This is a genomic window from Ruminococcus sp. (assembly GCF_019417665.1).
GTDB lineage: Bacteria > Bacillota > Clostridia > Oscillospirales > Ruminococcaceae > Ruminococcus_C.
In genome coordinates this window covers 1-57,671 of the sequence record NZ_DXUU01000012.1, presented here as the reverse complement: position 1 = coordinate 57,671, position 57,671 = coordinate 1, and the positions used below count along the sequence as shown (strand labels likewise).

General features: G+C 47.5%; 54 protein-coding genes (1 of these 54 running past the window's edge). 37 read left to right on the top strand and 17 right to left on the bottom strand.

What is annotated here, in order from left to right; all coding sequences use genetic code 11:
• The 5 genes from secA to QZ375_RS05005 all read left to right on the top strand — a co-directional run.
• Nucleotides 1-310: the end of a preprotein translocase subunit SecA gene (gene secA / locus QZ375_RS05025; protein ID WP_295216184.1), read on the top strand. 2,375 nt of this gene lie to the left of the window's left edge; the window shows 310 of its 2,685 coding nt (coding positions 2,376-2,685); its start codon lies beyond the left edge, outside the window; it ends in the stop codon at nt 308-310.
• A gap of 129 nt (nt 311-439) precedes the next feature.
• On the top strand, nt 440-1,198 hold the full coding sequence (locus QZ375_RS05020) for a class I SAM-dependent methyltransferase (RefSeq protein WP_295216181.1): 759 nt from the start codon (nt 440-442) through the stop codon (nt 1,196-1,198).
• A gap of 273 nt (nt 1,199-1,471) precedes the next feature.
• The gene (gene hslO / locus QZ375_RS05015) at nt 1,472-2,344 is read left to right on the top strand and encodes an Hsp33 family molecular chaperone HslO (RefSeq protein WP_295216178.1); all 873 of its coding nucleotides are present in this window, start codon (nt 1,472-1,474) and stop codon (nt 2,342-2,344) included.
• 53 nt (nt 2,345-2,397) lie between these two features.
• The gene (locus QZ375_RS05010; RefSeq protein WP_295216173.1) at nt 2,398-2,877 is read left to right on the top strand and encodes a VanZ family protein; all 480 of its coding nucleotides are present in this window, start codon (nt 2,398-2,400) and stop codon (nt 2,875-2,877) included.
• 173 nt (nt 2,878-3,050) lie between these two features.
• Nucleotides 3,051-3,926, top strand: a complete 876-nt coding sequence (locus tag QZ375_RS05005) for an AraC family transcriptional regulator (protein WP_295216171.1) — start codon at nt 3,051-3,053, stop codon at nt 3,924-3,926.
• A gap of 140 nt (nt 3,927-4,066) precedes the next feature.
• On the opposite strand, the gene QZ375_RS05000 is transcribed toward QZ375_RS05005, so the two are convergent.
• On the bottom strand, nt 4,067-6,889 hold the full coding sequence (locus QZ375_RS05000) for a glycosyl hydrolase (RefSeq protein WP_295216168.1): 2,823 nt from the start codon (nt 6,887-6,889) through the stop codon (nt 4,067-4,069).
• A gap of 282 nt (nt 6,890-7,171) precedes the next feature.
• Between QZ375_RS05000 and QZ375_RS04995 the strand changes: the two genes are divergently transcribed.
• Entirely contained in the window at nt 7,172-7,777 is a 606-nt protein-coding gene (locus tag QZ375_RS04995) for a phosphatase PAP2 family protein (protein ID WP_295216165.1), read from the top strand.
• 72 nt (nt 7,778-7,849) lie between these two features.
• Here QZ375_RS04995 and QZ375_RS04990 read toward each other — a convergent pair whose 3' ends face one another.
• From QZ375_RS04990 to QZ375_RS04980, 3 genes are all read right to left on the bottom strand, one after another.
• The gene (locus QZ375_RS04990; protein WP_295216194.1) at nt 7,850-9,793 is read right to left on the bottom strand and encodes an NAD(+) synthase; all 1,944 of its coding nucleotides are present in this window, start codon (nt 9,791-9,793) and stop codon (nt 7,850-7,852) included.
• A 543-nt stretch (nt 9,794-10,336) separates the two neighbouring features.
• The gene (locus QZ375_RS04985; protein WP_295216162.1) at nt 10,337-11,074 is read right to left on the bottom strand and encodes an N-acetylmuramoyl-L-alanine amidase; all 738 of its coding nucleotides are present in this window, start codon (nt 11,072-11,074) and stop codon (nt 10,337-10,339) included.
• A gap of 194 nt (nt 11,075-11,268) precedes the next feature.
• Nucleotides 11,269-12,198, bottom strand: a complete 930-nt coding sequence (locus QZ375_RS04980; protein ID WP_295216158.1) for a S1 RNA-binding domain-containing protein — start codon at nt 12,196-12,198, stop codon at nt 11,269-11,271.
• A 354-nt stretch (nt 12,199-12,552) separates the two neighbouring features.
• Here QZ375_RS04980 and QZ375_RS04975 point away from each other — a divergent pair, with 354 nt between their 5' ends.
• From QZ375_RS04975 to QZ375_RS04935, 9 genes are all read left to right on the top strand, one after another.
• Nucleotides 12,553-12,747, top strand: a complete 195-nt coding sequence (locus QZ375_RS04975) for a DUF951 domain-containing protein (RefSeq protein ID WP_295216155.1) — start codon at nt 12,553-12,555, stop codon at nt 12,745-12,747.
• Nucleotides 12,748-12,797: 50 nt separating this feature from the next.
• Entirely contained in the window at nt 12,798-13,874 is a 1,077-nt protein-coding gene (prfA, locus tag QZ375_RS04970; RefSeq protein ID WP_295216152.1) for a peptide chain release factor 1, read from the top strand.
• 4 nt (nt 13,875-13,878) lie between these two features.
• Nucleotides 13,879-14,892 (top strand): L-threonylcarbamoyladenylate synthase, encoded by a 1,014-nt coding sequence (locus QZ375_RS04965; RefSeq protein ID WP_295216149.1) that lies wholly within the window; start codon nt 13,879-13,881, stop codon nt 14,890-14,892.
• Nucleotides 14,889-15,530, top strand: a complete 642-nt coding sequence (gene coaE, locus QZ375_RS04960; RefSeq protein ID WP_295216144.1) for a dephospho-CoA kinase — start codon at nt 14,889-14,891, stop codon at nt 15,528-15,530. Before QZ375_RS04965 ends, coaE begins: the two co-directional genes overlap by 4 nt.
• Before the next feature lie 46 nt (nt 15,531-15,576).
• Complete coding sequence (locus tag QZ375_RS04955) at nt 15,577-16,980, top strand: aminopeptidase (protein WP_295216141.1); 1,404 nt, start codon at nt 15,577-15,579, stop codon at nt 16,978-16,980.
• Nucleotides 16,981-17,067: 87 nt separating this feature from the next.
• On the top strand, nt 17,068-17,280 hold the full coding sequence (locus QZ375_RS04950) for a hypothetical protein (protein WP_295216137.1): 213 nt from the start codon (nt 17,068-17,070) through the stop codon (nt 17,278-17,280).
• Nucleotides 17,281-17,294: 14 nt separating this feature from the next.
• A complete protein-coding gene (locus QZ375_RS04945) occupies nt 17,295-17,672 on the top strand; it encodes an EF-Tu/IF-2/RF-3 family GTPase (RefSeq protein WP_295216134.1) in 378 nt (125 codons plus the stop codon).
• 14 nt (nt 17,673-17,686) lie between these two features.
• Nucleotides 17,687-18,856 (top strand): DUF3810 domain-containing protein, encoded by a 1,170-nt coding sequence (locus QZ375_RS04940; RefSeq protein ID WP_295216131.1) that lies wholly within the window; start codon nt 17,687-17,689, stop codon nt 18,854-18,856.
• A gap of 66 nt (nt 18,857-18,922) precedes the next feature.
• Nucleotides 18,923-19,105 (top strand): DUF4250 domain-containing protein, encoded by a 183-nt coding sequence (locus tag QZ375_RS04935; protein WP_295216128.1) that lies wholly within the window; start codon nt 18,923-18,925, stop codon nt 19,103-19,105.
• Between the two features lie 46 nt (nt 19,106-19,151).
• Here QZ375_RS04935 and QZ375_RS04930 read toward each other — a convergent pair whose 3' ends face one another.
• Complete coding sequence (locus QZ375_RS04930) at nt 19,152-19,664, bottom strand: shikimate kinase (RefSeq protein WP_295216125.1); 513 nt, start codon at nt 19,662-19,664, stop codon at nt 19,152-19,154.
• A 323-nt stretch (nt 19,665-19,987) separates the two neighbouring features.
• Here QZ375_RS04930 and QZ375_RS04925 point away from each other — a divergent pair, with 323 nt between their 5' ends.
• The 8 genes from QZ375_RS04925 to QZ375_RS04895 all read left to right on the top strand — a co-directional run bounded on the left by QZ375_RS04925 (nt 19,988) and on the right by QZ375_RS04895 (nt 24,808).
• On the top strand, nt 19,988-20,650 hold the full coding sequence (locus tag QZ375_RS04925) for an FCD domain-containing protein (protein WP_295216120.1): 663 nt from the start codon (nt 19,988-19,990) through the stop codon (nt 20,648-20,650).
• An 89-nt stretch (nt 20,651-20,739) separates the two neighbouring features.
• Entirely contained in the window at nt 20,740-21,501 is a 762-nt protein-coding gene (locus QZ375_RS04920) for a putative ABC transporter permease (RefSeq protein WP_295216116.1), read from the top strand.
• 468 nt (nt 21,502-21,969) lie between these two features.
• Nucleotides 21,970-22,122 (top strand): cyclic lactone autoinducer peptide, encoded by a 153-nt coding sequence (locus QZ375_RS04915; protein WP_295216113.1) that lies wholly within the window; start codon nt 21,970-21,972, stop codon nt 22,120-22,122.
• 51 nt (nt 22,123-22,173) lie between these two features.
• Nucleotides 22,174-22,329: a cyclic lactone autoinducer peptide gene (locus tag QZ375_RS04910; protein WP_295216108.1), complete on the top strand. Its 156-nt coding sequence runs from the start codon at nt 22,174-22,176 to the stop codon at nt 22,327-22,329.
• Nucleotides 22,329-22,907, top strand: coding sequence for an accessory gene regulator B family protein (locus tag QZ375_RS04905; protein ID WP_295216105.1), 579 nt, complete (start codon nt 22,329-22,331; stop codon nt 22,905-22,907). The genes QZ375_RS04910 and QZ375_RS04905 overlap by 1 nt, the downstream gene beginning before the upstream one ends.
• A 374-nt stretch (nt 22,908-23,281) precedes the next feature.
• Complete coding sequence (gene spoVM, locus QZ375_RS14240; protein ID WP_365728352.1) at nt 23,282-23,452, top strand: stage V sporulation protein SpoVM; 171 nt, start codon at nt 23,282-23,284, stop codon at nt 23,450-23,452.
• Nucleotides 23,453-23,927: 475 nt separating this feature from the next.
• A complete protein-coding gene (locus tag QZ375_RS04900) occupies nt 23,928-24,233 on the top strand; it encodes a hypothetical protein (RefSeq protein ID WP_295216102.1) in 306 nt (101 codons plus the stop codon).
• Complete coding sequence (locus QZ375_RS04895) at nt 24,230-24,808, top strand: site-2 protease family protein (protein ID WP_295216099.1); 579 nt, start codon at nt 24,230-24,232, stop codon at nt 24,806-24,808. Before QZ375_RS04900 ends, QZ375_RS04895 begins: the two co-directional genes overlap by 4 nt.
• 78 nt (nt 24,809-24,886) lie before the next feature.
• Here QZ375_RS04895 and spoIVA read toward each other — a convergent pair whose 3' ends face one another.
• The 3 genes from spoIVA to QZ375_RS04880 all read right to left on the bottom strand — a co-directional run bounded on the left by spoIVA (nt 24,887) and on the right by QZ375_RS04880 (nt 28,949).
• A complete protein-coding gene (spoIVA, locus tag QZ375_RS04890; RefSeq protein WP_295216095.1) occupies nt 24,887-26,362 on the bottom strand; it encodes a stage IV sporulation protein A in 1,476 nt (491 codons plus the stop codon).
• A gap of 60 nt (nt 26,363-26,422) precedes the next feature.
• Entirely contained in the window at nt 26,423-27,979 is a 1,557-nt protein-coding gene (locus QZ375_RS04885) for a DUF3794 domain-containing protein (protein WP_295216092.1), read from the bottom strand.
• Nucleotides 27,980-28,178: 199 nt separating this feature from the next.
• Nucleotides 28,179-28,949 (bottom strand): type III pantothenate kinase, encoded by a 771-nt coding sequence (locus QZ375_RS04880; protein ID WP_295216089.1) that lies wholly within the window; start codon nt 28,947-28,949, stop codon nt 28,179-28,181.
• A gap of 144 nt (nt 28,950-29,093) precedes the next feature.
• Between QZ375_RS04880 and QZ375_RS14235 the strand changes: the two genes are divergently transcribed.
• A complete protein-coding gene (locus QZ375_RS14235) occupies nt 29,094-29,249 on the top strand; it encodes a dockerin type I repeat-containing protein (RefSeq protein ID WP_365728363.1) in 156 nt (51 codons plus the stop codon).
• Between the two features lie 191 nt (nt 29,250-29,440).
• On the opposite strand, the gene QZ375_RS04875 is transcribed toward QZ375_RS14235, so the two are convergent.
• From QZ375_RS04875 to dusB, 4 genes are all read right to left on the bottom strand, one after another.
• Nucleotides 29,441-31,957 carry a heavy metal translocating P-type ATPase gene (locus QZ375_RS04875; RefSeq protein WP_295216087.1) on the bottom strand — a complete coding sequence of 839 codons (2,517 nt, stop codon included), beginning with the start codon at nt 31,955-31,957 and terminating at the stop codon, nt 29,441-29,443.
• A 54-nt stretch (nt 31,958-32,011) separates the two neighbouring features.
• On the bottom strand, nt 32,012-32,320 hold the full coding sequence (locus QZ375_RS04870; RefSeq protein WP_295216084.1) for a metal-sensing transcriptional repressor: 309 nt from the start codon (nt 32,318-32,320) through the stop codon (nt 32,012-32,014).
• Nucleotides 32,321-32,728: 408 nt separating this feature from the next.
• On the bottom strand, nt 32,729-34,237 hold the full coding sequence (locus QZ375_RS04865; protein WP_295216082.1) for a leucine-rich repeat protein: 1,509 nt from the start codon (nt 34,235-34,237) through the stop codon (nt 32,729-32,731).
• 241 nt (nt 34,238-34,478) lie between these two features.
• Nucleotides 34,479-35,465 (bottom strand): tRNA dihydrouridine synthase DusB, encoded by a 987-nt coding sequence (gene dusB / locus QZ375_RS04860; RefSeq protein ID WP_295216078.1) that lies wholly within the window; start codon nt 35,463-35,465, stop codon nt 34,479-34,481.
• 288 nt (nt 35,466-35,753) lie between these two features.
• On the opposite strand from dusB, the gene polA reads away from it, so the two are divergent.
• The 5 genes from polA to QZ375_RS04835 all read left to right on the top strand — a co-directional run bounded on the left by polA (nt 35,754) and on the right by QZ375_RS04835 (nt 43,000).
• The gene (gene polA, locus QZ375_RS04855; protein ID WP_295216075.1) at nt 35,754-38,342 is read left to right on the top strand and encodes a DNA polymerase I; all 2,589 of its coding nucleotides are present in this window, start codon (nt 35,754-35,756) and stop codon (nt 38,340-38,342) included.
• Nucleotides 38,326-38,772, top strand: coding sequence for a ribosomal protein S18-alanine N-acetyltransferase (rimI, locus tag QZ375_RS04850; protein ID WP_295216072.1), 447 nt, complete (start codon nt 38,326-38,328; stop codon nt 38,770-38,772). Before polA ends, rimI begins: the two co-directional genes overlap by 17 nt.
• Nucleotides 38,773-39,906, top strand: a complete 1,134-nt coding sequence (locus tag QZ375_RS04845; protein ID WP_295216068.1) for a DUF6688 family protein — start codon at nt 38,773-38,775, stop codon at nt 39,904-39,906.
• 15 nt (nt 39,907-39,921) lie between these two features.
• Nucleotides 39,922-40,935 carry a tRNA (adenosine(37)-N6)-threonylcarbamoyltransferase complex transferase subunit TsaD gene (gene tsaD, locus QZ375_RS04840; protein WP_295216066.1) on the top strand — a complete coding sequence of 338 codons (1,014 nt, stop codon included), beginning with the start codon at nt 39,922-39,924 and terminating at the stop codon, nt 40,933-40,935.
• A gap of 232 nt (nt 40,936-41,167) precedes the next feature.
• Nucleotides 41,168-43,000 (top strand): phosphoenolpyruvate carboxykinase (GTP), encoded by a 1,833-nt coding sequence (locus QZ375_RS04835; RefSeq protein ID WP_295216064.1) that lies wholly within the window; start codon nt 41,168-41,170, stop codon nt 42,998-43,000.
• Nucleotides 43,001-43,090: 90 nt separating this feature from the next.
• Here QZ375_RS04835 and QZ375_RS04830 read toward each other — a convergent pair whose 3' ends face one another.
• Genes QZ375_RS04830 through QZ375_RS04820 form a run of 3 tightly spaced genes read right to left on the bottom strand, consistent with a single transcriptional unit; the run spans nt 43,091 to nt 46,471 of the window.
• Nucleotides 43,091-44,011, bottom strand: a complete 921-nt coding sequence (locus QZ375_RS04830) for a Ger(x)C family spore germination C-terminal domain-containing protein (protein WP_295216061.1) — start codon at nt 44,009-44,011, stop codon at nt 43,091-43,093.
• Nucleotides 44,008-45,009: a GerAB/ArcD/ProY family transporter gene (locus QZ375_RS04825; RefSeq protein WP_295216058.1), complete on the bottom strand. Its 1,002-nt coding sequence runs from the start codon at nt 45,007-45,009 to the stop codon at nt 44,008-44,010. The genes QZ375_RS04830 and QZ375_RS04825 overlap by 4 nt, the downstream gene beginning before the upstream one ends.
• Nucleotides 45,002-46,471 carry a spore germination protein gene (locus QZ375_RS04820; RefSeq protein ID WP_295216055.1) on the bottom strand — a complete coding sequence of 490 codons (1,470 nt, stop codon included), beginning with the start codon at nt 46,469-46,471 and terminating at the stop codon, nt 45,002-45,004. The genes QZ375_RS04825 and QZ375_RS04820 overlap by 8 nt, the downstream gene beginning before the upstream one ends.
• Nucleotides 46,472-46,674: 203 nt before the next feature.
• Between QZ375_RS04820 and QZ375_RS04815 the strand changes: the two genes are divergently transcribed.
• Nucleotides 46,675-48,009, top strand: coding sequence for a CapA family protein (locus tag QZ375_RS04815; RefSeq protein ID WP_295216051.1), 1,335 nt, complete (start codon nt 46,675-46,677; stop codon nt 48,007-48,009).
• 14 nt (nt 48,010-48,023) lie between these two features.
• Nucleotides 48,024-48,602 (top strand): DUF3267 domain-containing protein, encoded by a 579-nt coding sequence (locus QZ375_RS04810; protein WP_295216050.1) that lies wholly within the window; start codon nt 48,024-48,026, stop codon nt 48,600-48,602.
• A 46-nt stretch (nt 48,603-48,648) separates the two neighbouring features.
• On the opposite strand, the gene QZ375_RS04805 is transcribed toward QZ375_RS04810, so the two are convergent.
• Entirely contained in the window at nt 48,649-49,389 is a 741-nt protein-coding gene (locus QZ375_RS04805) for a M23 family metallopeptidase (protein WP_295216047.1), read from the bottom strand.
• A 140-nt stretch (nt 49,390-49,529) separates the two neighbouring features.
• On the opposite strand from QZ375_RS04805, the gene QZ375_RS04800 reads away from it, so the two are divergent.
• From QZ375_RS04800 to QZ375_RS04775, 6 genes are all read left to right on the top strand, one after another.
• On the top strand, nt 49,530-51,242 hold the full coding sequence (locus tag QZ375_RS04800) for an ABC transporter ATP-binding protein (RefSeq protein WP_295216044.1): 1,713 nt from the start codon (nt 49,530-49,532) through the stop codon (nt 51,240-51,242).
• 15 nt (nt 51,243-51,257) lie between these two features.
• Complete coding sequence (locus QZ375_RS04795) at nt 51,258-53,000, top strand: ABC transporter ATP-binding protein (protein ID WP_295216042.1); 1,743 nt, start codon at nt 51,258-51,260, stop codon at nt 52,998-53,000.
• 817 nt (nt 53,001-53,817) lie between these two features.
• Nucleotides 53,818-54,216 carry a NifB/NifX family molybdenum-iron cluster-binding protein gene (locus QZ375_RS04790; protein ID WP_295216039.1) on the top strand — a complete coding sequence of 133 codons (399 nt, stop codon included), beginning with the start codon at nt 53,818-53,820 and terminating at the stop codon, nt 54,214-54,216.
• Nucleotides 54,217-54,247: 31 nt separating this feature from the next.
• On the top strand, nt 54,248-54,685 hold the full coding sequence (locus tag QZ375_RS04785; protein WP_295216036.1) for a C-GCAxxG-C-C family protein: 438 nt from the start codon (nt 54,248-54,250) through the stop codon (nt 54,683-54,685).
• A gap of 471 nt (nt 54,686-55,156) precedes the next feature.
• Nucleotides 55,157-55,414, top strand: a complete 258-nt coding sequence (locus tag QZ375_RS04780) for a helix-turn-helix domain-containing protein (RefSeq protein WP_295216033.1) — start codon at nt 55,157-55,159, stop codon at nt 55,412-55,414.
• Between the two features lie 13 nt (nt 55,415-55,427).
• Complete coding sequence (locus QZ375_RS04775; RefSeq protein WP_295216031.1) at nt 55,428-56,372, top strand: DUF6017 domain-containing protein; 945 nt, start codon at nt 55,428-55,430, stop codon at nt 56,370-56,372.
• 148 nt (nt 56,373-56,520) lie between these two features.
• Here the strand turns inward: QZ375_RS04775 and QZ375_RS04770 are convergent.
• Nucleotides 56,521-57,671, bottom strand: a 1,151-nt coding sequence (locus QZ375_RS04770) for a transposase (RefSeq protein ID WP_365728341.1), incomplete at its 5' end; no start/stop codon positions are given.

The window sequence follows — 57,671 nt, the reverse complement described above, 5'->3', positions numbered from 1 at the left end:
TCTGCTGAAGGTTGTAGATACCAAGTGGATGGCGCACATCGACGATATGAACGAACTGAAGAAGGGTATTGGTCTGCGTGCATACGGTCAGCAGAATCCGGTTGTCGAATATCGTTATGAGGGCTTCGAAATGTTTGATGCAATGGTAGACTCTATCCGTGAAGATACCATCCGTATGCTTTTGACAGTGAAACTGCAAAAGAATCAGGCACCGGAGCGGGAACAGGTTTCCAAGCCAGATGCACCCAATGCAGGTGCAGATGACGGCAGCTTCGGCGGTCAGCGACGCAATCCGAATAAAAAACGCTGAGGAACTTAGAAGCTGTCTTCACAAGAAAAGACGTTTTCAAATTCTTGTGAAGACAGCTTCTTAAACTGTATGAAAAAAGAACAGGGGACACGGCTTTCGCTGTGCTCCCCTGTTTTGGATGGAGGACTTATGGAAGGAACAGGGTATGAGACGTTTTCCTTTTATTACGACACTCTGACGGGAAATGTAGACTATCCGGCACGTGCAGTATATCTGAACGCTCTGATTCGGGAAAACCTCCGATCAAAGGGAAATGTTATGCTGGATCTGGCATGCGGCACGGGCACAATGACAGAAGAAATGGCAAAGTGCGGTTATGACATGATTGGCGTGGATTATTCCGCCGGAATGCTGAGCCAAGCCATGGAAAAGAAAATTGCTCAGGGACTGCCTATTCAATACGTGCAGCAGGATATGCGTGAGCTGGAACTATATGGCACAGTGGATGTGACCATCTGCACTCTGGACAGCTTGAACCATTTGCCGGATCTTTCTGATGTACAGAAGGTATTCCGGCGTGTGGCGGATGTCACAGAACCAGGCGGTTTGTTCGTGTTTGATATGAATACGTTGTATAAGCATCAGAAATTGCTGGGGAATCAGGTTTATATTTATGAAACAGACGAGGTATACTGCGTTTGGGAAAATACCCTGCGAGAGGACGGCTGCACTGTGGATATTATACTGGAATTGTTCCAGCTGTGCGAGGACGGACGCTATTGCCGTCAGGAGGAAACGCTGACAGAACGTGCCTATGCGCCGGAACAGGTGACAGCGGCTTTGCGGGAGGCTGGATTTTCTGTTATTGGTGTATATCATGCGGATACTATGGAACCCCTGCGGGATGACAGCGAGCGCATGGTAATTGCGGCTAGAAAGGAAGCATAGCGTGAAAAATACTATTTTGATGTTCAAGCAACACAAAAAGACCCACAATGTGAGCCAAATTTAAAATATTTCCACCTTTGGAATGCTTTTATAGGTCGGAACGAGCACCTGCACTTCAATTTCCGGTGGGTGGATGCACTTTTAATTGAAGCCGGGAGTTCCTTATTAATAATCAATTATATTATACAACATCATAAAAGAAAAAGCAAGTTTTTGTGGCAGCTTTTTCATTCCTATTTGTGCTGACGCCACAGCGGCAGAATGGAGATTAATATGGGAATTTTGAAACGTGTTATTGCAAAGGATGCCTCCGTTGTGGCATGTGCAGCGGATGCAACAGATATGATTTCGAAAATGGAACAAATCCATGAGACATCTGCGGTGGTGACAGCGGCACTGGGTCGATTGTCCATTGCGGCGAGCATGATGGGATATGGTCTGAAAAGCGAAAATGACAGCGTGACACTTCGTGTCAAAGGCGGTGGTCCGGTGGGAATGCTGGTTGCTGTGGCAGATAGTTATGGCAATGTCAAAGCGGATGTGGATCAGCCTATCGTAGAACTGCCTCTGAATGCTCAGGGCAAACTGGATGTGGGTGGCGCAGTTGGTATAGACGGTACTCTTTCTGTGGTGAAAGATCTGGGACTGAAGGAACCGTATGTGGGTATGGTGCCATTGGTCTCCGGGGAAATTGCTGAGGATGTGGCACAGTATTTCGCCACCAGTGAGCAGACGCCTACTGTCTGTGGATTGGGCGTGCTGGTGAATCCAGATCTGACGGTGAAAGTTGCAGGAGGATTTTTGATTCAGGTGCTGCCCTTTGCCAGTGATGCATGTATTGATACCATTGAACGGAATCTGAAAACCCTGCCGCCGGTGACAGCCATGATGGAACAGGGTATGACGACAGAACAGATCGCACTTCGGCTGCTGGATGGGTTGGAGCCTAATTTGCTGGACGAGGCAGAGGTGCACTATCAGTGTGATTGCAGTCGGGAACGGACAGAGCGTGTGCTGACTGCTCTGGGCAAGGAGGAACTAACAAAGCTTGCTGCGGAGGGCAAATCGGTAGATGTTAACTGCCATTTTTGTAAAAAGCAGTATACCTTTACGCCGGAAGAATTGCTTGCACTGTGCAATGAATAGTGTAAACAGATCTCTACAGAATAAAAAAATGTGGATTCAAAGGATGTGAAAAAATGCGCAATCAGAAAAAAGCCATTGTATTGCTGATTGTTATGGCTGCTTGGCTGATTCTTATGTGGAAGCTTTCCACAGCAAACGGTGCAGAAACTCTGCGTGATAGTATGCGTTTTGCCCGAAAAATCGGCTGCTGGATCTATGATGCTCCTACGGAGGCACAGCTAAACCACCTGAATCTGTTTTTGCGGAAAATGGCGCATGTCTTTCTCTATGCTGTTCTTGGCTGCATTTTTGCAATGTTTTGGCAATTGCTTCTGGAACGATATGCTATATGGAAACGGATACTTCCTCCGGCGCTATGCTGTACGGCGGTGGCATTTCTTGACGAACTGCAAAAAATTCCGATTGCAGGGAGACATTTTTCCTGTTCGGAATCTTTCCTGAATGCAGGAAGTGCTTTGGCAGTGATCCTGATTTTTTACTTCTGTGTTTGGGTTTGTACCAGAAATGAGCCAAAACAGAAAACTTCATTGTAATCCATCTGAGCATCGCAGGGAACAGGGTTCTGCGATGCTTTTTTTGTACATACATGACAAATTCTTGAAAGGAAATTCAAATTGAATTGTGAAAGTTTTTATAAAGTACTTGATTTACTGCCGGATTTTTGGTAATATAAAGGTATATTGTTTTTTGGAGATGTGATTGCAATATGGATACGCACGAATACATAGAGACTGTGGAAAATGCGTGGATGAAATCAGAACGAGTTATTTGCACGCCTTCTGGACTTGCTCGGGAAGCATTGTTTTACGTGCAGGAAATTGGAACTATGGCGTGCAGCCAGCCTCATCAGAACACCAGAGACTCGCTGGATACGTATTTGCTGGTATTGGTTCAAAAAGGGCAGGGGACGTTTACCGTTGCGAATGAAACGTATATTGTGCGGCAGGGAGATGCAGTATTTCTGGATTGTAATCAGCCTTATTCCCATTGCAGCAGCGCAGCAGACCCATGGCAATTTTTATGGATTCATTGGAATGGTTATGCCATGCCGGCATTGTATGAAGTGTTCCAGCAACGTAACTCATCTATGGTGCTTCCGAAGACGGCTGAAAATTTTCTGCCGCTGTTTCAACAGATCCGGGAAGCATCTGTGGAACAGTCTCCAAACTTTGAATTATATATTTCCCAGTATTTATCTCAGATGATGACGCAACTGCTAACAGCAAATGCAGCGGAATCCCATCGTGCTGTCAGTAATATGACGCAGAAGTGGGAGATGATTCATAGTTATTTGGAAGAGCATTTTGCGGATAAAATCACATTAGGAGAACTGAGTGAGATGTTTGGTATCAGCAAATATTATATGCTCCGGGGATTCAAGAAGAAATATGGCATTACTATTATACAATTTATCAACCAATGCCGTTTGAATTATGCGAAGAAACTGCTGCGCTTCACAGATTTACAGGTGGATGAAATTTCAGAAAAGTGCGGCCTCCAGGATTCCAGCTATTTCAATCGAATTTTTCGTACAATTGAGGGAAGCTCCGCCGGTTCCTATCGGAAAAAATGGCGCAATTAGACGGAATCAAATGGAATTAGTCATAATACACAAAAGGGAACTGTTCAGTGCAATAGTTCCTTTTTTATTTTAATGGAAAGAAGGCTGCTCCACATTGGAACAGCCTTCTTGAAAAAGGATCAACGATCTGTTTGCTTTGATTATTCCGTTACAGGAATCGTGTCCACCAGATGAACCAGGAACTTCAGAAGAGTAACGCTGTCATCGCCATTTACCTCGTTGTTTACATAGCAGTCTGCATTTGCAGCAGCCTGATCGGACAGTTTCACCTGGCCAGCCACAGCCTTGTTCAGCAGAACAGCGTCTGTAATATCTACTCTGCCATCTACATTGATGTCACCATACAGTGTCGGTGTTACATCGCCGCTGGTTTTGGTTGTTGTTGTAGTCTCATCGGAAGAAACTGTAGTGGTTTCAGTAGTGGTAGACTCTGTTGTGGTATCTGAATTATCGCTGTTGGGAAGCGGCAGATAAGCACCAGTCAAAACAACTTCAGAAGTAGCAACAGAATCGCCGCCGGGGTTATTCGCCCACCATACCTGAACCTGTGCGGTATTCTGTTCCAGTGCAGCGGCGCTGATGGCAGCGATCATGTCTGCATCTTCTACTTTGTCTGCGCCGTCATTGTAGGAAACTTCAAACGGTTTATCCAGTGTTACAGTGATTTTGCCGACCTGATCCATTTCCCACTTATAGGATACCCAGTAATCAGTGCCGTCTACTGTTGCAGAAATACCAATGCAGCCGTTTGCATAAGAGACGGAGGTGCCGGGTGAAGCGATAAAGTCTAGGATCACCGTATCGCCGATAGCTCTGTCAAATGTGATGTCGTAGTTGCTGCCATTCTCTGTGATTTCACCCGGAACAGTAGCAATCGGATCGGCAGTAGTTGCTGTTGTTGTTGTCGTTGAGGTTTCGATGTCAGAGGATGCTGTTGTATCCGATGTGTCGGACTTCGGCAGATAAGCACCGATCAGAACAACCTCGGAAGTTTTTAGAGAATTTTCATCGCTGTCGTTTGCCCACCATACCTGGATCTGTGCGGCGGTCTGCTCCTGTGCAGCTGCGCTGATCTTTGCGATCTGGTCTGCGTCCTCAACCTTGGCAGCTCCTGCGTTGTAAGAGATCTCAAACGGCTTATCTAATTTGAATGTGATATCGCCAGCGCCGTCAATTTCCCACTTGTAGGATACCCAATAGTCTGTGCCGTCTACATTGACAGAAATGCCAACACAGCCATTTGCATAAGCAACATTATCCGGGCAAGTGAAATCCAGAATCATTGTATCACCGATGGCTCTGTCAAAAGTTACATTATAGTTGCCGCCCTTGACTGCAATGCTGCCCGGATCGCCCTTGCTGGGATCTGGTGCAGGTGTGCTTGCAGTGGTAGTTGTTGTTCTGGATGTGCTTGAAGTTGTCACACGGCTTTGCGTTGTGCCAGACGGCTTAAATGCAGCATATGCTTCCTTGAATTCGTCCAGAGTGATTACCAGATCACTCTGATAAATTTCAGTTAGCGTATCCGGATTGTTGTAATTGGAGTCCATCAGGTGTTCGCCATACCAGGGCATGAAGTACAGCCAGTACGCACTTTCTTCTGTCATGTTTTGTACAGAAGGAATGGTGTCGTTCTCCATCATGGCGATCATTTTGGTATTGTCATACATTTTGATCAGACCATAGAATGTGGAAGAGATTGCACTCTCATTTGGCGATGTCGTGTGGGTAGACCAGTTAGTGGCATTATATTTGTCATATCCGATGATGTCAACATAATCAGCACCCGGATAGAACAGTGCAGAATCGTCACTGTAGGTGTAGCTGTTGAATTCCCAGATGAGGTTGTGCAGAGCATATTTATTTGTCAGCAGGTTGTACAGATACTGATATAGCTGTACGTAAACATCTGCGCCTTCTTTTGACCACCAGAACCATGCGCCGCTGCCGTCAGCACCGCCGTTACCCTCTGCTTCGTGGAACGGGCGGAACAGAAGCGGAACATCTGCATCTGCAACTTTTTTCAGTTCTGCTGCAAGATTATCTACAGCACGGAGGAAATATTCGTGTTCTTTTGTACCTTCAACCATGCAGTTTGCAGTAACAAAATCAGTCTTTTCAGAATAGGTTGTCTTGTCCCAAGCCAGTGTACCGCCTTCTGTGTAATCGCTCATGCTGGTAGGAACATTGATGTGCCAGCTTGCCGTTGCGATACCGCCGGAATCCTTTACCCAGCTGATGATACGGCTTGTAACACCGTCATCCCATGCATAAAGGGGACAGCTGTCGCTGAAGTCAAAGCCGCGGATTACGGGCTGTTCGCCAGTTTTTTCCTGGATGTAATTGAACTCATCCTCTCTGGAAGAACCATAATATTCCTGCTGACCGGAGATGACGTTTTTACCGTATACAGTGGAGAGATATTCCATGAGCTTTTGCGTTTCAGCGGTTGCTTCAGTATCACAGCAGGCTGTATCAGTTGCAATTACCTCCGGCAGCGTTGCTGCTTCCACACGGATATAATCGATGTTGACCCAGCCCCAATTGCATTCCACGCCGATTTCATTGTCGCCGGCAGTCAACTTTACGCTGCCGGTGTTTACCTCGGTCCATTCCCCCTCATCTGTTGTTGTACAACTGAAAGAACCGGAACTTGCACCGTTTACAGTAAGATATTCGATCTTGTCACCGTAGGGAGAGGAGTATCCTACGAAGATATCATACATGCCGGTGGTTTCGATGGGAATGGTTACGGTTGCCTTTTCACCGCCGTTTTCAAAGAAAACATAACTTCCGCTGGAAGCCGTTGCGTCTTCTTTGACGGTACCGGTGACAGTGCCGCTTTCAACTTCATATTTTGTGCCTTCTGCTGCGAAAGATGCCAATGAATTCATCATGACGCCATTCACAGTCATTGCGCCGGCAGTCAGAACTGTCAGCAGCTTTTGGGAGATTTTTCTCATAACATAATATCCTCCTCTAAGGAATAAATTTTGTACTTATTGTACCATATTTTTTTAGTTGTGTCAACACTTTTTTACGTTTGCCAGGAGAAATATACAATTTTTTGAGCGGAATTTACAATTTTAATACGACATGGAATTTTTTTGTATCGTTAAGTAGAAGAAAAATATGAATGAATCCTTGCATTTTCATTTTAGCTGTGGTATACTACTAATAAAGAAAACGAAAACAGGCATATTCGCCTGATCTGTATGGATCGGAACAGAAAGGGGACGGCAAGTATGCTGCACAATTTGCGAAACTGGGATCGTCAAGCGCTTTTGTGGCTCCAGGAACATTTCCGACGTGCCGGGTTGACGTTGGCCATGAAAATTGCTACATTTCTGGGAAACGGCGGTATCATCTGGCTGACAGCATGTGCCTGTCTGCTGTTTCGTCCGGAGACACGAAGAGCGTCTGTGACTGCACTGCTGTCACTGTTGTTTTCTATTTTTATCAATAATATCATGTTAAAGCACCTGGTGGCACGGGTACGTCCATTTGACCGTATTCAGGGTTTGACAGTGCTGATCCGGCGGCCGCAGGATTTTTCCTTTCCGTCCGGGCATACTTCCAGTTCCTTTGCGGTAGCAACTGTGTTTTTGAGTATGCTGCCCCTCTGGGTTGGTTTGGCAGCAATGACACTGGCGGTGTTGATCGCCTTTTCCAGACTCTATCTGGGAGCACACTATCCCTCCGATGTGGTATGCGGTGCTGTTCTGGGCGTGCTTTTCGGGCTTGCTGCATTGTATCTCATGCCGCTGCTGCTGAAAAGCTCGTGGCTGCCGGACTCGGTGCGTACCTGGTTTGATCTGGATGTCTTGAAGATGGCACGATTTTACAGTTAAAATTGAATTTTAAGTTATTCGATGATAAAAAAGCGCATAGACGGTGATGTTGATCCGTTCTATGCGCTTTTTTTATGCTTCCAGAGATTCCAGATCCTTCTGCCACAATGTTACGCAAGCATCGCTGGGCATACGCCAGTCGCCTCTGGGAGACAGGGTCACGCTGCCCACTTTGGGACCGTCTGGGAGACAGCTCCGCTTGAACTGCTGGGAGAAGAACCGCCAGTAGAATTTTTTCAGCCATTTCAGGATGGTGGTATCATCGTAGGTGCCTTTGAATGCAATCTGCGCCAGCCGGTAGATTTTGTGGGGCGCAAAGCCCAGACGCAGTACATAATACAGGAAAAAGTCATGGAGTGCATATGGTCCCACAATATCTTCGGTCTTCTGGGCAATGGTGCCATCCTGTTCCGGCGGCAGAAGCTCCGGGCTGACCGGGGTGTCCAGTACATCCCGCAGCACGGCAGAAAGGGTATCCTCTGTCTGGGACGCCTCATATGCTACCAGATACCGCACCAGGGTTTTGGGGATAGAGGCATTCACCGCATACATGCTCATATGATCGCCGTTGTACGTTGCCCAGCCCAGTGCCAGTTCGGACAGATCGCCTGTACCGATAACGATACCGCCAGTCTGGTTTGCCAGATCCATGAGCACCTGGGTGCGTTCCCGTGCCTGGGAATTTTCATAGGTCACATCGTGGACAGTTTCGTCATGTCCGATATCCGCAAAGTGCTGCCGGACACTGTCCTGGATGGTGATTTCCCGCAGCGTTGCGCCATATGCCTTTGCCAGACGGCAGGCGTTCTGATAGGTGCGGTCAGTCGTACCAAAGCAGGGCATGGTCACGGCGATCATGCCGGAGGAATCCAGTCCGCAGATACGGAAGGCGTGTACCATAACGATCAATGCCAGGGTGGAATCTAGTCCGCCGGACAGACCCACAACAGCGGTTTTACAGCCGATGTGCTTCAGGCGTGTGGCAAGTCCCGTTGCCTGTAGCATCAGAATTATTTCACAGCGCTGAGACAATTCTTGGTCGACCTTGGGGACAAAGGGGGATGGATCGATCCAGCGTGTCAGCTTGGTCTCTGTCAGGGGCATGGAAAAAGCGGTGGCAACAATATTTTCTTCCATTTGCGTCTGGAATGTGTTGGAACGGCGGCGTTCTCCGGCAAGCCGCTGGACATCCACATCGGCATAAAGAATCCCCTGAGTAAACAGCTGAGATTCTGCCAGAAGCGAGCCGTTTTCCAGGATCAGATTGTGTCCGGCAAAGACCATGTCTTGCGTGGATTCGCCGAAGCCGGCATCTGCATAGGCATAGGCGCACAGCAGACTGCCGGATTTCGCTTTGAGTATAGTACGGCGATAGTCCTCCTTGCCGATGATCTCGTCGCTGCATGATAGGTTTACGATTATGGTTGCTCCTGCCTTTGCCATATAGACGGAGGGCGTATCGCTGACCCAGACATCTTCACAGATTTCCACACCGAATACAAAATCCGGCAGTTCTGTGCAGGTGAAAAGCTGTTTTGCACCGAATTTCACCGTGCCGAATCCACGTGTGTCACGGATGCGAAGATAGGACTGGGGACAGTCCCAGGATGCATCCGGTCCGGCGGCAAAATGCCGCACTTCATAGAATTCGCTGTAATTGGGGATATTCTGCTTGGGTACCATGCCCAGAATGCCGCCTTCATAGCAGACGGCAGCACAGTTATACAGTCCGTTGCCGTGGACATAGGGAAGTCCCACAATGACAATGGCAGGCAGATCTTTTGTCTCCTGTAAAATTGTCAGCAGCGCATCCTGTGCCCCCTGGATCAGGGTACTTTGCTGAAACAGGTCACCGCAGGTGTATCCGGTAATGCAAAGTTCCGGGAATACAATGAGTTTTGCACCGGCTGAAGCAGCTTCCTTGGCGTGGACAATGATCTGCTGTGCATTATAGGTACAATCTGCCACCCGAAGCGGCGGCGTGACACAAGCAATTTTAATAAATCCGTCTTTCATGGACATACACACTCCCGTTCAATGGTTTTCTCTTATTATACCCGAAACAGGAGAAAAATGCAAGGCTGAGATCGTCTTGTTTACGCAAAGCAATTTTTCTTGACAGATTTTACAGCTTCTGGTATAATGAAAACAAGGGTACGCCAGAAACGGTATGGCGGTCTATTTCCAGCTCCCACTTATCTATTTCAGATAGATGGGAGGTGATGCGTTATGATGTGGAGTGTTGTTTCCGCGATTGTAAGCATTGTTTGTAATGTTGTTCGTGCGGTTCTCACATACTTAGCATACAAAAAGAAATAACCGCCCCTAGCTGACAACTAAAGCGGTTATTTCTTTAATCACTTAGTGGGAGCAGACCGTCTTACCGGCGTGCCCTTTCTTTATTTTTATTATACCCCATTTCAGCCCATTTGTCAAGAGACAGACCGGGCTTTTTATGCAATTTTGCAATTTATTCTTGCAAGACCACTTTGATGAGGGGTGAACATAGTTCTCCTGCAAATTGCCAGATAGGAACACACATTTGATAGGATCTGGATCTTAGATGACAATAAATTCACTGCTGGCATAGCCGATGATGCCCTGGTAGGAGACGACATCCCATCCGTTGGTGCGGCTGTAAACTGTTACGATGCCACCGTTGGGGATAGAGCCGATGATCTGTCCCTGTACGGACGGAAAGCTGCGGATATTCAGGCCGCTGCCGTCTGTGACGACCGTGCCCCGGAAGACAGGCCCGGCTTCGATGAGAGGGATGCCGAAATAGTCGCACAGAGACTGCACCAGATTGATGGCGATGGTGGTCAGATTGCTGCGGATCCAATTGGCATCTTCTTCGTTGTCGTGATAGCCGATCTCACAGAGAATTGCCGGTGCCTTTGTCTGGGTTACTTCGCCCAGGGTAGTGGTGGGACGTGATGTGACTTTATCTGGCAGAGGATAGATGCTCATAAAATTGTTAGCCGTAATGACCGCCAGTGTTTCGCTGTATTTGTCATAGGGAGAATAATAAATGTCAATGCCCCGGAGCTTTCCGGCGAGACTTTCTGGTGCAGCATTGCTGTGAAGCGCCAGATGCACGTCGAAATAGCCCGCATTGGAATCAGCAATAGCACCAGCGACATTCCGGTCGGGGTCATTCCGGACAAATGCAATACCGCTGGAACGCAGATATGGTTCCATGCGGTCTGCAATGAGATTCATATATTGTTCTTCGTTTCCGCCGCCTACGTATTCATTCCACTCCTGCGTGGACGGGCTCAAAAAAATCTTTGGCATTTCATTGACCTCTTTTCCATGGAAAGATTGGGAAGCGATCTGCTTCTCTTTCAATTTATGCAATGCAGCGGAAAATGGTGTGGTGGCATAAAAGGCTGCTGCAGGATCAGCAAGCGCATAGACGGCGGTTCAATGTTCCTGCCGCTTTTCCGCTTGACTGTTTGCAACAGCCTCTTTGTGCGGTATTGCCTTTATTATTGTTCTGTAAAAACAGTCTCGATGAGTCTGCCGGATTTCTCCGGGGTGTACTGCCAGCGATCGATATGGTCATCCTGGATGAAATATTGCATAGGCGCCGGGGGATCCGTATGGTCAAAGGCGTCGATGAGGATCAGCTTGACTTTCATTTTTTCTGGCAGAATGGCTTTGATATAGACGCTGGCGCACTGTCCGGCGGAAACACCCTCGTGCGGTTCTGCCAGTCCAGCGAGGTTGGGTGTCAGTTCCACAAAAACACCGTAGGATTCTACGGAACGAATGATGCCTGCGACTGTCTGCCCGGCGGAAAACTGTGCGGCATTTTCTTCCCATGTGCCCAGCAGCTCCCGGTGGGTCAGGTGAATACGGTTGGGTTCCACCTGGCGTACAATAGCACGAATGGATTGTCCCACGGTAAACCGATCTCTTGGATGTGCGATACGGGACACAGAGATCGTGTCAATGGGAAGGAGGGACGGAATACCGCAGCCGATATCCATAAATGCGCCAAAGCGTTCCAGATGTGTCACTCTCGCCGGAATAATGTCTCCCGGTCTGCACTGGGATAAATACTTCGCCCAGCATTCTTCCTGTACCGAACGGCGGGAGAGTATCGCAATGGGTTCGCCGGATTTGTCATTCTCGATACGCAGGATACGGAAGCAGACTGGTTTTCCAGCACGGGCAATCAGTGCGATATCCCTTGTCGTTCCTTCAGCAATGCCCATGGCGCCTTCTTCCCGTGGAATTCGTCCTTTCATACAAGGCAACTGCACCGTTAGATCATGGTTACTGTCACAAAGAATGGCTCTAGCTTCTAAAATGGTTCCGGCATACATGGCGTGTTCCATAGTGGCAACGCTATGTAATGCAGCCTGATTTTCGGCAGTGTGGAACCGGCTTCCTTCCGGTAAATAGTTGTTCATTTTGACCTCCCTGAAAATATATTGTCAACGAATTCATGAAGCCATGACTGTCGGCAGCATTCCTGGCGGCAGTCGGATTGGTTTAGTGTATGTTCAGACGGTATAGATTATGCAACAATAACCGGAAAGACACCGGTGGAATATATTGTATCATAAAAAAGAATAAAATGCAAAAAATATGAAAAAGTAGTTTTCTGTTTTATGTAACTTCACCGGATTTCTAGGTGCGCTTTTATTGTTTTTATACAAAGACAAAAAAATATTGTCCGAAGATATTGCCTTATTTAAAGAAATGGGGTATAATAAAATGTACTTATGTGATTCGAACGCAGTGCAGGCAAGGAGGGATCGGCAGTGGACGTGCGGCCAGCGGATATTTTGGTGATGAAAAAACCGCATCCCTGCGGCAGTAATACCATGTATGTGATCCGTGCAGGAATGGATTTCAAGCTTCGCTGCACCGGATGCGGCAGAGAATTTATGGTGCCGAGAAACAAGATCGAACGCCGGATCAAACAAATCCAGCGAGAAGCATCGGAAAACGGATAATAATCCCAAAAATATGTACGCAGGAAACGGAAGAAAGGCAGGAAAGCGGCATGCTCGAAAAGCTTCGGCAGATGGAAGAAAACTATCATCTCATGCAGGAAAAAATGATGGATCCGGATGTTGTGTCGGACAATCAGCAGTATGCGCAGCTGATGCGGGAATATAAGCATATGCAGCCCATCATGGAAAAGTATCATGCTTATCTGTGTGCGCAGAATAATTTTGATGAGGCAAAGGAACTGCTGGAGGCAGAGAACGATGCAGAGCTTTGTGAAATGGCACAGGCAGAACTGGAAAGCAGCAAGACGGAGATGGATACGCTTCAGGAGGAACTGAAGCGGCTTCTTTTGCCGAAAGACCCTGACGATGATCGGAACGTGGTTATTGAGATCCGTGGCGGCGCTGGAGGTGACGAGGCATCCCTGTTTGCAGCATCTTTATATCGGATGTATACCATGTATGCAGAGTCTCAGGGTTGGAAGCAGGAAGTGCTGAACGCCAACGAGACAGAACTGGGAGGCTATAAGGAAATCAGCTTTTCTATTGAGGGGGAAGGTGCCTATTCCCGGCTGAAATATGAGAGCGGCGTGCATCGGGTACAGCGTGTGCCTGAGACGGAATCTCAGGGACGCATCCATACCTCTACAGTGACAGTGGCTGTCCTGGTAGAGGCGGATGAGGTCGCTGTGGAGATCCAGCCGACCGACCTGCGGATCGATGTGTTCCGTGCAAGCGGTGCCGGCGGACAGCATATTAACAAGACGGAATCGGCGGTGCGAATCACCCATCTTCCCACAGGGCTTGTGGTGGAATGTCAGGACGAGAGAAGTCAGTATAAAAATAAGGATAAGGCAATGAAAATTCTTCGATCTCGTCTATATGAGCAAATGCTCCGGGAACAGAATGACAAAATTGCATCGGAACGAAAAATGCAGGTGGGTACCGGAGACCGCTCCGAGCGGATTCGTACCTATAATTTTCCCCAGGGACGCATGACAGATCATCGGATCGGTCTGACCTTGTATCGGCTGGAGGATATCATGAATGGAAATTTAGACGAAGTATTTGATGCTCTTGCCACAGAGGACGAACTGGAACGGCTGGCAGGGCAGCAGGAAGAGGCGTAATAACGTGGAAACGAAACGACTTTCGGATTGTGCTTCTGATTTGCTGGAGGCTGCCGAGTTACTTAAGAATGGCCAGGTTGTGGGTATTCCCACAGAAACGGTATACGGTCTTGCCGCAGATGCCAGAAATCCACAGGCAGTGCGGCAGATTTTCGCTGCAAAGGGCAGGCCGGCAGACAATCCCCTGATCGTACATCTTGCAGATATACGTCAGCTGGGAGAAATTGCTGCGGAAGTACCGCCTCTGGCAGAAAAGCTGGCGGAACGGTTCTGGCCAGGTCCTCTGACGATGATCCTGCCGAAGCAGGCACAGATCCCGGAAATTACTTCCGGCGGTCTGGATACCGTGGGAGTTCGTATGCCCTCCCATCCGGTGGCACGTGCGCTGATTCTGTTGTCTGGTGCGCCCATTGCAGCACCCTCTGCGAATATTTCCGGCTATCCCAGCCCTACGACGGCGGAGCATGTGATTCGGGATATGCAGGGGAAAATTGCAGCAGTAGTAGATGGCGGTGCCTGTTCTGTGGGCGTCGAATCTACAGTCATTGCGCTGGAAAGTGCGGATACGGTGCGAATCCTGCGGCCTGGGTTTGTGACTGCGGAAATGTTGGGAACTGTCGTGCCCCACGTGACTCTGGATCCTGCTATTCTGCATCAGCTGCAGGAAGGGCAGGCTGTACGGTCACCAGGGATGAAGTATCAGCATTATTCGCCTCACGCACACGTGATTCTCGTGGAAGGTACATGGAATGCATTTGCAGATCTGGTTCAGCAACAGGCGGAGACAGGGATCTGTGCCCTTGTGTTTGATGGCGAGGGAAAGGATCTTTCTGTGCCGTGTTTGACATACGGTTCAGATGACCAGGAGCAGGCGCAGCAGATTTTTTCAAAATTGCGTGAATTTGACGATATGAATGCGCAGAAGGTCTATGTTCGTGCGCCGAAGCCGGAAGGGATCGGTCTGGCCGTCTATAATCGTCTCATTCGTGCGGCAGGATTTGAGGTGATACAGGTATGAACAGTCTCGACGGAGTTATGGTGATCGGTCTGACCGGTCAAACGGGGGCAGGGAAGAGCACAGTTTCTAAGGTGTTTGTGCAGAACGGTTTCCGGCTTATTGACGCAGATGCGATCTCCCGTCTGGTGGTAAAACGTGGTTCTCATTGTCTGGCGGATCTCCGGGAGTGCTTCACAGATGTGATTTTGACAGCAGACGGTGAACTGGATCGCAAGGCAATGGCTGCCATTGCTTTTTCGGATCATCATAAGCTCGAAATGCTCAATACCATTATGTATCCCTACATCATGGGAGAGATCCTGCGGATGATCCACCACTTTTCTCAGCAGAACCATAAGCTGATCCTGCTGGATGCACCAACGCTGTTTGAAAGCCGGGCAGATGATTTCTGCGATCTCATTATTTCTGTGGTGGCAGAGCCAGAACTGCGAAAACAGCGGATCATGAAACGGGATCATATTTCCGAAGAAGCAGCACAGAAGCGGATGCAGATGCAGCATAGTGAATCCTTTTTTCGGGAGCATTCGGACACTGTGCTTGAAAATAATACGACCTTTTTAGAACTGGAAGAAGCAGCACAGGAATTGTCTGCAAAGCTCATCCGGTATTATGAAGCCAAGTTTGGCGTACTTGTATGATTATTTATGAGAATACTCAAAAGTATTGAGAATGGAGGATTTTCAGATGGAAGAAAAAACATCAGCAGCAAAGAAAAAGAAAGAACAGCTGTTTGCAGCGGCGAAACACGGTGCAAACCGGATCTCCGGGGAAGAACTTGCAGCAAGCACGGCGTTTGCAGCGGATTACATGGCTTTTTTGAATGCGTCTAAGACAGAGCGAGAGGCAGCCAAGAATGCTGTGGCATTGCTGGAACAGGACGGCTTCAAGCCTTTTACACCGGGCATGTCTTTGAAAGCCGGTGATAAGATCTATGTGAACAACCGGGGCAAGGCTGTCATTGCCGCTGTTATTGGTACTGCCCCCATCCGTGAGGGCGTGCGTCTCTGTGCTGCACACATTGATTCACCTCGTCTGGATCTGAAGCAGAATCCTCTGTATGAGGATCATGAGCTGGCTATGTTCAAGACGCACTATTATGGCGGCATAAAAAAATATCAGTGGACGACCATTCCGCTGTCCTTGCACGGCGTTGTGGTAAAGGCGGATGGCACTTCCGTAGAAGTGAACATCGGTGAGGATGCCGGCGATCCGGTATTCTGTGTTACAGATCTGCTGCCCCATCTGGCGCCCCAGCAGATGAAGCGCCCGGCAAATGAGATCGTCCGGGGCGAGGAACTGAACATTCTGGTTGGTTCCATGCCGTTTAACCAGGATGAGGAGAGCGAACAGGTGAAGCTGAACATTCTCAGCATATTAAACGAAAAATACGGCATGACTGAGACTGATTTTCTGTCGGCAGAGCTGGAAGCAGTTCCGGCATTTCCGGTGCGGGAACTGGGATTTGACCGCAGCATGATCGGCGGTTACGGACACGATGACCGTGTCTGCGCTTATCCGGCACTGCGTGCACTGCTGGACTGCAAAACACCAGTGCATACGGCTGTGACGATCCTGACAGATAAAGAAGAAACAGGCAGTGATGGCAATACAGGTCTGTGCTCGTCCTATTTGCCTTACTTCCTGGAAGATCTGGCAGACTGCTTCGGCGAAAAGGGGCGTCATGTCATGCATGCATCCCAGTGCCTGTCGGCAGATGTTAATGCGGCATTTGATCCGACTTTCCCGGATGTTATGGAGCAGAAGAACTGCGCTTATCTGAATCATGGCGTTTGCGTGACAAAGTTTACCGGTGCACGGGGAAAGTCCGGTACGTCGGATGCTTCGGCGGAATTTGTGGGAACCATTCGCCGGGTACTGGATGCCGACGGCGTGGTATGGCAGACAGGGGAACTTGGTAAGGTCGATGCAGGCGGCGGTGGAACCGTTGCAGCATATATTGCAAATCTGGACATCGACACCATTGACGTAGGCGTGCCGGTGCTGTCTATGCACGCACCTTTTGAGGTGGTATCCAAACTGGATGTATATATGACTTATCGTGCGTTCAGTGCGTTTATTGCATCGTAAACAGAGAGAATATGGGGTGTCGGTAGAGTTTGTCTTGCCGGCACTCTTTGTTTATTCAAACGATCATTTTGAATAAGGGGTATCACTATGAGTCTTTTCCACAAAAAATCAAAACCGCTCCCCATTCCGAATGGCTTTACGCCGGAATCCATTCGCATGGAATCCAGTACCTGCACAGGTGAAACCACCATCGGCTTTTACAGTCCGGCGGAAAAACGGCTGTGTTTTGCGGAACTTGTGCGCAATGAAGAAGATGTAGAGGCGTTTTATGCAAAGTATGGGCTATTATATAAGTCGTAGGAAGGAAAAATGAAATGAGATTATTTGATTTCTTGAAAAAGACGAAAACCGATGTAGAACTGTACTATGAAGAACGAGAGAAGCAAGAAAGGAACGCATCTTCGTTTTGCAATTTCGGGGAAAATGAAACTTTTCGTCTCACTGTTCAGGATGCTTTTTCCATTTTTGGCAGGGGAACTGTGGTTGTCGGAAAGATAGAATACGGTACTATAAAAGTGGGGGATATTCTGACATTACAGCGTATCGACGGAACTAGCCGGGAGGTTTCTGTGATGAGAATTGAACTTTTTCGCAAAATGGTAAACACAGCATCTGCGGGAGAAAATGTAGGGATTCTTCTAGGTGAAATCGGGAGAAACCAGGTGGGAAAAGAGGATATTCTGATAAAGTGAGGAGCGTTTGACTTGTGATAACTTTACCGTCGAAAGACAGTGCAAAATCCAAAACACGGAAATCTCCTTCCCTGCGAAAAAGCACACGCTGCATGATTGCTGTCATTTTGCTTATGATATTGCTGAATTTGCTGGCATGGTGCAGCACATCTTTTTCTGACTGGTATGCTGAAACTGTTTTCCCACGTCTGAGCCGGACTTTCTCAAGGCTCTGCGGATGGATTCCTTTTTCCGTGGGAGAAGTGCTGATCGCCGTTGCTCTGTTTCTGGTCATTGCCTTGCCATTGGCGTTTGTGTTGTGCATGATTTTTGTCAAAGGAAAGCGCTGGAAAATCAGCTGCGGCTTCGGACGTGCGGTGGGCTGGATTTTGACGTACATATTGGTCACAGAGACCTGTAATTGCTTTATTTTATATCACGCCACGCCTTTCGGGGAGCGATATTTCCGGATGCGTGACTATACCGGGCAGGAACTTCTGACATTGTACAGCGATCTCGTGGAAACAGCGAACACGCTGGCAGTCCAGGTGCAGCGGGATGAAAACGGTTGCTTTGTGTTACAGGACGATCTTTATGAGACAGCCAATGCTGCCATGCAGAAGCTGGGAGAAACATATTCTCAGTTTCGGGGAAATTATCCCCAGCCCAAGGAAATCGGTGCATCCTATATTATGAGTCAAATGAATCTGACCGGAATCTATTTTCCTTTTACCTTGGAGGAAAATTACAATGGCGATATGCTGGATATCAACAAACCCAATACCGTTTGTCACGAATTGTCCCATCTTTGCGGCAGAATTCAGGAAGATGAAGCAGGCTTCCTGGCATATCTTGCATGTATCGGCAGCGAAAGTATAGAATTTCAGTACAGCGGCACCGTTGCTGCCTTAGAATATGTCCAGAATGCAGTGGCTTCCAGGGATATCACTGGGAAGGAGGCTGTGATGGATACTCTTTGCGATGAAGCGAGACAGGATATGTTTGTCTTTCTGCCGGAGAATTATTGGGAGACAAAGCAGGAAACCGTACCAGCAGTAGTGGCGACTCAGACCGTTCTAGAAACATCTTCCTCAGCTATGGACACTTCCTTAAAGCTCAATGGTGTGGATGACGGAAAACAGAGCTATTCCCGTATGGTAACACTGCTGCTGGCATATTGGGACAGTCAAGGAAAACTTTCATAATGCGGTCTTGACTTATATTTGTTTTTGTGGTATCATGATGTACGAACTTTTTTCGGAGGTGAGAAAATGGCAGTGCCAAATGATCCGGTGATCCTTATGAGTTATCTGAATACCCAGCTCCGAGATCACTACATTTCTTTGGAGGATCTTTGTAAGACTATGGATCTGAACCAGGCAGAGATCACTGCAAAGCTGAATACCATTGGCTATGTTTACAATGCACAGCGGAACCAGTTTGTTCCTGCATGAAAAAAGCGGAATACTTTCGGCGGTTATGCCGCGTATTCCGCTTTTCTTATTTTTTCAGATATTGTTTTGCTGTCCGGAGCAGTTTTTCATTGCACTCTTTCAGCGAGCATTGTGTCAGATCTACTACGACATCCGCATATTTTTCATATAACGGGCAGCGCTCCGCATACAGTTCTTCCAGGGTGGTACAACCGCTGTGGCAGACAACACCTCGTGTGACCAGGTTTCCTATGCGCTGAGTCAGATCGCCGAGTGCATGGTACAGATATATGATAGTGCCTGTGCTTTTGAGATATTGCATGGCGGCTTCATGATAAATGGCACTGCCGCCAGTGGAGATAATTGCTTGATTGGTATGGATGGACTGGAGAATAGTGCCTTCCAATTGAATGAACCCCTCTGTTCCGTTTTCCTCGATCAGATCCATCAGCGATTTCTGATAGGTTTCCATGATCACCTCATCTGTGTCGATAAAATGATAGGAGAGTTTTTCTGCCAAGTTTTGTCCCAATGTACTTTTTCCAGAACCTGGCATACCGATCAAGATAATATTTTGCATTGTCTTTCCCCTTCCTTTTTCATGTGAAATATCCATATCATTTTATCACATTGCCGCAAGAATTGCAAGCTGATATGAAAGCGCAAAAGAAAAGTTACCCATTTGATGCAGAAACTTTTTATTTGCAATTTCTAAAATCTTCCGAAACGAGAAAATGCACAAAAATATAATCTAAATATTCATAAACATTGTTGAAATCGTTATAATTTCATGGTATAATGAGTTTATTCCTAAAAGGCAGAAAGTGCATATTCCATTTGGACAAGAAAGCAGCCTTTTGAAAGGAGATGGAAAGGATTATGCGCAGCAGGCAATTTTCTTTTTTGTGTTTATTGGATGAGATTACGAGAAAACTTCAGAATGGTCAACTGCACCAGGGCGATCCCATCTCATCTGATGCAGAACTTGCAAAGGAATTACATCTGAGTAAGAGCGCAGTGCGGGATGCGATTCGAGATCTGAATACCGTGGGAATTCTGTCATCTTCGAAAGAAGACGGGAACTATCTGGAAGGAAACATGTCTGAGGGCATGAGAAAATCGCTGCATGTTCTGTTGTTGCTGAAAGAGGTATCGCCTTTTGAAGTATGTCAGATGCGTCGTGCCATGGAGATAATAGCATTCCCTCTTGCATTTGCACGTCGAGATGAACTAGACATTCCGGAACTGGAAAATCTGCTCTATCAGATCCAGTGTGGCAGCATTTTAGATAATATTTGCGCAGATGAAGCATCTCATATGTGGCTGATGGCAGCTTCCGGAAACCATCTGATGGAAAGCATAATGCAGTCTATCTGGGGGATTTGTTCTACTCAAGTGAATTTGATACTCTCTGGCGGTACGGAATTGGTTCGTCAGAAGCTGGCGGATGCCCATACGCAGCTATATAAAAGCTTTGTGTTAGAAGATATGGAAATGGGACTGAATGCCATTGACTTGCACTACCAGATCATTGAGCAGGTGTTGGAAGAGCGGAATCTTGGTTAGCGGCTATTCGTGACAAACTTTTTTAGAGCGTGTCCACATAAAAGACGTATATTTTATGTGAACACGCTCTGACATAGCGGAGGGATTACATGAATTTATTTTTGACATTGGCGTTTCTCTTTTGCATCGGCAGTGTATTGGGATGGGGAATCGAGGTGATTTTTCGCCGTTTTTTCTCGGCGCATCACTGGGTGAATCCGGGATTTCTGGTGGGACCATATCTGCCTTTGTATGGCGCCAGCTTGTGCGTTTTGTTTTTGCTGGCGATGTTGGAACCACTGATTCCCATTGAAAATGCCTGGCTTAAAAAACTGATCTTGTTTGTGGGAATGGCGATTGCGATTACCATCCTGGAGTTTGTGGCAGGCATGATCTTTATCCATGGCATGAAAATCAAGCTGTGGGATTATTCCGATCAGTGGGGGAACATCAAGGGCATTATCTGTCCGTTATTTACATTTTTTTGGATGATTCTCAGTGCGATTTATTATTTTCTGGTGCATTCACATATTTTGTTTGCCTTGGAATGGCTCTCGGAGAATCTGGCATTTTCCTTTGCTATCGGATTTTTCTACGGCGTATTTGTGTTGGATGTGGCATATTCTACTCGTCTTATGGTGAAGATCCGGGCTTTTGCAGCAGAGACAAATATTGTCGTGCGGTTGGAGGAACTAAAAGAGGATTTCCGGGCACGGCTGCAAAAAGGACGTGTGCATCGGTTCTTCTTCCCTATGCACACAGGGACGCCTATGCGTGAAATTCTGGAAAGTCACCTTTCTCAGCGATTCCCTTTGGAAAAGCGGCGTGTGATTGGAAAGAAAAAAAGATCCTCTGCTGATTCAAAAAAGTGAAATAATAAAAACGGCTTTGCAAAAATCTGTAAAGCCGTTTTTCTGTAAAAAAGTCCTTCCAAAGAATACTATTTAAAAAAACCTTGGGAAAATATATCCAGATTATAAATAAACTGTTTTTTTGGAGCGGATTTTATTTTTGAGGTACTTACCGTTTCTTACAAAATCAACGTTATTTTTTACATAGTAAGTAATTTCAATGGAAACTGTGCTATAATAGCTGTGGGAATTGTGGTAAGAACAGCGAGATAGAATGTATGAAAAATACCATTTATTATATTTCTGCTGCATTTTAGACATTACTACAAAAATATATTATGGAATCTGATCGGAAGTTTATGAATGGGGTACCTCAAAGGGATGAAAATCTACATGCTTTGTATCATGCAGAGATGTAAGGGGCTTTTGATTGAACGGGCAGGTTCTTGACGATATGTCCCGGAAAGCGCAGAGGAGGTGAAGGGGAAAATGACAAATTGGATGAAGATCAGTGCTCGTTTTGGCGGTATGTTTGCTGCCTTGGCGATGCTGGTCACAGCATGGACAGTGAATTCGACCTGTATTTATTTGACGCATCAGGAAGAATTGCCGGAACATGCAAAGAAGCTCAGAAAGTTCTGATCAGTAGTACAAAGTAATGTAATTCTAATAAATGAAACGGAGGCACAAAAAATGAGACAAGGCGTACTGAAAGTATATGGTTTGTTTGGCAGTATGATCGCAGCGCTTGCAATGTTGATGACTGCCATGACAGTGAATTCCACATGTATCTATCTGACACATCAGGAAGAACTGCCCCAGGATGCGAAGAAACTTCGTAAATTCTGATGTTTGCTAAACTATCAGATTCAATTACAAGATCTCTTGCTGAGAACGGTAAGGTTAAAACAGAAGATCTGGCACTTTGTCAGTATGGTGTAAAGCAGCTGCTGACAATTTTGCTGAATTTGATGACAGCGTTGGCGATCGGATGTCTTTTTGGCATGGTTTGGGAAAGCATTTTGTTTCATGCAGCTTATATTCCCCTGCGTAGTTACGCCGGCGGATTTCATGCTAAGACGCCCTTGCGCTGTTATCTGTATTCCATTTTGATGATAATTGTAGTGCTGATGGTATTGCGTTATGCGCCGGAACAGAACATATATGATGGTGTTGCATACCTGATTTCTGGTGTGATCTTCTGGAAATTGGCACCGGTGGAGGATCATAATAAGCCTTTGGATGAGATCGAGAAAAAGGTATTCCGAAAGCGTACCATCTTCGTGTGGTGTCTGGAGAGTGCAGTTATCATACTTTTCTTTTTTCTGCATTGGCAGCGGGCAGGACGATGTATTGTGCTGTCTATGCTGGTATTAAGCTGCATGCTGATCGCAGGAAGAATCAAAAATGTCCGGTATCAATGCTGAAATGTCATGTATAAGCCGGAAAAACAAAAGATATATATAATAGTGAACAAAAGAGAAACAAAAAACGAGTTGATACCACAGAAACCCATTTTTCCATACGTTTGATTCAACCTATCCGGCAGAGAATGGATGGGGATAATATAGTGTGTCATATTGCAGATACATAATACTTATGGCGAATGGAATCGTCAAAACAGCGATGGAATGCCACGTGATTATGAACTGGAGACAACAGAACTTACACGAGCAGAAAATTGGGAACTGAATAAGAAACTGCTTTCTGAAAAAATGCATCAAAAAGATAAGTGCATGGAACTTTTGGAAAGCAGGATTGAAGTCCGGGCAGAGAGAAAAATACTGTCCGGACTTTTTGCATGACAGCAATGGAACGATGCACCTTTTTTTGCTGTATGGAATATACTAGATTGAACCTGAAAGGAGGAACAGAAATGAAAATTGTTGTTGTGAAGAGCCCACGTTTACTGTCCGGTTTGTTTCGTGTTATATTCAAGATCCAGAAAGAAACACCCCTAGAAGACCGCTAATACCAATTTTCAATCAAACTGATGATAAGAGCCTGTTCAGCATCTTTTTTTGCACGTCTTTTCGGCAAATTTTGCCGTTAACTGCGTCGAAAATCCTTGCCATACGTCAGTATGCCTGCGGATTTTTTCCTTGTAAACGACAAAATTATGCTCGAAAATCCGCACATAAAAAGATACTGAACAGGCTCTAAGATTGGCAGATAGCATTTTGTCAATCAAGGAAATCAGCCGCAGGCATACTGTCGTATGGCAAGGCTGATTGATGCAGAGTGACGAAATGATAGCTGTCAAGATTATCAATAGGTTGATTGAAGATTAGTATAGACTATCCATATTCAGGAAACACTGTATGATTATCCTGCGGTGTTGTCCCTGTGCCTTTCCCTTTGAGCTATGGGAGAGGCATATTTTTTTTGTGCTGGACATAGAGTGAACCAGTACACATGGGCAAATCGTTTTGTGAGAGGAGAAGAATATGGAAAAATTTGACGTAAATGATAAAAAAGAAGATGCTTTGGAGGAAAGTCAGGTGACATCCATACCTGAGCCAATCCATATCACGGGGGAAGTAAAACAGAAAAAGGAACAGCATGCTGATGACGTAGCTTTGACTCAGTGTATTCTGTGTGTGATTCTGGTGTTGTGTGTGTTTGCGCTGCATTGGCTGAAACCGGAGTGGCAAGAGATGCTTCTGACACAATATGCGATACATAGAGATGCGCCGCCAGTGGCGTGGCTGGATCATTTTTTGAAGGCAGTCCAGCAGTGGATAGCTGGATGATTCGGCTGCATTGGCATAGAATGACCATTTGCCTGGACTTCAGTTTTTTTGCTGTTGCTGCATGGATCGCACTTTTGGGCGGAGAGCGTTTGTTCTGGGAAATTTTGTTTGCATGCCTATTGCATGAATTGGGGCATTTGATCGCTATGGTGTGCTTTCGCCGCCGGGTGAAGCTTTTGACATTCTGCGGTGCCGGCGTTACGATTCAGCCGGAAGGAGACTACGCTGCCTATTGGCAGGATCAGATTATATTGCTTGCCGGGCCGCTTGCAAATCTGTGTTTTGGGAGTGTTCTTCTGGCAATTCAGGGTGAATGTGAGCTTGGAATACTTCACCTGGGGTTGGGTTTCTTTAATCTCATGCCTTATTCTCATCTGGACGGCGGTTCGATTTTGTATACTGCACTCTCTGCAATGGATTTGTTGCCGGATCGAATTGAGTATATCCGGAACGGCATCAGCCTATGTTTTTCAGTGGGGTTGTTCTGCGTGGCATTTGTCTTTGGAATTCGAAATATTTCCTTATATGGCATGGTGCTGTATCTGCTCCTTCTGCAATTTCTGTCTAAGAAGTAAGCATCAAAAAACTTTTATTTAGGGTAACAAAAAAGCTGTTGCATTTTACCTTGCAACAGCCTTTTTATGGGACAAAGATTATAAGATAAAACAAATCAATCCACTGCAACCCTCGTTGATGATCCGCTGCAATGTTTCCTGCAATTTCAGTCTGGCGTCCATGGGCATCTTGGAAAGTTTGTTGTGCAGGCCTTCGCCAACCAGTTCGTGCAGGGACTTGCCGAAGATGTTGGATGACCAAATCTTTGTGGGATCTTCTTCGAAGCCTTCCAGCAGGTACATGACCAGTTCTTCGCTCTGTCGTTCCGTTCCCACAATGGGGCTCACTGTAGTGCGGATATCTGCACGCATCATGTGAATGGACGGCGCAGAAGCACGCAGGCGCACACCGTATCTGCCGCCTTGCTTGATGATCTCCGGCTCTTCCAGGGTCATTTCTTCCTGATCGGGCATGACAATGCCATAGCCTGTTGCCTCTACTTCACGCAGTGCCGGTTCGATCTTAGCGTATTCTTTTTGTATCCGGCTCAGTTCCATAAGAATGGGCAGCAGGTCGTTTTCGCCGTGGATATCCAGTCCGGTTGTTTCGCCCAGGATACGGTAGAACAGTGTGGAATCAATGCCGATCTGCACAGTCACGCTGCCAGAGCCCATGTCAATATCCCGTATGGCAGCATCCGTCACATAAGGACAGGTGCGCACGGCTTCTGCAAAGGTATCTGTATCCCGGATCGTATGGATCTCTGCTGCGGCTTGGCGGATGCAGGAAAAGACGGAATCCCGCAGCCAGTGGTCTTTCTCCAGCTCAGCGATCCAGTGGGGCATACACACGTTGATCTCCCGGACGGGAAACACCCGGAGCAGTTCTGTCAAAATGGTACGGATGTCGCTTTCGTCCAGGTCGGGACAGCTCACGGGTATCACCGGTGCATTGTACTGCTCCTGAAGTCTTGCCGCCAGTTCTTTGGCTTCTTTCGTATGGGGATGCAGGCAGTTAAGCAATACTGCAAAAGGTTTCCCTAGTTCCTGTAACTCCTCAATGACACGCTGTTCACAAGCGGCATATTCTCCACGGGGCAGATCAGTAATACTGCCATCTGTGGTGACCACCAGACCGATGGTGGAGTGCTCTGCAATAACCTTTCGTGTGCCAACTTCTGCTGCCATATTGAAAGGGACTTCCTGATCAAACCATGGGGTATGCACCATTCGGGGCTGTTCATTTTCAATATACCCCAGTGCACTGGGGATGATATAGCCTACACAGTCGATCATGCGCACACGCATTCTTGCTGCATCTCCCAGTGTTAGCTCCACGGCTTCTTCGGGGATAAATTTCGGCTCTGTGGTCATAATGGTTCTGCCGCCGGCAGATTGGGGGAGTTCGTCAATGGCGCGTTCCCGCCAGGATTCGCTCTGGATATTCGGGATGACCAATTGTTCCATGAATCGTTTGATAAAGGTGGATTTTCCCGAACGAACCGGGCCGACTACCCCTACATAAATATCGCCCCTTGTACGCCGGGCAATGTCTGCGTAAATATCATTTGCCATTCTATCTGCGCCTCCTGTACACACTTGTTTGAGCGTGTTCTTTTTATATGAAATAATGCTCTAGTGGACGATAGGAATGAAAAGCATACCAGGTGTGGTTAGCTGTTCATCCGTCAGGTCATTTTCCTCCATGATCGCACCGACGCTGGTGTGACACCGCTTTGCAATATCCCAGACATTTTCATGCTCCACGCCATAATACAGCTTCAGCGCATAGTCACCATCACGTACCAGCTTGTTTTCGCCGTCCACAGTCAGATCAGAGAGACAGGTATGCCTTGCCGAGGGACAGAGGGAACCATGCAGCAGCAGATTCGCCTTGATCGAAATGGTGCCGTCGGATGCCAGATGATAGGTACAGTCTGTGGGTTCCACCTGTGCCTGGAGCGTGGCGTTATCCACGGGGGTGTCAGAATCGGTGTATACTTCGAATGCCTCTTCCTTTTCCAGGAGCATGGGCATTCCCTCTGTATCTCGTGCCAGCAGACTGCAGCAAAGCATACCGCTGATTCGGATCCGGTTGGTGTCGGAGAGAAGCTGCATGTTGATATTGCGTACCTGGCAGTGCAGGTCATAAATGCACTCTGGAATGGTATCTCCCGGATGCAGAGTAGCACTGCACATCAGATTGGCGTGTACTGGTTCCGGCGCCATATCGATTTGTAGGGAAACAGTGCTTTGTTCGCAGGGATACAGTGTGGAAAAAGCGTCAGTCACCAGCTGTACTGCGGCAGTTTTTACAGCAGTGCAGCGCATCCGCAGTTCAATTTCGCATTGGACCAGATCCATAGCACCATTTTTTCCGGCAGTTGGCTTGAGATCGCAGCGAATGACCTGCACATCGGCGTTACCTCGATAGCTATCATCGATCTGTTCCATATCTACGATCTGGCTGTAGGGGATGGTAAACTGCATCTGTTCCAGACCGTTGGAACCATCTTCCTGCTGCCAAGTGTAGAGAAAATGTACTTCAGCTTCTCCTTTGACAATAAGCTTTCCAGCTAGAATGGACTGTTCCTGATGATCCAGACGTACTTCACTGCGGACAATATTGCGGATCGGCGGTTTGGAGGTGCCCAGCTCCACATCCTCGTTGAGGATCATATTTTTCATAGCGCAGCGCTTTTGTGCAGCGTATTCCACCGGAGTTTTCCGCAGCTGTACATGCATCCCAAAAACATCTCGGATGATCTCCTGCTTGCGATCGCCTGTCACACGGATCTGGACAGAGACAGCGCCTCTTACTTCCAGGCGGCGGGGGCTGACAGCACGGCAGTTCGCATAGGTGGTCTTAGGACGCAGATGTACTGTAGGAGAATCGGTGGGGCGGGGCAGTTCGATGCTGCGAGAAAATGTCATCTGCTGTGAGACGCATTGCAGCAGAGTGCTGCCAGAGCCGCAGTAGAGCACCCGGATATCGGCACGCAGCTCATAGGTAATGCGGTCAGTGCCAGTGGTGTAGTTGATAATGGTGGGTTGGATCTCGCAGCCGATGATCCGGAAAATATCCGGGTCATAGTCAGGCAGTACATAATCGAGTTCAACGCTCTGCTCCTGCATATCGTCCAGAATGGTTTCCGTGACAGGGATCATTTCCCGGTTGATTTTCAAGTCCATGTGGAACTCCTCCTTTTCGCCGTCCGGCGGCGTTCGTTTGCTCTATCCTATGCAGACAAGCGGACAGTTAGACCAGACAGGATAAAATGAGGTCATGCTTTTTAGAGATAAAAAATGGACTGCTGCATTCTCAAAAAGTGCAACAGCCCTAGAATTAAGATGTATTGAAAAATTATCTATCCGAACGATTCAATATTTGTCACAGTCCTATATTTTTCTGATAGATCAGCTGCAATCCTTTCAGCAGCAGCATGTTATCCAGTATGATCTCATGCCGGCAGTGAGGGATGATATATTCGGACATACCGCCTGTCGCAAGGAATGTTGGCGTTTCGCCGAGTTCTGCTGTAATGCGGTCGAGTAATCCGTCAATGCAGCCGGCTGCACCATAAAGAATACCGCTTTTCATGCACTCGATGGTATTGCTGCCAATGCATTTTTTCGGAGGCTCCAGGGAGATTTTTGGTAGCTGTGCAGTCTTTTCCGTGAGGGCGTTCATGGAGATGCCCACGCCTGGTGCAATGATGCCGCCGATATGCCGTCGTTGGGCGTCAATGACAGAAAGCGTTGTTGCCGTGCCCATATCGATGATAACGATAGGCGGTTTGTATTCGTGGAGGGCTGCCACAGCATCTGCCACACGGTCGCTGCCCAGCTGCGCCGGATTGTCGATGGCGATTTGCAGTCCGGTTTTGATGCCAGGTCCTACGATCATTACTGGACAACGTGCGATTTTTTCAATTGCCTTGCGCATGGAATTGTTGATGGTCGGCACAACAGAAGAAATAATGCTGCCTTCGATCTCATCTGTGCGGATTTCATAGATTTCCAGAATGGTCTTGATAGAAATGGCAAGTTCTAGGGGAGTTGCATTCTGGTTGGTGGAAACACGTTCTACAAATAAAATCTGCTGCTCTTGAAAGCAGCCGATGACAACGTTAGTGTTGCCGATATCAATGGCGAGTACCATGAAAATACCTCCAGGCTAGAAATTTCTTTTTCGCTATTATAGCACAGTTTGCAGGAAAATGCAAGGTGTGGGGAAAATTCAGCAATTCAGCTCCGAACAACGCCGTATTCGTAAAGTACCACCGCACAAAGCTGCTAGGTATGTATTACTGTTGCAGATATTGTTCTGTTGAAACGATACTTGCTTCATCTCGATGATTTTTCTAAAATTCAGACTTTGCATGCTGATCTGAACGAAGATAAGAAAGTCAACGGCATTGACCTTGCACTTCTGCGGCAGGCAATTGCCAACCAAAACTGAAAACATAATGCAAGGGGCTGTTGCAAGGGCAGTAAAATCCTGGATAATGGGTCGATGTGGGCATCGATTCCTACAAAACGTCACGCAATTGGTGGTAATTTGTAGGGTGCGATGCACACATCGCACCGTTTTCCTGTTGGATTTTGACTGTCTGCAACAGCCCCTTCTTTTGTCATTTTCCGGGGATGTACTTATTGCACTTCATATCCCTGATTGGTTACTGCCTGCTTTAGTGCGGCTTCGTCAACTGCTGCATTCAGCTTCACCACAGCAGTACCCTCCTTGTGGCTGACAATGGCTTCGCGGACTTCTGGAAATGCTTCCAGTGTCTTTTTGACAGTTGCTTCACAGTGCGGGCACATCATGCCTTGAATATGCAATATCAATTCCATTTTCGTTTCCTCCTGTTTTGTGAGTTGCAGTATCTGGACTGCGGATTTGATTTTTCTGTCCCGGTCTGTGCGGTGCAGCTGGAAGAAATTCAGCCGCAGGGCGTTGGAGACTACACAGAAGCTGGACAAGCTCATTGCTGCCGCACCGAACATAGGATTCAGTTTCCACCCGAAAAGGGGAATCCAGATTCCGGCGGCAAGAGGGATGCCAATAACATTGTAGATAAATGCCCAGAACAGATTTTCGTGAATGTTGCGCAGTGTGGCACGGCTCAGTCGGATCGCCGCCGGGACATCGGTGAGGCGGCTTTTCATGAGAACGATGTCCGCCGCATCAATTGCCACATCTGTGCCTGCACCAATGGCAATACCGATATCGGCACGTGTCAGCGCTGGTGCATCGTTGATACCGTCGCCGACCATAGCGACTTTTCCTTGCTGCGCCAACTGGCGGATAACCGCTTCTTTTCCATCGGGCAGGACTCCGGCAATGACTTCGTTGACACCTGCCTGTCTGCCGATAGCATTCGCTGTGCGTTCATTGTCGCCGGTGAGCATTACCACTTGAATGCCCATGTTTTGCAGCTGACGGATAGCTTCGGGGCTTTCCGCCTTGATGACATCTGCTACGGCAATGATACCGATCAGTGTGTTGTCTCTGCTGAAAAACAAAGGCGTTTTGCCGGCTTCACTGAGCTGTTCCGCCTGCTGCTCCAGTTCCGGCGGAATGGCAGCCTTGGTGCGGATGAATTTCAGATTGCCGCCGTAAAGGGTACTTTTTCCCAGTGCCGCAGACAAACCATTTCCAGGTAACGCCTGGAACTCTGTGACTTCCTTCGCCGTCATTTGCCGGGATTGGGCGTATTGTATAATGGCCTTTGCCAGAGGATGCTCACTCTTTTGCTCCAGCGCATATGCCAGCGTGAGGAGTTCTTCTTCCGTTGTACCGTCAGCCGGCAGGATATCTGTTACCCTTGGTTCGCCGCAAGTGATAGTGCCAGTTTTGTCCAGTGCAACGATCTGTACCTTTCCAGTTTCCTCCAGGGAAACGGCAGTTTTGAAGAGAATGCCGTTCTTCGCACCTATGCCGCTGCCTACCATAATTGCCACTGGTGTAGCAAGACCCAATGCACAGGGACAGCTGATAACCAGAACGGAAATCCCTCGGGCAAGGGCAAATCCTATGGTTTGTCCCACGAGTAACCATACAATAATGGTAACGATGGCAACGGCAATCACTGCTGGGACAAATACGCCAGAAACCTTGTCGGCAACTTTGGCAATGGGTGCTTTTGTAGCGGCGGCGTCACTGACCATGCGGATGATCTGGGACAGGGTGGTATCCTCACCCACACGAGTGGCTTCGCAGCGCAGGAAACCAGATTGATTGATCGTTGCCGCCGAGACCGTGTTTCCTTGGGTTTTGTCCACGGGAATGCTTTCGCCGGTCAATGCCGATTCGTTAACAGCACTTTGCCCCTCCAGGATTACACCATCCACTGGAATACTCTCGCCGGGACGCACTACAAACTGATCTCCACGCTGTACTTGTTCCGCTGGAATGGTGACTTCCTTGCCGCCACGGAGCACAACTGCCGTTTTCGGGGAAAGGCGCATGAGACCTTTCAGGGCATCCGTAGTCTTGCCTTTAGAACGTGCCTCCAGCATTTTTCCTACGGTGATCAGGGTCAGGATCATGGCAGCAGATTCGAAATAGAATTCGTGCATATACGCCATGACAGCGTTCATATCTCCTTTTACTTGCGCATCTGTCATGGCAAAGAGGGCGTAGGTACTGTAGACAAAAGCCGCACCGGATCCCAGTGCTACCAGCGTATCCATATTGGGTGTCCGGTGCAGCAGACTGGAAAAGCCGCTGACAAAGAATTTTCGGTTAATGACCATAATAATGATCGTCAGCAAAAGCTGTACCAGTCCCATGGCAATATGGTTGTCTGTCAGAAACGAGGGAACTGGCCAGTTCCACATCATATGCCCCATGGAAAAGTACATGAGTACTGCCAGAAATCCTACAGAGGCAATGAGCCGCCGTTTCAGGGCTGGCGTTTCATGGTCGGCCAGGGGATCGCTGTCCGCCGTAGGAACTGACCGGGATTCCTGTTTCGGCGAAGCACCGTAGCCAGCTTGTTCCACGGCGTGGATAATGTCTTCAGCAGTAGCTGTTCCCTCCACACCCATGGAATTGGTCAGGAGACTGACGGAACACGCAGTGACACCGGGAACTTTGGAAACGGCTTTTTCCACCCGAGTACTGCATGCGGCACAACTCATGCCGGTGACGTGGTATTGCTCCATATACATTCCTCCTTTCAATTTTTTATAGTATCATCATGCGCAGAAACGCCAGGATTATTTCATTAGTTTCTGCAAAGTTGTCACCAGTTCGTCAATGATTTCATCTTTTCCGGCACGAATGTCGTCGGCAACGCAGGTGCGGATGTGATTGGCGAGAAGTTCTTTGTTAAAAGCGTTCAGTGCCGCATTTACAGCAGCAACCTGTACCAGGATATCCGTGCAGTAAGCGTTTTTTTCTACCATGCCCCGGATTCCCCGGACCTGTCCTTCGATGCGGTTGAGTCGATGGATCAGCTTGGTATATTCTTCTTCAGAGCGCTCTTTTGTCTTATGACAGCAGGGACATTCTTTTTCGTGTTCCATATGCAGCTCCTTTCTTTTTCTGATGCTATTATTATATACCCCTTTGGGGTATATTAAAACGGGTAAGCTGTAAATAAATCAAGAAAAAAATATGTATATGCGGAAATGGATGTATGGTTATACTTAGAGATACTCTTATGCAAAAAGCGGAACAGCCCTTGAGACTGTTCCGCTTTACAGGAAACCTAAGGCAACACCGCACAAAGAACGCCTGACGGCTTTGCACGTCATATGCTTGCACATTTTCCGTCATATTTCACAAAAATGCTCGTGAATACACAAAGTATTCACTCCGCTTTTTGTTTCATCTGACGAAAAATCTGACGAAGTTTATACTCGTAGAGTACATCTGCCGCACAATCTTTGTGCGGTATTGCCTTAAATATATTATTTACTGAACTGGTAATATCAGCTGTTATATGGCAGGGAAGGGATGAGGTTGACAAGGAATTTCATCAATTCCGCAGCATCACCGGCATCAAGTTCATCGTTGCTGTTACAATCGCTGTTTTGGATTGCTTGTTCATTGAGTTGTACTGCTCCGGAAACCGCTTTGCTCAACAGAACCGCATCTATAATGCTTACAGTACCATCGCAGTCCACATCACCGTAAAGAGCAAAACTGTTGCTGTCATTATCATCACTGTTGATAGAATCTGAAGTGTTGTCAGCGAGACAATAGAGAACTGCATTGTTCAGAATCGTATCATCTCCGGAAATTGTTACATTTTCCCACATGTCATTGTTGCCGAAATAGTAGACTTCTTTAAGGGCGTCACATTTGCTAAAAGCATCGGTTTGAATTTCAGAAATGCTCTTCGGAAGAATAATGCTGTTTAATTTACTGCAAAGATAAAATGTATCTTCTTCCAGTGTGGTGATACCGTCCGGAATTGAGATAATGGTCAGGTTTTTGCAGGCTGTAAAAGCATATCTGCCGATATGGTTAACCCTGGGTGGGATGGCGAGTTCTGTCAGACCACTGCATCCGCCAAAGGTAAAATCCTGGATGTCTGTAACAGAATCGGGAATAGAAATGTATGTCATTTCTTCACATCCAGCAAAGGCGAACTCTGCGATTTTAGTGACACCATCCGGGATGACAACCTTACCGCTGCAGGCCGTGCCATCAATCACCATTTGATTGACAATAACCAACGGGTCTTCCGCTTGTTTCGCAGCCAGCCAAGGCGTTTCTCCGAAAGCAATGCTGCCGATTTCCGTGACGCTTTCAGGAATAGTGACTTCGGAAAGTGATGTACAATTATCAAATGCAGAGGAACCAATTGTAGTCAGCCCTTCTGGAAGGACAACTTCTGTCAAACTCTGGCAATTCTGGAATGCACTGCATCCTACTTCTGTGATCTGTTGGGGAAACGTAATTTCTTTCAGGTTAATACAACCGCTGAAAACTTGTCTGCCGATGACAGTGACACTTTCTGGCAGAACAACTTCTGTCAGATTGGAACAATCCTGGAATGTGTTCATTCCAATTGTGATGACTCCTTCTGGAATGACAATGCGTTCCAGATTAGAACAGTGATAAAATGCCCAGTCACCGATTGTTTTAATGCTGTCTGGCAGTGTGACTTCGGTTAAGTCAGTGCAATTGAAAAATGCGCTGCTTCTGATACCAGAAACTGTATAACCGTCAATTTCTGGTGGAATTATCACTTTTTCTGCCTCTTCTGCACAGTTTGTGATCTCAGCTGTGCCGTCATCCAACACCTCATAAGTAAGGACATCCCAAGTGGTTCTGGTCAAATCAGATTCGTCCCAAATTACTCCCGATGCGGAATCTGCCGGAATGGATACTTCTTCGGCGGACACGTTGAATGCAGCCCCAAAAAGGGTACTCCCTGTGAGGCATAGTGTACCTGCTGTGATTACGGTGCAGATCCTTTTCTTCATTTTCATAAAAATCCAGCTCCTTTTCTTGTTTCTGCATGATCTCAGTCAGAATGTAAAAGGCACAGCCTGACCTTGCTGTGTTACAATGTTCCGGACTCCCTCATCCAGAAACTGTAATTTTAGGATAAAAAATTATCCACTTTTATGATATCATCTTGCAAAAAAAAGTTTCACACAAATTCTGTTGTTTTTTTGAAAACAATCGTGTAAATGGTTAGAATAATATACAATAAGTGGATTATTCTTGTTATTTTCGCTGTAGTTTCAGGAAATCTGCTGCCAATTGTTCTGCCGCTTCGTAGGAATCCAACTGATAGCATCGTGCCCGGAATTTTGCTGCGCCATACATCCCCGTCATGTACCAGGCGGCGTGTTTGCGTGCGTCACGGATGGCAATCTCCGGCGGCTTCTGGGGGTTGCATTCCAGAATGAGCCGGATATGGCGGAGCATAGTTTCCATGCGTTCCTCCAGAGTTGGCAGTATTACAGGCTGATCCTGTATTGCCGCAGCAATTTCCCGGAATATAAAGGGATTGCCATAGCTGCCCCGTCCCACCATGACCATATCACAGCCAGTCTGTTCGTATATAGCAAGACAATCTTCAGCAGTACATACATCACCATTTCCGATCACCGGAATGGACACAGCTTGTTTTACTTCACGAATGGCATTCCAGTCGGCTTTTCCACTGTAGAGCTGTTCCTTTGTTCTGCCGTGGACGGCAATTGCCGCTGCACCGGCATCCTCCATGGCTTGGGCAAAGGGCACGGCGTTTCGGGAAACTTCATCCCAGCCGAGACGGAATTTGACAGTAACAGGCACGCTGCTTTCCCGGACAGCGGCACGGACGATCTCCTGTGCCAAAGGAATATTCTGCATCAGGGCGCTTCCGGCACCGGTCGCTACAACTTTATGCACGGGACAGCCCATGTTCAGGTCGATCCAGTCGGGCTGGTACTGCTGTACCATGGAAACGGCACGTCCCACAAAATCCGGGTCATTGCCGAACAGCTGCAAGCCCATGGGGCGTTCCTGTGGTGTGATCGTACAAAGCTCTGCCGAAGCCTTGTCTCCATAGCAAAGGCCCTTGACTGAGACCATCTCGCTGACGCAGGCTGCCGCACCGTAGGACATGCAGAGGATACGATATGCACGGTCGGCAACGCCTGCCATGGGGGCTAGCATAGCGGTTTTCGGCAGCTCCAGCTTGCCGAGGCGGAAGATGTGATTCATGGGATTCTCTCCTTGCGTGGTTTTGAATTTGAAATTAGGAATGAGGAATTAGGAATGAAGGTATCGCCTGCGGCGATGGATTTGAATATTCAATTTCAACAGTTTATTTTGAATCCGTGAGCGCAGCGAACACTGCCATTCCTAATTCCTAACTCCTCATTCCCCATTATAAATTATAACACAAAGCCTCAAAAATGTACAGACCAAAAAATCGAAAATACCTACTAGCATTCTTGCGCAAAATATGCTATACTATAAAAAAGACTCATGAGAAAATAGGAGGAACACATGAAATTACTTGCCATTGATGGAAACAGTATCTTGAACCGGGCGTTTTATGGCATTCGTCCCTTGAGCAATACCAAGGGTGTGTTTACCCACGCCATTTTTGGATTTATGAATATCTACTTGAAAAACTATTCGGAGGTACAGCCTGATGCGGTGGCAGTTGCCTTTGATCTGCGTCAGCCTACATTCCGGCATAAGGCGGTGGATACCTATAAGGCAAACCGCAAAGGAATGCCGGAAGAACTTGTCATGCAGCTGCCCTATGTGAAGCAGCTGTTGACATTGCTGGGTATCCGTGTAGTGACCTGTGAGGGATACGAGGCAGATGATATTCTGGGCACTCTTGCGGCATCATGCTCAGCGCAGAATGCCGAATGTGTCATTCTCACCGGTGACCGGGACAGCCTGCAGCTGGTGAATGACCATGTCATTGTACGCCTTGCTACCAATAAAGAGACTATTCCCTATACCCCTGATCGTTTCCGGGAGGAATATGGCTTTGAGCCTTTATCCCTCATTGATCTGAAAGCCCTCATGGGAGACAGTTCTGATAATATTTCCGGCGTTGCAGGCATTGGACAGAAAACAGCATCCAAGCTGATCCAGGAATGGGCTACGGTGGAGAATCTCTATGCCCATCTGGATGAGGCAGGGTTGACGAAATCTGTATACGGCAAGTTGGAAAAGGGGATGGATGCTGCCAAGCAGAGCAAATGGCTGGCGACGATTGTGACAGATGTACCTATTGAGACGGATATAACGCAATACCAGCCCCAGCCGATGCAAAATGAGGAAGTGCGGAAACTACTGCTGGAATTGGAAATGGCGAAGTTGCTAGACAAGCTGAAGCTGTCCGGGGATGGAACGGAAATATTGCCTGAGACCTCCGATGCGCATCCGGTGCAGTCTCTTACGGAACAGCCTTTGACGGAAGAAATTATGTGGCAGTGGGATGGCGCTTTACCGGGTACGTTTCCTGCCTGTCTGTTTGATGGGAAATTACTGCGTGTGATCCATCCGGATACGCCGGGCGTGGTCTATCTGACGGAAGATGAAGCGCTTTTGAAACGGATGTTCCAGCGGAATCGCCTTACCTTTGGTGCAAAGCCGCAGTATCGTTATCTGCTGTCAAAGGACATTGTACCGGATAGTGAGCTGCCTACAGCGGTGGATGGGGAAATTGCGGCATATCTTTTGAATCCTACCACTACGTCCTATGAGATCGAACGGCTCTGCGTGACATATCATGTGCCGTATCAGAAAAGTCTGGGAGAAAACGCAGATCTGGCGGCGCTGCTGGAACTGTACCTTGCAATGGGACGTATGGTCGATGAACAGGGCATGAAGGAACTTCTAGAGTATGAACATCAGCTGACAGTGGTACTGGCGGCAATGGAACATACAGGCGTAGCAATTGACCAGGAAGGCGTCAGGAAATTCGGCGTGTATCTGTCGGAACAGATCGAGGAAATGCAGCAGATGATCTATGATGAGTCAGGGCATGAATTTAACATTGGCTCCCCGAAGCAGCTGGGAGATGTACTCTTCGGGGAGATGCAGCTGCCCCACGGAAAGAAAACCAAGACCGGTTATTCCACCAATGCAGATATTCTGGAAAAGCTGCGGGGACAATATGCTATCGTGGACTATGTGCTGAAATGGCGGCAGTATTCCAAGTTGAAATCTACCTATGTAGACGGACTGCTGAAAACTGTCGGTGAGGATGGCAGGATCCACACGATATTCAAGCAGACAGAGACGAGAACGGGACGAATTTCGTCTACTGAGCCGAACTTGCAGAACATTCCGGTGCGGACGGAACTGGGACGGAACATGCGGAAATTTTTCGTGGCACGGGACGGTCATGTTCTGTTGGATGCGGACTACAGTCAGATCGAACTGCGGCTTCTGGCAAATCTCAGCGGCGACAAACAGATGCAAGAGGCGTTTCTCAGCGGTGCGGATATTCATGCAGCAACAGCAGCGCAGGTATTCGGGATGCCGCCGGAAATGGTGACGCCGTCCATGCGAAGTGCCGCAAAGGCGGTCAACTTCGGTATTCTCTATGGTATGGGGGCGTTTTCCTTGTCTCAGGATATCCATGTCAGCGTCCAGGAGGCAAACCGGTATATCCAGAATTATATGGCGCAGTTTCCCAGTGTTGGATCGTTTATGGAAAAGACAGTGGAACAGGCGAAGATCAACGGTTATGTGACCACTTATTTCAACCGGCGCCGACCGGTGCCGGAACTGCTGGCATCCAATAAGATGGTGCAGGCAAGCGGTAAGCGCATTGCCATGAATACACCCATTCAGGGAACGGCTGCGGATATTATTAAACTTGCTATGATCCATGTTTACCAGCGATTGCAAAAAGTTGTGCCGGATGCACGGCTGATCTTGCAGGTGCATGATGAACTGATCGTGGAAGTGCCCCAGATACACGCCATGCAGGCGGCGAAGGTGCTGGGAGAGGAAATGCAGAATGTGATTCGTAATTCTTTGTCGGAAGAAAAACAGAATCAATTTCAAGTGCCTCTGACAGCAGATGTCAGCATGGGAGAGAGTTGGTATGAAGCAAAGGGTTAAGGTGATATCGGCGGAAAGCGTGCATTTGTCTGTTATTGCAGAAATTGCAGAAATGTCCTTTCCTGATCCATGGTCAGAGGCGGTGTTCCGGCAGGCGCTGAAAAGTGAGAATAATCAGATCTGGTGCGCAGTTTCCGGTGAGACGATCTGCGGCTATCTGGTGCTGTCCCGTGCCGGAACGGAAATGAGCGTGGACGATATTGCTGTACATCCGGCATATCGGCGGCAAGGCGTGGGAAAATTGCTGCTGAAGTGGGCGCATGGGCAGTACCCGGCGTGGGATTTCTGGCTGGAAGTGCGGGAATCCAATGCGGCTGCGATAGCACTGTATCAATCCCTGGGGTATACGCAGGTGGGATTTCGGAAGCGATATTATCAGAATCCGGAGGAAGGCGCTGTGCTTATGACGAGAGTGGGTGACGATCTATAAATGGATAATGGTATTATGTTCGGCGAAGAAATTCTGACATTACTGATTTTGGTGGTTTTCATCGGGATACCATTGTTTCTCACCGGTGTGAATCTCTGGAATGCATTTGCCAAAAAGAAGTTTATTCCTAGAGTGTTTGCTGTTTTGACCTTGGTCATTGGGCAGATATTCTATTGGATTTTGTTGACTGGCGGATTTGATCTCTCCGGAAAAGATTATGCAGAGACGATATATCGTTTTCAACTGCATAATATAATTGATTCAGCGCATCTGCTTTCTTTTGTCCTGCCTTGTCTTGTGGGTGTGGCAGGTTTGATGATCTTATTGCTTTGCAAACCGAAATATCTTCCGCCGCTGGTGTCTGCCAGTGCCATTGGTGCGGTTCTGATCGGAAATGTAATGAGTGTGCTCTATGCCATACAAATTACAAAACAAGTTGACCAGCCTGTTTTTCTTCTGCTGTATCTTTATCATTTCAACTTGCTTTTATTGTCTGTTTCTGGCATTCGTCAACATATTCAGGAACAAACAGTGTTGATACAGGAGAGAAAGACACAGTTTCGGTATCAGTGGGTGGAAAAACTGTACAAGTTTCTTTCCAAAGCATCTCACATGGGATTGTTTTCTTTTGCATTGGTATTTCCGCTGGCGGCACTTCTGGAAGTTGTGCTAATCCTTTGCGGACAAGGGGCAGACGGTATTGTGAAAGCGTTTACTATGACTGCGGACTGGACATTTTCTACCCAGATACCGCCGCCACCCTTGGAATATGATGGACATTACCTCTGTACAGTTGCCGCAGGCGGTCATAAAAAGGTGGTGCGTCCGCTTCGATTCGGGACACGGCTGGGGCATCCCATTGTTGTCAATCGGCAGCTGTGTATTGCCAATGCTTTTGAAGAATTGATTCGAGAGAGAACGCCTCGGATGCATCGTCAAGTTCGACACTTTTACGACACCTATGGTTATCCGCTGTCAAAGATCATTACAACACCATTTCGGGCTGATCTGACATACGTGCTAATGAAACCGCTGGAATGGCTGTTTTTGCTGGTATTATATACATTTGATGCAAATCCGGAGCAGCGGATCGCAGTGCAGTATCCGTGGAAAGAAGAAATGACAGAGAAATAAGGAGTGAAGCCAATTATGCTGATATTAGGAATCGAAAGCTCCTGCGACGAAACCGCAGCGAGCGTTGCCAGAGACCACACGGAAATACTCTCCAATGTGGTTGCCTCACAGGTGGAGGAGCACAAACAATACGGCGGCGTTGTGCCAGAAATCGCATCCCGGCGGCACTGCGAAAATGTTTTATGGGTGGTGCAGAAAGCCCTGGAGGATGCGGACGTTACTTTGGACGAACTGGATGGCATTGCCGTGACAGCTTATCCCGGACTTATCGGTGCACTGCTGGTGGGAGTGAATTTTGCAAAAGGGCTGGCGCTTGCTGCCGGAAAGCCCCTTGTGCCGGTACATCATCTTGCAGGACATATTGCCTCCAACTACATTGTTCATCCCGATCTGAAACCGCCTTACCTCTGTCTGGTGGTCAGTGGCGGACACAGCCATATTGTGGAGGTACTGTCCTATACAGAATTTCGTATTCTGGGACGCACCCGGGACGATGCCGCAGGGGAGTGCTTCGACAAGTGCGCTCGTGCCATGGGATACCCTTATCCCGGCGGCGTACATCTGGATAAGGCGTCTAAGCTGGGCGATCCGAAGGCGTTTTCTCTGCCGAAACCGAAAATTGCTGAAAATGCCTATGACTTCAGTTTTTCCGGGCTGAAGACAGCTGTGGTCAATCTCCTGCACAATGCGCAGCAAAAAGGTGAAATGGTCTGTCGGGAAGATCTGGCGGCATCTGTCCAGGCCACTATTGCGGAGGTACTCACAGATCATACCATTCGGGCAGCCCGGGAACACGGTTATACAAAAATTGCTGTTGCCGGCGGTGTTTCCGCCAATAGCGGTGTGCGGGATTCCCTGCAGAAGGCCTGCGGCAAATGCGGTTATACTCTATATATGCCGCCGCTGTCTCTCTGCGGTGATAACGGTGCAATGATCGCCTGCGCCGGTTCCTATGCCTTTGATGCCGGGATCCGTGCGGATTCCAGCCTGAATGCCAGTGCAACGAGGGAACTGACAGATTGGAAGTGAGGATCTTTTAAGTGAAAAATCCCCGGACAACATATTTATCGGAAGTGTCCTTTTCTGGTGCACAGATGAATCTGAAACATGAACACAGTCTGAATATTAGTTGGGATTTCTTCGAAAGCCCTTGACATTCTTCTCGAATGTGGGTATAATAAATTGTAATGGGTCAGTTGTAAATTCGATCCAGAAACTGCAGGTGTATGGAAAACTGCGAAATATTTAGGAGGTAGTACCAATGGCATTGACAAACAATAAAAATGTGCTGCAATGGGTGGACGAAATGGTCGCTCTGACCAAGCCGGACAAGGTTGTATGGATCGACGGCTCTAAGGAACAGCTGGATGCTCTGACAGAGGAGGTTACTTCTCTGCCGGATGGCAATCGTGACAAGATGTATCATTTGAACGAGGATAAGCTGCCGGGTTGTCTGTATCACCGCACCCTGCCGAATGACGTGGCTCGTGTAGAGGATCGTACGTTCATTTGCACTAAAAATAAAGAGGATGCCGGCCCCACCAATAACTGGATGGATCCGGAAGAGATGAAGGCAAAGCTGACGCCTCTGTATGACGGCGTTATGAAAGGCAGAACCATGTACGTGATCCCATATTCCATGGGTCCCATCGGTTCTCCGCTTGCAAAGGTCGGCGTAGAGCTGACTGATTCTATCTATGTTGTTCTGAACATGAACATTATGACACGTATGGGCGTAGATGCTTTTAAGAATCTGGGCGACACATCGAACGACTTCGTTCGTGGTCTGCACTCTAAGGCTGATGTTGATCCGGAAAACCGTTATATCGTACAGTTCCCGGAGGAGAACACCATCTGGTCTATCAACTCCGCTTACGGCGGAAACGTTCTGCTGGGCAAGAAGTGCTTCGCACTGCGTATTGCTTCTTTCCAGGGCAAGAACGAAGGTTGGATGGCTGAACACATGCTGATCCTGGGCGTACAGAAGCCGGACGGCGAGACAAAGTATATCTCTGCTGCGTTCCCGTCTGCTTGCGGTAAGACCAACTTGGCAATGCTCATTCCGCCGGAGGGCTATCAGAAGGATGGTTACAAGGTATTCACTGTCGGCGATGATATCGCTTGGATGAAGCCGGGCAAGGATGGCAGACTGTATGCTATCAACCCGGAGAACGGTTTCTTCGGCGTAGCACCTGGTACGAACGAAAATTCCAACTACAACGCTCTGGCTTGCACAAAGTCTGACACCATCTTCACTAACGTTGCACTGAACAATGCAGATAACACTGTTTGGTGGGAGAAGCTGGATAAGAATCCGCCGGTTGATGCAACTGAGTGGAAGGGTGCTAAGGTAAATGGTCCGGAGTATATCGCTGAGGGCAACAAACTGGCGCATCCGAACTCCAGATTCACAGCACCGGCAAAGAACTGCCCGTGCCTGTCTCCGGAATTCAATAACCCGGAGGGTGTTCCGATTTCCGCTATTATTTTCGGTGGTCGTCGTGCATCTACCACTCCGCTGGTATATCAGAGCTTTGACTGGACACATGGTACCTATATGGGTTCTGCTGTTTCCTCTGAGACAACTGCTGCTGCAACGGGTGCAGTCGGCGTTCTTCGCCACGATCCGATGGCTATGAAGCCGTTTATTGGCTACAATGTCGGCGACTACTGGGCTCACTGGCTGGAAATGGGTGAGATTCTGGGCGACAAGGCTCCGAAGATCTTTAACGTAAACTGGTTCAAGACCGATGAGGAAGGCAACTTCCTGTGGCCGGGCTTTGGCGATAACATGCGTGTTCTGGACTGGATCATCAAGCGCTGCGAAGGCACTGTTGACGCTGTTGAGACTCCGATCGGCTATGAGCCGAAGCCGGAGGACATCAATGTTGATGGCCTGATTTATGAGGGTAAGCAGTACACTACAGAAGATATTGCTGACCTGCTGAAGCTGGATATGGATCTCTGGGAGAAGGAAATCACTGAGATGCGCAGATACTATAAGGAAGATATCGCTGATAAGGGCGGTAAGATTCCGCAGGCTCTGTATGATCAGTTGGATGCTCTGGAGGCTCGTATCAAGGCTGCTAAGTAAGCAATATTGCTTTACTTTTCTATCATATGAATGAGAAAAAGGACGTTTCCCCTTTTGGGGCAGCGTCCTTTTTGCGTGTCTCCGATTTTGTTATGCGGAGTAAATTTTCACTTGAAATTCTGCTTGTGATACAACATCTGTCCAGTCTGTATTGGTGAATTCGTCAAAGCACTGGCTTTGCAGACATGCTTCCCAGTCGAATACATCTGCATGGGATTGCACCACCGTCTCTTGGATGGCAGCTTCGCATTGGTTTTGGATACATGCAGCAGCTTTTACGAAATCACCTTCGCCGCTGATGCGAATGGAAACGGTGACCTCTGCCTTGCCGTCTGTCATGGTTCCAGTCAGGCGGACAGCGGCAGAGTGTACGGTATAGCTTTCATCGTTCGGCAGGGAAAGTGTCTCCGGGTGATTGTCGCCTCGTAACCAACACAATCCAGCAACAGCTTCAGGCGAGAGTGTACCATAGGATTCGGTTTCGGTGATGACTGCCGCAGAAAATCCATTTTCTGTGATAACGGGTAGGAGTGCTGTTTTGGCGGAACTGGAAAATTCACGTAAAATGGTGAACAAATCGGTCTCGGGCAGTAATCCGCTTTTTTCCGCACGGTGCAGCTGTTCGGTTAGATGCGCCGTATCTGTATCCGTTAGCGTACTTCCCTCAGATAATCCCAATACCTTACAGGACGGAGAAAGCCGGTATTTTTCCATGAGTTGGTTCAGTTGCGATCCGAATTCCGGTTTTGAATAGGCGATCAGTTCCAGATGCCCTAGAAATAATTCTTTTCCAATGGGAACAGCGGCATTTTCAATGGCCTGTTCAAAATTGCCGCCTGTTCCTTGGGCAAGTGCACCGGCAGTTTCAAAATCGTGAAGCTGTACTGTAGGCTGTTCCGGGTCGGTTAGTTCCAACGCCTGTAAATAGGCACGGTCACGCACCTGTACGGCGGCACAGCCAGTGCACAGGAATAACAGTGTACAACTAAGCAGCAGAGGAATCCCTCTCATGCAGCAGCACCTCCTCGTCGTTTTTGCGCTAGCAGAAATCCTATGGGAATGAGTAATACCAGGAGGCATATGGCGACTATATTCCATATCCCAGAAACAGACAGTTTGGATGCCGCCCAGGAAATGCAGAGCATGAGTCCCAGGCAAATGCTGCTGGCATAGCGCAGTTTCGGAAAAGTTAGTTTCAGAAGATGGGCGGCTAGTACCGTAAACAAGGTGATGCGTAGGACGCAGAGCATAACGAAAACCAACAGATAGATTGCATCTGCACGCTGGGTGCTCAAGGGCTGTGAAATGGAGATCACGGAAAAAAAGGGATGCTTCGCCTGTGCCATGCGATTTCCCAGCACTGCCATGCCCAGGAGAGAAAGATAGATCACTAGCAAGAATTTCCCGGCAAAGATTTGAAAGATACTGCGGGCTTGCTTTTGCTTCGTAAAATCCAGCAGTAAAAAGAGCAGTGGCAGCTCGTCGGCATTATACATACTTCTCAGGAAACCGTTCCAGATGGTGTCATTTGGGGATAGGGACAGATTTTGCGGTTCTGCCTTTGGAATAGCACCTAGCAGCATGACTGCCAGAGTCGCCAGCAATATACCGAAAATCAGGGTGCTGCTTCGTGCCAGGGCGTGAATGCCCAGAGAAGCCGTATATAGACAAACCAAGGCAATGAGCGCTGCTACCATGAATTTTCCTGAAATGGGCAGGGAAAGTTCAGCAGTGGTTCCTTGCAGCTGGACAAAGGAAATGCCGCCTCGGATCAGTGTATACGCTACGAAACAAAGAGGCAGAAGCCAGTGTTTTCTGGCATAGGCAGAAAAGGAAAAGCTGCGGCGATACAAGAGCAGCATAGGCAGACAGAGCAAGATCTGAACAGCTGCGGCTATGGCAGCGCCTAAAATGCCTTCGATGGTATAGGCGGTTGTCTGGCACAAGATGAAAAAGGCAGCACTGACCAGGAGCATGGCAAAAAGCTGACCGGAACGCAGTTTATTCATGATATTCCTCCACAGTGAAATTACCGGACTGCATTTTTTGGAATCCCACACGAGTGGCTGTATCCCGGAGACCAGTAGGGTAGAGAGGCGCAAGAGGTGCCATGATGGGAAATCCGAAGCTTTCTCCGGCGCAGAGATTGAATAACACTGCTGCACCTAACAGGCTAATACCAAATAGTCCTAGGAAACCGCCTGCGAGAATGAATGTCAGCCGCAGAAGTGTGACGTTCTGCGACAGATCCGGCACGACAAATCCGGCAATGACGGCGATTGCTGTGACAGTGAGCATAGGCGTACTGATCAGCCCCGAAGAGACAGCAGCATCTCCGATGATCAATCCGGCGACAATACTCACAGATCCTCCCACGGCTTTTGGCAGACGCAGTCCAGCTTCTCGAATGATCTCATAGACTACGAGCACGCCGATGGCTTCGGCAGTCAAGGAAATGGGTGCGTTTTGCTCTGCATCGGCAAGGATCAGGAGCAGTGTCCGGTTGAGCAGTTCGGGATGGTGCAGTGCAATGGCAAGATATAGGGACGGCAATAGTACTGCCACCAGAAATGCAGCGTATTTGATCCAACGCACAAGGGTTGCATAGGACGGGCGATAACAATAGTCGTCCATGGTCTGAAAGCTTTCGCAGAACAGCTTCGGGATCACCAGGGCAAAGGGGGTGCCGTCAATGAGCAATCCCACTCTGCCTTCCAGCAGTTTGGCGCAGAGTACATCCGGCCGCTGGGTCGTGCCTATGGTGTCAAAGAGACAGCCCCGGCGGTTTTCCAGAAAGGGTTGGAGGTAGCCGGAGGAGAGAATGGATTCCAGTTCCATTTCGTCTAATCGTGCTTTAATTTGAGCAATGAGCGATTTTGGCACACGGTCTGCCATATAGCACAGGCACAGGTCTGTCTGGCTTTTTGAACCTTTCACAAAGAGTTCCAGTTTCAGCTGCGGTGATTTCATTCGGCGGCGCAGAAGAGACATATTGACGCGGACAACTTCGATGAAGCCATCCTTTGCGCCCATAACATTGTCTTCGCCAGAGGGCTCGCTGACAGAGCGTTTGTCATAACCCTGGACGCCGAACACCAAGGCACTGTCTGCTCCTTCCAGTACAAGCACGGCGAAACCGGAATTGAGAAAGCGAAAGAGATCACTGTAGGTTTTTGCTTCAGCACGGTCAGTGGAATAAAGCTGGTGATTCCGGATGTAGGCAAATACATTCGCCGCCGTCGGTTCGTCTACTGTCACGTGGGTGATGGGATGCAAGATTAGTTCGGTAATGGTTGCTGTGGAGAGCATTCCTTCACAACAGAGCAGCGCCGCCGGTAAGCCGCTCAGGACGAATTCATTTACCAGCAGGTCAGAGGAACCCTCTGCAATGGAACGGATCTGGCGTAGATTTTCAGACAGATCCGGCAGGATGAACTGATTCAGGAGACGTTCTGTTTCATTTTGAGACATGCGCTTCACCTTTTCTGTTTTGGTTGAATTTGTAGGGGTGGATATTATCCGCCCGTTTTGTAATATGAGGACATAGCACGCCGTGTCCCTACAACACGTAGGGATAAACATGGTTTTTCACTGCTTATTATTCCACGCCCGGAAAAAAAGATACAAAAATCATTGCTTTTTTTTGCGTAATATGATATACTGAGGGTAAAAGTATGTCGAAAAATGGAGACGGCGGAAAGGATATTCTCATGAAACAGAAAAAATATGATATTACGATAAAAAAGTTTGCGTTGCTTGCTTTAAGCACTTCGCTGCTTTTTTCCGCATTTGGATGTAGTGATACCAATCAGATCGACGAGGATGCAGCAATCCCGGCGAATGCACCGGTCTCTGAGTCAGAAGCGGCAGACGATGCCTCAGAACCGGCAGAAAATACAGAAAGTGAAGCAGAACAGTCTGAAAACGAGGGAGATACTGTCATCAATGTGGTAGCTGTGGGAGATGATCTGGTGCAGCAGTGCGTATATCAGAGTGCGCAGGCGCATTCTAACGATGGCGTAAGCTATAACTTCGACTATTGCTATGAAAATATCAAGCCTTTGATCAACGGCGACCTGAATATCATCAATCAGGAGACTCTGATCTGCGGCGAAGGCTTTGAAGTCAGCGGTTCTAACTATAACTTCAATTCGCCGATGGAATTGGGAAATGCTGTACTGAACATGGGCTTCAATGTGGTGACCATGTGCAACAATCACCTGTTGGACAAGGGTGAAGCCGGACTGCATGGATGCCTGAACTATTGGGATACGAAAATGGCAGAAAATCCAGATCTGCTCACTTGTGGTGTGTACCGGGATTATGTGGATATGCAGAATATTCGCACCAAGGAGGTCAATGGAAAAACGGTGGCATTCCTCAGTTATACGGAGAATACCAACGGTTACTCCCTGCCGGATAATTCGGAGCTGGAGATCATCTATACTTCTCAGGAAGATTTGATCCAGCAGCAGATCACAGCGGCAAAGCAGATCGCAGACGTAGTTGTAGTGACCTGTCACTGGGGTGCAGAGGATACTTTTAATGTAACAGATGGCGTGCGTGCGCTGGCGCAGAAGATCATCGACTGGGGCGGCGATGTCATTATCGGCACCCATTCTCACGTGGCACATACTATGGAGTATCTAACCCGTCCCGACGGTACCCAGGGCTTTGTGTTCTATTCGTTGGGGAATTTTATTTCCGCACAGACAGATAACATGAATTTGGTAGGAGAACTGGCGGATTTTAATATTGTGGCAAGAGCTGACGGTTCTGTGTCCATTGAAAATGTACAGGTGTCTCCGGTGATTACTCACTATGAGGACGGACAGCTGTCCAATCTGCGGCTGTATCCCTATAGCATGTATTCGGACGAGCTGGCATCTCAGCATGGTTTGCCCTATTGCACATCCAGTACAGGACCCTCCTATCAGGTCTGGAGTATGGACAAGATCCGTGAGATGTTTGAGACTTCTGTACCGGAGGAGTTTCGGAAGTGGGATTGAGAAAGGGGCAGCATATGAAAATCGTATGGAAAGGGAAATTCGACGGCAATCCGGACAGCCTGCCTCATGGGGAACACAAGCCAGGTGCAGTGAAATTCAAGGAAATTGACGATCCGAAAAAGCTGGGGCTATTTATGAATCTGGCGTGCATTCCGGTATTTGTGATCGCATTTGCACTGTTATTGTTCCGCGTTGATATCGAGATTATGGGGAAGATGAACTTTCTCGTGGGATGTGTACTCGCCCTGGTATGTCTTGTGCCCCACGAGCTTCTCCATGCCATTTGTTTCAGAGAAGAATCACAGATCTATACCAACCTCAAAAGTGGGATGCTCTTTGTGGTGGGGACAGAGGACATGAGCAAGGGCAGATTTATTTTTATGTCTATGCTTCCGAATCTGGTGTTCGGATTTCTGCCCTTTTTGCTGTGCATGATCTTCCCGTCTCTGACTGTGCTGGGTGCTCTAGGCGCTTTGTCTATCGGTATGGGGATAGGTGATTATTATAACGTCTTTCACGCCCTGACCCAGATGCCGAAAGGTGCCAGAACGTATCTGTATGGTTTCAATTCCTGGTGGTATCTGCCGGAATAAGCTATGTATCCGAACCTGGAAACGGGTTCGGATTTTTTTCATCTTATCAGCCAAAATAAGCCGTGGGATCAACATACTCGCCGCTTTTGCGCACTTCCAGATGCAGATGGGTTTCCAGTGCACTTTCAATATCCGGTGTATTGCCGATAACACCGATTTTCTGACCGCTCTGTACTGTATCCCCCTCACGTACCTCTACTGAGCCATCCAGCCCACAGTAGCGGCTCACGACGCCGTTGTCGTGATCGATGGTGATCGTATAACCCCAGAGGGCATCGTTGCAGACTTCGCTGACTGTGCCAGTGTCGATGGCGAATACATCAGCGCCGGTTTCACAGGCAAGATCCACGCCGTTGTGGGTTTGCCATGTACCGGTTGTCTCTGATTTCACTAGTTCACCGTTGCTGAAAGGGGTTAGAATGGAAAAATCCGACAGCGGCGGTAAAAGCTGATGCACAGGCGTTTCCTCTTGCTCTGTGGCTGCTTCTGTTTCCGCTGCTGTTGCCGGTTCAGTGGGCGCTTCAGTCGCTGCCTCTGTGGCTGGCACAGTTTCCTTTTCCACATTCGTCTGCACACCGATGACTGGTGCCTCTGCGGCATCTGTTGTTGTCGTCTGTACAGCGATTTGTTCTGTAATGGAATCCAGATTGTTTTCCAGGGTCTTACTGGTCTGCTGATACGCAAAAACACACGCTGCACCGATCATCACCAGGCTGATGCCTAATGCCGTATAAAAGCTGCGAAGCCGGGATTTTCCCGCACCGCTGTGCCCTGTTTGGTTTTTCAAAGAAACCACCTCCGCTGCTAGTTTGCACCGCAGGCAAATATTTATACATCCATCTTGCAATTTTGGGGAAAAAGAGGTATAATAATTCTGTGTCACAAAATAAGAAAAAACTGTATGTGTTATGTATGAGGAGGAGTTGTATGAAGCGATTGCTGCCCTATATGAAAGGGTATTGGAAAGAATGTATTCTCGGACCGGTATTTAAACTGCTGGAGGCGATTTTTGAATTGATCGTTCCCCTGGTCACAGCGAAGATGATCGATGTGGGTATTGCCAACCACGATGCTGGGTATATCTGGCGTATGGGCGGCGTTATGATCCTGCTGGCAGCATGTGGTCTGGGGTTCGCTCTGACCTGTCAGTATTTTGCATCTAAGTGCGCCTATGGCTTCGGAACTGCACTGCGCAGTGCACTGTACCGTCACGTGAACACCTTGTCTCACAGTGCAGTGGACCGCATCGGAACGGCATCTTTGATTACCCGGATCACCAGCGATACCAATACCGTTCAAAGCGGACTGAATATGATGATCCGCCTTGCCACACGTTGTCCCTTTCTGATTATCGGCGCAGCTGTCATGGCAATGCGTATTGACCTGAAGCTGTCCATTGTCTTTCTCATCGCTATTCCTGTGATCGGTGTGCTTCTGTACAGCGTCACTCGCTGGACGATCCCACGTTATGGTGAGAACCAGGGAAAGTTAGACAACATCGCCCGTCATACCCGGGAAAACCTGGACGGCGTCCGTGTCATCCGTGCCTTTTCCCGTCAGGAGGAGGAGATCGACTCCTACCGGGAGGACTGCAATGTCTTTGCGAAACGTTCGGTTGCCGTGGGACGTGTCGGTGCTATCCTAAATCCGGCTTCCTTTCTGATCATGAACCTGGGAATTGTTGCAGTATTGTGGTTTGGCGGTGTTCGTGTGGATACAGGGCATCTGACCCAGGGGGAACTGACTGCTTTTGTGAACTACATGACACAGATTTCTCTATCTATGGTGCGTATGGCGGAACTGCTTATTTCCTTTAATAAAGCAGCAGCTTCAGCAAAACGTGTCTCAGATATTTTGGCGGAAGAACCGGATATTGTAGGCGGCGATCAGAAATTGACTGTAAAGCCGGATGTTCCGGTGCTTGCTTTTGACCATGTGGCCTTTGCCTACCCCAGCGGCGGTGAGCCGGCACTGCATGACATCAGCTTTACGCTGCAAGCTGGGGAGACTCTGGGTATTATCGGTGGCACTGGAAGCGGAAAGAGTACCATTGCAGGGCTGATCCCCCGGTTTTACGATGCCACAGAGGGAACGGTGCAGCTTTACGGGAAGGATGTTCGCAGCTATACGCTGGATTCTCTTCGGAAGATCATCGGTATTGTCCCTCAGAAGGCATCTTTGGTCAGCGGTACTATTGCGGAGAATCTCCGCTGGGGCGATGCTTCTGCGGCGGATACAGAGTTGGAGAACGCATGTCGAATCGCTCAGGCATGGGAATTCATCAGTCAGACACCCAAGGGCTTGGACACTCAGGTCACTCAGGGGGGACGCAGCCTTTCCGGTGGTCAGAAACAGCGTCTGACCATTGCACGTGCTCTGGTAGGACATCCTCAGGTGCTGATTCTGGATGACAGCATGAGCGCTCTGGATTATGCCACAGATCTGGCATTGCGCCGTGAATTGGCTTCGAAAATGAGTGATGTTACAAAGATCGTGATTTCTCAGCGTGCCACTTCTATTCAACATGCAGATCATATTCTGGTTGTGGATGATGGTAGATGTGTGGGCTATGGCAAGCATGAGGAACTGTTGGAGCAGTGCCCGGTCTATGCTGAGATCTACCACACCCAGATGCAATAATAGGAGGGACACAAAATGGTTTCAGTGATCAAACGAATCTTGTCGTATACAAAGCCCTGCCGCAAAGAACTGGCAGGAATGTTTCTCTTTGCACTCATCGGCACAGGATTGTCTCTGTTTGTGCCCATCCTTATTGGTGATGCAGTAGACTGCGTAATAGGCACCAGCGAGGTGGATTTTCCAGCACTCTGGAAAGTGATTGTCGTATTGTTTGCAACGATTATCATCAGCGCTGTTTTTCAATGGCTCATGTCCCTGTGTACCAACCGTCTTGCAGCAAATACTATTCGGGATCTGCGGTGCGATTTGTTTACTCATTTGCAGCATGTACCCCTACGGTATATTGACAGCAAATCCAGGGGTGACCTGATTGGACGTGCTGTCTCTGATATGGAAATTATTTCTGACGGCTTTTTGCAGGCATTCACTCAGTTTGTTACCGGTGTATTTACCATCATAGGCACGCTGGTTCTCATGCTCACGATTAATGTGCCTATCACCATTCTGGTGGTGATCCTCACGCCGATTTCTCTGATCGTAGCGGCGAAAATCACCCAGATGTCCCGCTCTTCTTATCTGAAATCCTCAGAGGCACGTGGTGCTTTGGGCGGTCTGACAGAGGAAATGATCGGCTCGCAGAAGGTTGTGAAAGCCTTTTCCTACGAAAAACGAGCAGAGGAACGCTTTGAAGAATACAACAAGGAATTGCAGCGCACTGGTACAAAAGCGACTTTCATCGGTTCCATTACCAATCCTGCCACACGGTTTGTGAACGCTTTGATCTATGCGGCAGTGGGTGTTTGCGGCGCTCTGGCGGCAACGGGAAGTGTACCGCTCATCGGTGTTATTACAGTAGGACAGCTGGCGAGCTTTCTTACTTTCGCAAACCAGTATACCAAGCCCTTTAATGAGATCAGTGGTGTTGTGGCAGAACTGCAAAATGCTGTTTCATCTGCAAAGCGTGTCTTTGCAGTCATTGACGAACCAGTGGAGTTGGATGACAGTCATCTGCCCGAACTGAAAGACTGTGACGGCAGCATGAATCTGTCTCATGTGAAGTTTTCCTATCTGCCGGAGCGTCCGCTGATCACAGACTTCAATCTGAATGTGCACAAGGGACAGCGCATTGCCATTGTTGGCCCCACGGGATGCGGCAAGACAACGCTTATCAATCTGCTGCTGCGATTCTATGATGTCGACGGCGGTTTTATTTCCATTGCCGGACAGAATATCAATGAGGTGACACGGGATAGTCTCCGGGCATGTTATGGAATGGTATTGCAGGAGACGTGGCTTTTTACGGGAACAGTGGCAGAAAATATTTCCTATAGCCGTCCCGATGCAACACGAGAAGAAATCGAAGCAGCGGCAAAGGCAGCATATGCGGATGGTTTCATCCGGCGGCTGCCAGACGGTTATGACACAGTGCTCACCGAGGATGGCAGCGGCTTGTCTCAGGGACAGAAACAGCTTCTTTGCATCGCCAGGATCATGCTGACAGATCCGCCGTTTCTCATTCTGGACGAGGCAACCAGCAGCATTGACCTGCGTACAGAGCAGCGGATCCAGAAGGCTTTTGAGAAGCTTATGGCAGGAAAGACCAGTTTTATCATTGCACATCGGCTGTCCACCATCAAAAGCGCAGACTGGATCCTGGTCATGAATCAGGGCAATGTGTTGGAGCAGGGAACGCACGAAACGCTTATGGCACAGGATGGATTTTATGCAAAGCTGTATCAGAGCCAGTTTGCGCAGTAAAAAATCCGGAAATTGCGCAGTAAAAAATCCGGAAATGTTCTTGACAAATACGGATAAATCGGGTATACTATAGGAGAAGAGAGCACACCGGCAGACGGTCGCTCCCACAAGGAATAGTTATAGAGATAACCGTCCAAGTTGGCAGCTTAGGGGCGGTTATTTCTTTGTGTTATTATGGAAAAGCATGTACAAAAACGTGCTGTATGCCACAAGAAAAATTCCGACCTGAATCAGGTCAGACCATGTCACATAATCCATAGATATCACCTCCCATCCATCGTGAGATGTGTGGGAGCGAGAATGACCGCCTACCGTTACTGGTATACTCTCTTAGGGCTTATTTTACCACAAACTTCGACAGTTGTCAAATAAAAAAATACTTGACAAATCCGGATAAATCGGGTATACTATAGGAGAAGAGAGCACACCGGCAGACGGTCGCTCCCACAAGGAATAGTTATAGAGATAACCGTCCAAGTTGGCAGCTTAGGGGCGGTTATTTCTTTGTGTTATTATGGAAAAGCATGTACAAAAACGTGCTGTATGCCACAAGAAAAATTCCGACCTGAATCAGGTCAGACCATGTCACATAATCCATAGATATCACCTCCCGTCCATCGTAAGATGTGTGGGAGCGAGAATGACCGCCTACCGTTACTGGTATACTCTCTTAGGGTTATTTTACCACAAATTTCGACAGGCGTCAAGCTATAATAAGACACTCATAAATTTTATAGTATCTTGCATTTGCCTTATTTTTGTGCTATAATCATTTATGACATATGTCGTAAGATGCAGGAAAAAAGGAGCAGATCAAATGAAAATTGCAGTTACTTATGAAAATGGAATGATTTTTCAACATTTTGGTCACACGGAGCAATTCAAGTTCTATGACATTGAAGATGGTAAGATCGTGAATACTCAGATCTTGGACACCAATGGTCAGGGACATGGGGCACTGTCCGGATTTCTGACCCAAGCAAAAGCGGATATTCTCATCTGCGGCGGTATTGGCGGCGGTGCACAGATCGCACTGTCAGAGGCAGGAATCAGGCTGTACGGCGGCGTATCTGGTTCTGCGGATGAAGCGGTGAATGCTTATCTGGCAGGTGAACTGGATTATAACCCGAATGTGCGTTGCTCGCATCATGAGCATGAACATTCCTGCGGTGAACATATGTGTGGTGAGAATAAACATGGGTGTTCTGGAAAATAATGATACCTGAGATAAACAGGAGATGAAAAATATGGATCATGTAAAAAAAGCAAGAGAGCTTTTTCGACAGGGGTATAACTGTTCTCAGTCTGTTGTGGGTGCATTTCATGAAGAAATGGGACTGCCGCTGGAAACTGCTCTGCGTCTGTCATCTTCTTTTGGCGGCGGTATGGGCGGACTCCGTGATACCTGCGGTGCTGTAACGGGCATGTTTTTGGTGGCAGGTATGCTGTTTGGCTATGACTCTCCTACAGACAACGATGTGAAAAAGGTGCATTATGCCAGGATTCGTCAGCTCGCAGCGGATTTTGCCGAACAGCATGACACGACGGTCTGCCGTGAGTTGTTGAAATCGCTGCCGGGTAAATTACAACAGGATCCCAGTCCACGAACAGAAGAATATTACAAAGTACGTCCCTGCATTCGTTTTGTGGAAACTGCGGCAGAACTTCTGGAACAAATGATCTAGGTTTCTCAAGGTGAGAATTGTACCGACAAACTGCATTCTAAAGTATGAAAAGCATCCTTCAAAACAGAGGGATGCTTTTCTTTTTGCTGGACATATCCCTCGAAATATGCTATAACAAATCCGATTTATCATCTCAAATCATTCTTTATCACTAAAATCTTTCAAATCAGCGAAATTACGTCATTTTTCATGGTAGAAAGCTGAAAAACAGCGTAAAATCGTGAGGCTTGAAAAATCATAAAATTGAAAAAATTCGGTAGAATTTTGGTAGAAGCCTATCACTGTTAAGGCTGGTAGAAAATCATAAAAGTGGGTAGAAAGTCTGTTGACAAACAAGTAAATAAGCGGACGGTGTTTCATATAAGCGAAGCACTGTCCGCTATTTTTATGCCTAAAATTGAATATCGTACTACGCTTCTCAGTAATGAGGAGCGTTTTTTTCAGAAATAATTTCATCAAGGAGGATTCGTTATGCCAAAATTCAATCTTATCACGCCCGATGATAATAAGATTTCTCTCGAAGCAAAGGGAGTACTTTCTACAATGCTCAACCTGCCTGAGAGTGACTACCATACTGCGGAAGAACTGTGTCAGTTCTTTGAAAGTGACTCGTTGCAAACAATAAGAAAAGCTCTGAGAGAGCTGACCGATGCTGGCTATCTGCTGTGTATGAACAATAAGACCTATGCTGTCAATAAGCTGAGAATAGCTGGAATGAAAGTAATTTGAGGAGGAAACGGCTATGCCAAAGCTGAAAAAGAAAGTATCAAAGGATTTCACAACGATACATAACACGATGATAAGGGATATGAATCTTGGAGCTACTGAGCGTGGTGTTCTGCTGACAATGCTCTCTCTGCCGGATAACTGGGATTTTTCTATCAAAGGACTGACTTCTATTCTGCCTGACGGCTACACGAAAATCTCCACATCGCTCAAAAAACTTGAAAAAGCAGGTTATCTCATCAGACAGCGTGTTTACAGCGACGGCAAAATATGTGACTGGGAGTATACATTCAGTGATGAACCTATGGACGTGGAAAATGTTCAGAACTGCGATTCTTTTTGCCTGCAAGAAGCAGAAAATCAAGAAGTGGGAAAGCAAGAAACAGAAAACCTGATTCAAGGTTTCCAAATACTTGAAAACCGCCGTGCTAATAAAATAAAGAAAAATCAAATAAAAAAGAATCAAGTATCTACGAATCAAATATCAATCAATCAATCTGCGTCTGACAGCGGAAAAGCTGTTGAAAACCAGAATGATGGATTGATGGATAGATATACAGGAGAAAAGCAGATATACACAGAAGTGGTTCAGTCAAACATTGAGTATGACGAATACCGTGAATGGATAGAAATGCTTGCAAATGGGTATATGACAGTCAATGAGCTTGACGAAATCGTCGGAATGATCGTCAGGGCAATATGCTCCCGTAAACCTGTTGAACGCATCTGCGGACAGGACTTTCCCAGAGAAGTCATTAAGTCGGCTATGCTCAAAGTGGACAGGACTTGTCTTGAAAATTCAATTGAAACAATGAAACAGACAGATAATATCCGCAACTATGAACGCTATCTCATCAGCACTCTGTTCAACGAAGCAAACGGCAGACACTTCAAGGAAAATGCTGAGGGAAGAAACATAGATTACGCAATTCGGCGTGATTTTGGCAATCCATATGATTGATTGCCTAGAGATGAGCAAAACGGCAGATACAGTTTTTAGGTCAATAAGAAACCAGAGAAAATCCGAAGCATAGGGTAAAAAAAGCACAGCAAAGCTGACCTTAGCCCAAAAAGGAAAAAGTCTGCCTGAAAATATAGTGACAGAAAGATCAAGCGATACGCTTCACAGATTTGAGGGAACGATAAGAGCATTCAGCTTTGGTAACAACTGCGGCAACAGCAGCGGCGAGAAGAGCAATGTGTGCGATAGTGTTCAGATTTCTTGCAGCATTGATACCATGTATCCAGAGGCGTTCCTGACCGGTAGATTTAAAGCGGGAGTTATAGCGTTCAGATTCGGTACGAAGCGCATAAATTTTCTTGAAAGAAACACATTCACGGTCAATGGAAAGTCTGTAATCATCAGGAATCGTAACATATTTGGTACAGCCATGAGTCTTTTTGCCATTATTCCAGTTTTTATGATCGCAGGGACAACAGCCTGATTTTGAACGCTTGAAAGGACAGCAATATTTCTGGCGAGTTCTGTTTCTATCAGAGAATCTGCCGTCCTTGTGCATTGCAAGCCCGGCTTCGCAGATTGGGTGTCCGGATGGAAGCTTTTCAGGATTTTTAGTATTTCGCTTATTCAGCGGAATGACACATTCACCGTGATAAACGTCTTTGACCAGGTTGTAAACAGCCTTGACGTCGTACCCCTTATCGGCGATAAAAGTGCATTCATCAATAGGTAGAAAATCATTGGTTCGGCTTAGAATATCTTCGACAACTGTGCTGTCTGCAACATCAGCAGTTGTAGTTATTTCAAAGATCGGTAAGCCTGTAATGCAGTCAACCAGCACATGATTCTTGTAGCCCCAATAGTATTCAAATTTTCTTTCATTATGTTGATTGGAAGCAGTATGTACACCGAGCTTGCAGTCTTTATCAGATTTTGGATGATTGCTTTTGGAAAACTTATTTTTTGCAAAGGACTTCGGATTATTCTGACAGGTATTTGCAGCAATGGGAGTGGAATCGAGTGATATGAAAGATGTGTCTATGATGCCAAGCTCTGCTGCTTGCAGAACCACCCTTTGCATTACTTTTTGGAGATACTCATTACCTAGTTTTCTGATAAATCGGTCAAAGGTCCAGTATGACGGAAGTGGTTTCATGATGTTAAAACCGCAGTAATGTGCGATTATCAGATTATTATTCAGGTAATCGAGTAAATCGGTTATGCAGGAAAAGCATTCGCATTTCATAAGAGCCTGTTTAGTATCTTTTAAGAATAATGCGGATAAAAGCGAGGGAAACC

Bases quoted from the DNA above. Each gene is read 5' to 3' on its own strand.
- QZ375_RS04825 (WP_295216058.1), bottom strand. From the start codon at position 45,009: ATGAATAAACTGCGTTCCGGTCAGCTTTTTGCCATGCTCCTGGTCAGT.
- coaE (WP_295216144.1), top strand. From the start codon at position 14,889: ATGAACAGTCTCGACGGAGTTATGGTGATCGGTCTGACCGGTCAAACG.
- QZ375_RS04830 (WP_295216061.1), bottom strand. From the start codon at position 44,011: ATGAGAGGGATTCCTCTGCTGCTTAGTTGTACACTGTTATTCCTGTGC.
- QZ375_RS04800 (WP_295216044.1), top strand. From the start codon at position 49,530: ATGAAGCGATTGCTGCCCTATATGAAAGGGTATTGGAAAGAATGTATT.
- spoIVA (WP_295216095.1), bottom strand. From the start codon at position 26,362: ATGGCAAATGATATTTACGCAGACATTGCCCGGCGTACAAGGGGCGAT.
- QZ375_RS04995 (WP_295216165.1), top strand. From the start codon at position 7,172: ATGCTGCACAATTTGCGAAACTGGGATCGTCAAGCGCTTTTGTGGCTC.
- QZ375_RS05000 (WP_295216168.1), bottom strand. From the start codon at position 6,889: ATGAGAAAAATCTCCCAAAAGCTGCTGACAGTTCTGACTGCCGGCGCA.
- hslO (WP_295216178.1), top strand. From the start codon at position 1,472: ATGGGAATTTTGAAACGTGTTATTGCAAAGGATGCCTCCGTTGTGGCA.
- prfA (WP_295216152.1), top strand. From the start codon at position 12,798: ATGCTCGAAAAGCTTCGGCAGATGGAAGAAAACTATCATCTCATGCAG.
- QZ375_RS04835 (WP_295216064.1), top strand. From the start codon at position 41,168: ATGGCATTGACAAACAATAAAAATGTGCTGCAATGGGTGGACGAAATG.
- QZ375_RS04865 (WP_295216082.1), bottom strand. From the start codon at position 34,237: ATGAAAATGAAGAAAAGGATCTGCACCGTAATCACAGCAGGTACACTA.
- rimI (WP_295216072.1), top strand. From the start codon at position 38,326: ATGAAGCAAAGGGTTAAGGTGATATCGGCGGAAAGCGTGCATTTGTCT.
- QZ375_RS04845 (WP_295216068.1), top strand. From the start codon at position 38,773: ATGGATAATGGTATTATGTTCGGCGAAGAAATTCTGACATTACTGATT.
- QZ375_RS04950 (WP_295216137.1), top strand. From the start codon at position 17,068: ATGAGTCTTTTCCACAAAAAATCAAAACCGCTCCCCATTCCGAATGGC.
- QZ375_RS05005 (WP_295216171.1), top strand. From the start codon at position 3,051: ATGGATACGCACGAATACATAGAGACTGTGGAAAATGCGTGGATGAAA.
- QZ375_RS04945 (WP_295216134.1), top strand. From the start codon at position 17,295: ATGAGATTATTTGATTTCTTGAAAAAGACGAAAACCGATGTAGAACTG.
- QZ375_RS04870 (WP_295216084.1), bottom strand. From the start codon at position 32,320: ATGGAACACGAAAAAGAATGTCCCTGCTGTCATAAGACAAAAGAGCGC.
- QZ375_RS04980 (WP_295216158.1), bottom strand. From the start codon at position 12,198: ATGAACAACTATTTACCGGAAGGAAGCCGGTTCCACACTGCCGAAAAT.
- QZ375_RS04790 (WP_295216039.1), top strand. From the start codon at position 53,818: ATGAAAATTGCAGTTACTTATGAAAATGGAATGATTTTTCAACATTTT.
- QZ375_RS04820 (WP_295216055.1), bottom strand. From the start codon at position 46,471: ATGTCTCAAAATGAAACAGAACGTCTCCTGAATCAGTTCATCCTGCCG.
- QZ375_RS04815 (WP_295216051.1), top strand. From the start codon at position 46,675: ATGTCGAAAAATGGAGACGGCGGAAAGGATATTCTCATGAAACAGAAA.
- spoVM (WP_365728352.1), top strand. From the start codon at position 23,282: ATGACAGCAATGGAACGATGCACCTTTTTTTGCTGTATGGAATATACT.
- QZ375_RS04885 (WP_295216092.1), bottom strand. From the start codon at position 27,979: ATGGACTTGAAAATCAACCGGGAAATGATCCCTGTCACGGAAACCATT.
- QZ375_RS04810 (WP_295216050.1), top strand. From the start codon at position 48,024: ATGAAAATCGTATGGAAAGGGAAATTCGACGGCAATCCGGACAGCCTG.
- QZ375_RS04915 (WP_295216113.1), top strand. From the start codon at position 21,970: ATGACAAATTGGATGAAGATCAGTGCTCGTTTTGGCGGTATGTTTGCT.
- QZ375_RS04920 (WP_295216116.1), top strand. From the start codon at position 20,740: ATGAATTTATTTTTGACATTGGCGTTTCTCTTTTGCATCGGCAGTGTA.
- QZ375_RS04780 (WP_295216033.1), top strand. From the start codon at position 55,157: ATGCCAAAATTCAATCTTATCACGCCCGATGATAATAAGATTTCTCTC.
- QZ375_RS04935 (WP_295216128.1), top strand. From the start codon at position 18,923: ATGGCAGTGCCAAATGATCCGGTGATCCTTATGAGTTATCTGAATACC.
- QZ375_RS04990 (WP_295216194.1), bottom strand. From the start codon at position 9,793: ATGAAAGACGGATTTATTAAAATTGCTTGTGTCACGCCGCCGCTTCGG.
- tsaD (WP_295216066.1), top strand. From the start codon at position 39,922: ATGCTGATATTAGGAATCGAAAGCTCCTGCGACGAAACCGCAGCGAGC.
- polA (WP_295216075.1), top strand. From the start codon at position 35,754: ATGAAATTACTTGCCATTGATGGAAACAGTATCTTGAACCGGGCGTTT.
- dusB (WP_295216078.1), bottom strand. From the start codon at position 35,465: ATGAATCACATCTTCCGCCTCGGCAAGCTGGAGCTGCCGAAAACCGCT.
- QZ375_RS04880 (WP_295216089.1), bottom strand. From the start codon at position 28,949: ATGGTACTCGCCATTGATATCGGCAACACTAACGTTGTCATCGGCTGC.
- QZ375_RS05020 (WP_295216181.1), top strand. From the start codon at position 440: ATGGAAGGAACAGGGTATGAGACGTTTTCCTTTTATTACGACACTCTG.
- QZ375_RS04910 (WP_295216108.1), top strand. From the start codon at position 22,174: ATGAGACAAGGCGTACTGAAAGTATATGGTTTGTTTGGCAGTATGATC.
- QZ375_RS04985 (WP_295216162.1), bottom strand. From the start codon at position 11,074: ATGCCAAAGATTTTTTTGAGCCCGTCCACGCAGGAGTGGAATGAATAC.
- QZ375_RS04795 (WP_295216042.1), top strand. From the start codon at position 51,258: ATGGTTTCAGTGATCAAACGAATCTTGTCGTATACAAAGCCCTGCCGC.
- QZ375_RS04785 (WP_295216036.1), top strand. From the start codon at position 54,248: ATGGATCATGTAAAAAAAGCAAGAGAGCTTTTTCGACAGGGGTATAAC.
- QZ375_RS04955 (WP_295216141.1), top strand. From the start codon at position 15,577: ATGGAAGAAAAAACATCAGCAGCAAAGAAAAAGAAAGAACAGCTGTTT.
- QZ375_RS04930 (WP_295216125.1), bottom strand. From the start codon at position 19,664: ATGCAAAATATTATCTTGATCGGTATGCCAGGTTCTGGAAAAAGTACA.
- QZ375_RS04900 (WP_295216102.1), top strand. From the start codon at position 23,928: ATGGAAAAATTTGACGTAAATGATAAAAAAGAAGATGCTTTGGAGGAA.
- QZ375_RS04775 (WP_295216031.1), top strand. From the start codon at position 55,428: ATGCCAAAGCTGAAAAAGAAAGTATCAAAGGATTTCACAACGATACAT.
- QZ375_RS04875 (WP_295216087.1), bottom strand. From the start codon at position 31,957: ATGGAGCAATACCACGTCACCGGCATGAGTTGTGCCGCATGCAGTACT.
- QZ375_RS04905 (WP_295216105.1), top strand. From the start codon at position 22,329: ATGTTTGCTAAACTATCAGATTCAATTACAAGATCTCTTGCTGAGAAC.
- QZ375_RS05010 (WP_295216173.1), top strand. From the start codon at position 2,398: ATGCGCAATCAGAAAAAAGCCATTGTATTGCTGATTGTTATGGCTGCT.
- QZ375_RS04895 (WP_295216099.1), top strand. From the start codon at position 24,230: ATGATTCGGCTGCATTGGCATAGAATGACCATTTGCCTGGACTTCAGT.